Below are 56,806 nucleotides of genomic sequence, written 5' to 3' on the forward strand. Positions count from 1 at the left end.
TGAATCGCCACGGGTTTAACAGACACCTCAGAGTCATTTAAGATGACTTAAAGAGAGGTGCCCATGAGCGGTAAGCGTTATCCTGAAGAGTTTAAAATTGAAGCAGTCAAACAGGTTGTTGATCGTGGTCATTCTGTTTCCAGTGTTGCAACACGTCTCGATATCACCACTCACAGTCTTTACGCCTGGATAAAGAAGTACGGCCCGGATTCTTCCACTCATAATGAACAGTCAGATGCTCAGGCCGAGATCCGCCATCTTCAGAAAGAGTTGAAGCGGGTTACGGACGAACGGGACATATTAAAAAAAGCCGCGGCGTACTTCGCAAAGCTGTCCGACTGAGGTACGCCTTTATCCGCGACAACAGCCGTTGCTGGCCTGTTCGTTTGCTCTGTCGGGTTCTGGATGTCCATCCGGGTGGATTTTATTTCTGGCTTCAGCAGCCGCATTCGCAGCGTCACCAGACAGACCAGATGCTGACCGGGCAGATCAAACAGTTCTGGCTTGAGTCTGGCTGCGTCTATGGTTATCGCAAGATCCATCTCGATCTGCGTGATACCGGGCAGCAGTGCGGAGTGAACCGGGTCTGGCGGCTGATGAAGCGTGCCGGAATAAAAGCTCAGGTTGGGTACCGTAGCCCACGAGCACGTAAAGGCGAAGCCAGCATCGTGACACCCAACAGGCTCCAGCGGCAGTTCAATCCGGACTCACCTGATGAGCGTTGGGTGACGGACATAACCTACATCCGAACCCACGAAGGCTGGCTGTATCTGGCCGTGGTGGTTGACCTGTTCTCCCGAAAAGTTATCGGCTGGTCAATGCAACCCCGCATGACAAAAGAGATTGTCCTGAACGCATTACTTATGGCGGTGTGGAGGCGTAATCCTCAAAAGCAGGTACTGGTTCACTCTGATCAGGGCAGTCAGTACACGAGCCATGAGTGGCAGTCGTTCCTGAGATCACACGGTCTGGAAGGCAGCATGAGTCGTCGCGGTAACTGCCACGACAACGCGGTTGCGGAAAGCTTTTTCCAGCTACTGAAACGCGAACGGATTAAGAAAAGGATCTACGGAACGAGAGACGAAGCCAGAAGCGATATTTTTGATTACATCGAAATGTTTTATAACAGTAAGCGTCGGCATGGTTCGAGCGAGCAGATGCCACCGGCTGAATATGAAAACCTGTATTATCAACGGCTCAGAAGTGTCTAGATTATCCGTGGCGATTCAAGAAGCAGTTCAGGTACACTGTAAGTGTTACAGGGCGTTATCGTTGCAAGCACATATTATTATATTCATGGAGTTGCTAATGCGTACCATTTCATCTGAAGAAATTGAAGGTAAAGCACAGATTATTACGGAGGGTTTTAAGGGAATTTTTACGCCCTATGAGGCTTTTTATATCCACTCCTTACTTTACTGTTCAGGCAGGTGTCTTGAATCATTCAATCGATATGAGGGTTTAAAAAATAAGGAGGTTCTTCCGGAGTACCTTATAAGCATCACCCAGGAAGCGGTGGGCCATGCCGCTGCTTTGTCCCGTTTTTTCTGGCCATCTCCTCAGGGGAAAAAAACTCAGCCTAATGTTCAAAGGTTGAAATTTTCGCGTGGTGAAAGGTTGAGAACTGCTTTTGATTTGGACGAGAACTCAGCTCTGTTCAATCGTGACCTGAGAAACGCTTGGGAACATTTTGATGAGCGTTTAGATTTGTTCCTGCTTGAAAAAGACAGTGGAATTTTTTTTCCGGAATGTAGACTGGGCAGCCATATGGAAGCTGACGAACAAGGTAATCATATTTTTAAACTATTGGATCCAAACAGTGAGTGCCTTGTTCTCATGGGAGCCAAATATTTCTTCACCCCCATCCGTGATGAGGTATCAAGAATTCATAAACTTTGCCTGCAGTTTGATGAGAATGGAGGGGTTTTACGCTAAAAAATCCAGCGAGACTGTAAGCGCATAAAAAAACCCGCCGGTGGCGGGTTGGGAGAGATTAAGTAATACAGCAGTTAACGGCGGCTTTTTTCCTGCTCATCGAAAGCGAGTAGCACACCGAGACAGACGAGAACACCGTAGATAGCCTGGAGCAGGATGGTCGCCCACAGGCTTGCATGATCCATAATAATCAGTGGAATAATGAACAGGACGCTGAGCAGCAGCAGCCCCCGCCCTGCCTTTCGCATCCGGTTGTTCAGCTGCGCCTCCGGAACACCGGAGCGGCGTAACAGGTCGATCACCAGTTTTTCAGTACTCTGTTTAAAACGTCCCATTGGTAGCCATCCGTTTATAGTATTTTTTTCATGTTCCGTCGGAGCACCGACGTGTCCTTTGCCTGCACCGATGACATTTCACTCTTTCCATCTGCGTTAGTACCGGTTCTGTCAGGATGACCGGAAACCGTAACACCGGCTATCTGAGCGGCTAGCTGCCCCAGCGCTTTAATGTCGGTCGGAGGAACCGGCATACTCGCAAGCAGTCGGGGGAGACGCGGATCAAGCGTGTGCAATGCAAATCCGGCGACTATCAGGTTACGTAACAACACGCCGCGCTGGCGGGAGGTGGTGCCCTCAAGAAGCACAGCTACCTGCCGGGACTCCGGATTGTCCGGTAATAACAGCGTGAAGCGTCTGCGAGCCGTATTATCTGACTGACCTGTCTCCCCTTCCGTTACTGTCGGCAGTGTTTCCGCCGGCGGTAGCAGTGCACTGTCATACTGCCCTGTCAGCGCAACAATCAGGCTGACAAGCTGGCCATATCGCAGCTGGCCGTCAAACAACTCCGTCACCAGGCCAGGAAGCCGGTTATCCGCCTGGTAAAGCACACTGCCGGCAATAGCGGCAGTGCGAATGAATTCCCCCCGCAGCGGCTGGGAGACAGTTTCCAGCGTACCGGCAGCCAGCATGTCAGTACGGTCATCAGAGTGAAGATAAAAGGAGTATTTGCCTGCAGGCACGGTCAGCCCTCATGGTGATAACGGGCTATCTCCCTGGCCAGGGCCATCTGCGGATCGCTGATGACCTCAATTCGTTCAGCTGACAGGGGCCAAGCTTTACGAACTGACGGCTCAATCAGTGGAGCTCCGCCACCGACCAGGAAAATCCGGTTCACGTTCCGGTGTCTGGCCAGCTCGCTGACGACCTGAGAACCCAGGGTGTCGATAGCTTCCTCAATTTTGTCAGTAACATAATCAATTCTGTTCCCATCATTAATGATGCGGTTCAGAAATGCACGATCTTTCCGGTTGCGTACAACAGTATCGGCAATCAGCGGGCTGGTTTCACTTTCGGCAGCACGCAGTGCAGCCTGAGCCGCCCGCGTCACCATCGATACTCCGACAGAGGGGTTACCGTGCACTGCGCTGATATCTTCAAATTGACCAACAATCACACCGGCATCAAGCGTGGTACCACCGATATCGATGATGAGGGTGGTTTCCGATGGCGCCGGCTGCAGTTCCGCCAGGCGGGTGAAGGCTGCCGGCAGGGATTCCGGCATAACGGTAACATCGGTTATGACAAAGCGTTCACGCTTGTTTACCACAATATCCCGCAGCAGATTCTCGCGTTTGCGGCGGATGTTCGCTTCATTTTTCTGGCAGTCCTGATCGTAGTATTCGCTCAGGGGCAGCGTTACCGTGAGTGAGACCTCCTGGGGTAGCAGCCCGCTGTTCAGCAGGGCATGATGTACCGCCAGCAGGTTCAGATCGCCGTACTGGTATTCAACATTTGTTGTCGGCACCGCATCCCGGCTGACACTGTCCCAGGTGTATTTCAGGTTACCGATCTGATAATTGAATGCCCCGGTCCCGAAATCCGCAACTTTCCAGCCATGCCGGAAGGAGTTCGCCGAGAGGCGGGTCTCAAGTTCGTCGCCCTCAAACCAGGCCAGCTTGATGTTGGTTGAGCCGTCGTCACAATATATATTTATCATAATGCACCTTTTGATAATCTCAATTTGAGAACATCATAAAGCAACATCTCATAAATGTAAATATAAAATACTCAATATGAGTATTAATAAAAACTCAACCTCTAGACACAACCTGAGTAAGGCACATACAACAGGGCAGTAGTGGGGTCAGCGAACCATTTATCTGCGTTATGCGAAGCCGGTACCGCTTTCCGCCTCCTCGTTCTGGTAAAGTCACCTGTAAAAGTTGTGTTACGGTATATGAAAGGAAGACAGAATATGGATTTGAGAAAAGCAGCGTCAAAGGCCTTTGGAAAAAAGGGAGCGAAACTCAGTACCGGTGAATACAAAGAACTTGCGGATTATATCTCCACCATCCTGGAGCTACACGCCAGCGGGAAAATCATCAAGGAAAGTGCGATATCTGATCTTCTGGATATTGCCACCGCGATTGACGTGGGAGAAACAGCGGTAGTACGCAATACAATCAGAACTCCGGAAGAAATCATACAGCGCTCAGACAACCATCCGGGAAACCGGTCAAGACGCATGGAAAACTGGCCGAGCACAACGGGTAACCCCTCAGGCGGCAAAAGAACCAACGCTCCTGCCCGCTTAAAATAGTCAGTATTCACGGTTCAAATCATTAATAGCATCGGACAACGATCCTCGTCTGCCGGGATCTGTAAAAGTACATATTAAGGAGAATAAAACAATGTATGAAAGCTATACACATCAGGCACTACCGTCTAAACAGTACAGAGAACTGCTTGGCACCGCGCTTTGCGTTTTTAATTCAAATAACAGCTTTGTTATTGAAAATATACTCAATAAAGATACCAAAAGAAAATACAGCTGGTATGAATTGATTGATAAAACATCGGGGCGACTTAAAAAGCCAATAGCAGAGACAATAACTCAGGCATCAGATGAGAAAATAGCTAATAGTTTCAATTAATTAGTGCTAATTCGTAACAGAATAATGCATAGTTATCAGGTTACCGCTGAAATGGATTTACCTGGTGATGATGCCAAACAAATACTTTCAACCAAATATGAAAATGGTTACCAGGAATATATCACTGAAGAATTCCTCATGAATTTTATAAAGAAAAATGATGAGTTTTCCGCAATGCTTGAGGAATTCAGAAGATGCTGACTGTTCTTTATTCCCCCATCACATTTACATCAATTATAGCGAGGATATAATAATAGAGTTTACTGCCGGAAATGTAATTTTCTGTCCCCTTCCGCGCAAATATACCCTTCTTCTGATGTCCGCCCGAAATGCACGCTGTGCCGACCTGTCCTTTTTTAGAAATTTCACTGGTAATGACGCCCGTCCAGGTCGGTTGTCGCTGACAACCGACCTGTATTGATCCTCTCTTTTCCACGTCGGCACATGACTGGTTTGCTACGCCTGTGATGCACAAAACAAGACCAGGAGGGAGCTAAAGAGATAAAAATAATTTCTCTATTTTTCATTTAGTTAATTGATAAAGATTACGTCTCGCTTGAAAGCACAGGTGAAACAAATTAATAATACTGTATATATAAACAGTATAAATACAGATGAGGAATAGCGTTATGAAGCTGGTAATGCTGACCCCTACACAAGCAAACGTGCCTGTAAATCTGCCATTATTTCTGGAGATGGTGCCCTGTGGTTTTCCGTCTCCCGCCCAGGACTATGTGGAGAAAGAGCTTGACCTGAACGAGTACTGCATCCGGCACCGCAGCGCGACTTACTACCTGCGCGCCCACGGAGACAGCATGCAGGACGGATTTCTTTTCAGTGGTGATCTGCTGGTCGTCGATAGTGCCATGAAACCGGTGAACGGCGACATTGTGGTGGCCGGCATGGGCGCGGAATTCACCGTGAAGCGACTGATTACCCGGCCCCGGCTCTGTCTGCAGCCCATGAATCCTGCTTTTCCGCCCATTTATCCGGATCCGGATGAACTGCAGATCTTCGGCGTTGTTACTCACATCATTCACCGGACGCGCGAGGTGATGAAATGTTTGGACTAGCCGACGTTAATTCGTTCTATGCCAGCTGCGAAAAAGTATTTCGCCCCGACTTGCGTGATAAACCTCTGATTGTTCTAAGTAATAATGACGGTTGCTGCATAGCGCGTTCCAAGGAAGCGAAGCGGCTAGGCATCCGAATGGGTGACCCGTGGTTCAAAATTCGCGAGCAGCAGTTTCCAGAGCAACTATTTGTTTTCTCGAGTAATTATGAATTATATGCCAGTCTGAGTAACCGCGTGATGGCCTGTCTGGAAGAGCTGACTCCAGGCGTGGAAGCATACTCAATCGACGAGATGTTCCTGGATCTCCGGGGGCTGGAAACCGCCATCAGTTATGAGGCATTCGGCACGCAGCTGCGCGAACATGTTTATGCCTGTACCCGGCTCACTATCGGCGTCGGAATGGGTCCCACCAAGACACTGGCAAAATCAGCGCAGTGGGCGTCGAAGGAGTGGCCAGCGTTCAGGGGCGTGCTGGCGCTGACGCCAGGAAATCCCGCCCGCACAGCAAAGATGCTTTCACTTCAGCCTGTCCAGGAAATATGGGGGGTGGGCAGCCGTATCGCTCGAAAGCTTAACACAATGGGGATTACCACCGCACTTCAGCTGGCGCAGGCCAACACCGCTTTTATCCGTAAAAATTTTAATGTGGTGCTGGAACGCACCGTCCGGGAACTGAACGGTGAGAGCTGTATTGCGCTCGAGGAAGCTCCGCCACCGAAGCAGCAGATTGTATGTTCCCGGTCGTTTGGCGAGCGTATCACTACGTATGACTCCATACGTCAGGCTGTCTGCCAGTACGCGGAGCGCGCCGCCGAAAAACTGCGGGGAGAACGCCAGTACTGCCGGCACATTTCAGTCTTTATCAAAACCTCCCCCTTCTCTGCCACTGAACCCTACTACGGCAACGTGGCAAGTGAAAAACTGCTTACGGCCACGCAGGACACACGGGACATTATTGCAGCCGCTGTCCGCGCACTGGAGCGTATCTGGCGCGACGATCACCGGTATGCAAAGGCAGGGGTCATGCTTAATGACTTCAGCGGTTCCGGCATTGCCCAACTGAACCTGTTTGATGAGCAGCCTCCCCGCCCGCACAGTCAGGAACTAATGAGTGTTGTTGACGGGATCAATCATTCCGGGCTTGGCCAGGTCTGGTTTGCCGGGCGTGGCATAGCCCCTCAGTGGAAAATGAAACGGGAAATGCTGAGCCCTGCTTACACGACACGCTGGAAAGAACTGCCCCTTGCCCGTATTGGCTGACGAAAGTGATCCATGCACAGAGCATTCACAAGCACGGCAGGACGCCGTGCGATGGCACTGTCTCACCATACGCACAGAACAGAACTGGTAACCCGGTACAGCTGGACAGGATTCATCTGTCCGGGTGTGCCGGGTTGGGCAAGCCCGGAGGAACCGGGCGCGGCAGCCGTCTTTAATTCTGGATATTGCCCCTGTATATCGAAACTATTTATCCACATATCCACTGGCTATTTTTATAAGATCTTTTTATATAGGTTTTTAGATCTATGTTTTTAGACAGCCAGTCAGCCCAGTACAGGAGCGGTCTCCAGGGCAGTGTCTGTGACAAACTGCCCTTAATCTGTGACATTCTGCCCTCACTCGAGGGGGGCAATCGTGACAATACGCCCTCAAACCTGTGACAAATTGCCCTCTGTTAGAGAACATAATCACAGGGTTATTCATGTCGGTTGACTATCTTTGAATAAATGTGACAATCTCCAGACTTGTCACACTTAACATGGAAAGGTCATGACAGAAACAGCCCTGATCAATCAGCCAAAACGCAAGAACAGTCCACGTATTGTTCAGTCGAATGAACTGACGGAAGCCGCATACAGTCTTTCCCGTGATCAGAAACGCATGCTGTATCTATTTGTCGACCAGATCCGAAAAAGTGATGGCACTCTCCAGGAGCATGACGGAATCTGCGAAATCCATGTTGCTCAGTACGCCTCAACGTTCGGCCTCACTTCAGCTGAGGCGAGTAAAGATATTCGCCAGGCCCTCAAAGGGTTTACTGGTAAAGAGGTGGTCTTCTATCGCCCAGAGGAAGACTCCGGGGATGAGAAAGGCTATGAAACTTATCCCTGGTTTATTAAGCGCGCCCATAGCCCCGCCAGAGGGGTATACAGCGTGCATATCAACCCTTACCTCATCCCTTTCTTTATCGGCCTTCAGAACCGTTTTACGCAGTTTCGCCTTAGCGAAACTAAAGAGATAACAAATCCCTATGCGATGCGGTTATATGAGTCGCTTTGTCAGTATCGCAGAGCTGATGGATCCGGAGTGGTTTCACTTCGTGTTGACTGGCTTATGGAGCGTTACCAGCTGCCGCAGAGCTATCAGCGTATGCCAGATTTTCGTCGCCGTTTCCTGCAGGCCTCCGTTGATGAAATCAACAGTCGTACCCCCATGCGCCTTTCGTACATTGAAAAGAAAAAAGGTCGCCAGACCACACATATCATATTTACATTCAAAGACATATCCTCGCTTTCGCCAGCCATAGAATGAGGGCAGATTGTCACATCTGTTCTTTGAAGTTCAGGGCAATTTGTCACACAAGGCTGCTCAGTAGATGGCTCTTCCGTACCCTGAAAAAATACAACTGAGGGCGATTTGTCACACTTCATCTCGCAGCGTCTTCTGTTGAGTGACAAATTGCCCTGAGATCTGGCTCTGCAATGAGTGCAATTTGTCACTGGAAGTGCGTGATGTCCTTACTTTTGCAGTAAGGGTTATTTGTCACAAATCACGGCTGTTATCACTCAAGGCAATTTGTCACAAATGGGTGAACATGCCTGTGAGGGCAATTTGTCACAGATGTCTTTTGGCCACCTTTGTTGGACTAAAATACGCTTCGCGAAAAGTAAGTGTGTGCATGGGCTGACCTCGCTACCACATCACTCCATTCCTATATTGCGCCAATATAAATGGTTCATTCAACCGGACCTTCCAGGTTCAACGGATAATTCTTTCCACTTGACAGGTTCTGTCAATCCACGTGGGCTGAACAATTCGTTACGGGAGGAAATTGAATCTCGTAAGTCATAAATCATAAGTATGAAATCATAAAATAATACTTATGATCTCATACAAATGAAGTCATATGTATGAAATAATACATCATAAATATTCTTTGTTAATTGACATTAGAATATAGTCAATGTAATAAATCATACTTCACAAATCATACTTATGAGGCTTGGAATGATTACAGTCATCGGTGGTAATAAAGGTGGGTCAGGAAAGACAACAACCGCAGTGAATATTGCCGTTGCGCTGGCGCTTAAAGGGCAAGACGTTTGCTTACTGAATGCTGATTTGCAGCGTTCCGCCGCAAAATGGCATGCGGAGCGTGAAGCCGCAAATACAAAACCCACAATCACTTTGATAGAAAAATTCGACAACCTGACATCCACCTTACGTGCCCTCGATGAGAAGTATTCTCATGTCATCGTTGACGTTGCGGGACGTAACTCCCGTGAATTCATAACTAGCGGTGTTGCCGCGCATCAGATAATTGCTCCACTGCAATGCTCGCAACCTGATCTGGACACGCTTGTAGAACTACAACAACAGATTGAAGCAATGCGTGACCTTAATCCTGACCTTAAGGTTTTTTGCCTCCAGAGTATGGGAACTACCAACCCGGTATTACGAGGCAACGAGAGAAAGGAGTTTCTTGAGTATCTGGAAGAGTTTCCAACAATCAAAACAATGGAAACTGTCATTTGCTTCCGTAAGGTGTACAGAGATTGTATGAGTAACGGAACCGGTGTGCTGGAAACTGAAAACAAAGCTGCAATTGAAGAGATTGAGCAACTAGTGTCAGAGGTATTTTGATCATGGTAAAAAAACCCAGCATGCAGGCTTCAGCAACACGGACGAGTGTTACAGACGAAGAGGCAGATGCGCTTGCACGACGTCTGTCAGATAAGCCGTATGGCTCGCCTGAGAAAATTGAAGAAGTTAAGCCAGAACAAGAGAAGCAGTGCCGCACAACGATATCTCTTGGGGAGTCGATGCTGCGGAAAACAGAAGATCTTGCGCTACAAAACAAACGAAGCGGTAAAGACCCCAAAAACGTAAGCGCTATAGTCAGAGAAGCTCTGGAACTATACTTCGAAAAAGTTTCAATAAATATGAACTCATAATTCACACTTCATAAGTATGATTTATTAAGTATTAATAAGCCTTCTTTCGGAGGCTTATTATTTAATCTGGAAGATTCATGAAGATGCCAAAAACATGTCTCGTGAAAGTTTTATCCAGCTCCTGTGGCCAGCGGGGAGGATCAGTCTGAAATAAACCCAATTGACGCATCCCTTTGTGCTGTTCCGCCTTTCGTTCACAGTAATCATCATCGGTATATCCCATTGTTTCAACCACCACAGTATGCTGTTTCCCGCCAGGCTTGGTAGCAGTCACAATGAAATCGGGCAGCACAAACCCTTTTTCTCCGTTCAGAGTAACTTCGATATCAAAAAGCGGTTTTTCGAGACTCAGAGTCGGCGCATCCGGTTTTTTTGCAAGCCAGCCCGCAACTTCAGACAGGCTTTCGAGGGTGGTGCGCTCAAGGCCGCTGTCAACCGGTACCGGGCATCCCCGGCGGAAGAGGGCATGTGCATAGCCTTCGCTACAGATAACCGTGCCGTCCATTCCCCGTCGAAAGGCCAGAATTACCCAGTAAGGTGGGCGTGCACCGTCCTGAGCTTCGCCATTAATACTGACTCCGCGCTCCGGACGAAACTGCCGCTCTCCGTCCGTCCAACGAAACGAGACTTCATCGCGGGTTACATGATCGGACATAAAAATCTGAAAGAACATGCGCGTCCTCCCAGCTGGCCAGTGAGTGTCCGGACGTTCGAGCTCCTGCATCAGTTTCTCCATGCCGTGTACACTCATCGCCGGTGAAAAACGAACAATATCTGAAAGCCTGCGATCACGGATAAACTCGATATTTTCCGTAACAGTCCGAAGTGCATTGACGGATTCGGTCACTCCACGAACCGGAAGGGGATGCAGCGTAGTCATACGGTTAAGTCCCGCGTCCTCTATCAGTGAAAGCAGCAGGCGCGCAATACGCGAACGCCGAGTCCGGCGAGTACGATCATCTGCCGGAGCGACCGGACGCGCCGGAGACTTAATCCGGGTTTCGGAGTCGTCAGGCGGCAGAAAACTCCGGTAACTGATACGCTGGCTGCCAGCTGTTTTGCGGGTTCCGGAGGAGGTAGCACCGGTATCGCCACTGAACGGGCGGTACATCGCGCAGTCTGGCGCATGTTCATGGTTAAACCCGGCCAGAAAAAGTGTGCCAGTATCCTGCATAAGGTTAGCGCTGTTCATCGCCGGCGAATCGCCGGGCACACAGTCACACTGCAGCCAGGCTTCCCTCTGACGCATTTCCAGGAGAACCTTTTCTGCCAGCACGTATTGCTCACGCCCGGCGGAAATCCGCCGCCCGGACACGTTCTTGACGGCCGTTTCTTCGTCGTTGTCCAGCCAGCGAATAAGGCCGCCCCGAGGAGCTTTTTTACGGACAAGTTTCATGGCCATACAGAAGGGGATCCTTTTCTGCGTGAGTAAGTCGTCTACGGAATTGATCTGCTGCAAAGCAGATCACCGAGCAAGTTCATGGCCATTATAATCATCAAGAAAGCTACGAGCGAGAATGCGTATGTGACGCTTATCATGTAATTCCCTCGCCACTTGGGCGCTCCGGTAATTCTGTCCAGATGTAGTAGTGAGTTTCAATTCTGGGCTATCACCACTCTGGTCTTGCCTTTTGAATCGTCCCCCTCCAGATCGGCAATCACACCTTTCGGGTTATTCACCCATCCGTCCGGGTCATAAACAAAACAGATCAGCGTGTCACAGTTCGGATGGGCGCGGTAACGGGCCATATCAATTATCAATTCTTCTCCGATTTGCCTCGCCCCCAAAGACTTACGAGTTTTCTTAACCTCAATAACTATCTTCTCTTTTTTAAGTAAAAAGTCCTGTCTGGAGGAAGAGCCAGCATAACTCGGCGAAGCCTCTTCCGGTCTGACATCATCGAAATGCAGGGTGAGAAGTGCATGAACCAGATCCTGAACGTCATACTCGTCATTAACCTCAATGGTTTCTCTGTCATTATATCGTTTTTTCAGTTGGCGACAGAACGCTGGAAATCTTTCAAGAATGTTAATTAGCAGATCTAAACTATCAGTTTCTTTAAATACTGAACTTGAATTCCGAGTGAGAGCATAATCCACGTCAGCTTTAGCGGCGTCGAAGGTCGGTTTTAATTGCGTGGTGAGAATCTCATAGTTCGAGACATAAAAACGTTTCAGAGCCCTATTAAAGTCATTATAAAAATCTGAATCTTTTCCGTAGCTGTCTTCAAGTAACTTTTTAACGCGGCCAATCCATGTCTTGTACTTTCCTGAATCAACATTCATGCTGTTTGCTTTAAGTAGAGTGTTGTATTGCATATTTTTGGTTGATAAAAGATCTTGATAGTCTGCTTCAAGTGAGTCAAACCGTTCTGCTAATGTTTTCTGCATGATAGTGCTGTCCGTTGTGCTAATTGAGTCATCTCGGAATATACCATGTCACTGCTTATTCACTCATATTAGACTTTCAGGTAATTCTGTTCAGTTCCGCTAGCGGAGACAGAACAGCGCGTATAAAATTAGACCAGACCAGCGTTCTGAGTGGTTATGATGGCTGCGCGGCCAGATCCCAATCTGCTGGCACATCGGCATAGTGTCAACTGCTGCAGCTCGTTTTTCTGCTGGCATTCCCCGCCATCGATATGCGGCAGCGTTCGCAGAACTACCGATAAATCCCGTCAGGTTACGTAATTCCCCGCGCCACCAGGCACAACCGCTACTCGCCTGGTAGAATAATAGAAAATTCCCCGGTCAGGTAAGATAGAGTTATTAACTAGAGGATAAGCTAATGAAAAATGAAAAAATTGTATTTAAAGACTTTACGCAGCAAGAGGTACAAGGCGCTACTATTTATTCGACACGTAATGAAACGACTGAAGAAATATTAGCCCGTATCAATGCATGGCTAGAGCAGCAAAATGGCACTGTAATTAATATGGAGACTTTATACTTCGATAAGAAATTAGTTTTACGGGTATGGATGAGAAGCTAGATAGCACCTGCCATCAGGCCGCTTGAGCGGCCTTTTTTACGCTCCTCGTTTAATTCCCCCTTCCGTTAGACATTCCGGTCATTCTGTCCAGTTCTGCTGGCTGCGTGGCTGAATGCAAAGTTGCAGGCATAACGCGCCATCGATGCGCCGGTGGACTCGCAAAACTGCAAGCATAGAGCCACTTTGCGGAACGCATGCACAAGCTTATCCATCCTGATCAATCATCATTCGTCATATAGACATTGCAGGTTTTTCCTATAGAATAGGGTTCTATTTTTAACTCTAAGGAGTGCATGATGAATAAAGAAAAAGAGCTCATAGAATATCTCGAAGACAGACCATGTGTTTTAACTGGCAAAGATTATAGACAAGTAAAAAAATATTATTTTGCTCTATTAGAATTATTCCTTGAGAAAGGAATAGATATGAAAGAAGATGCAGTTGGAGAATTATTAGAAATACTGTCTGCTACTGATAATGGAGATCGCGCCACCGTATTAAACATCACCCAACATCCAGAAGAAGTAGCAGATCGCTTTAAATGAATAGAATAACTCAGACAGGTCACATAGTTTTAGATTTAGTTGTAGAAATTTAGTTTCGGGCATCAAATAAGCACGAAACTAAATTGCAGATCAATTAAAACGAAAAAAAATACAAGCTCTTAAGAAAATTTAAATTAAATTCCCTACATACAACGCCAATTCATTATGCTGCTTTTCCGTTATTTCATCTCTTAATAAAGAGGCCAAAATAAAGCCAATAGCAATACCTTGATTATACCTATCAGCATTTCTACCAGAAATTATCTCATCAATCGCTTGAGCTAACGCCCAGCAAGCTGGTAATGGCATATGTTGAATGATAAATGAAATATTGGAAGGCAATTTTGATAAAGCTTCAGCAGCTTTTCTTTTTATTTCTTCTTGATTCATGATTTTCCATTGCACCTTATGCTTGTCAGTACATCTAGTGATACATTAATAGGATACTATTTAAATCGCAAGAAACTTAACCTGCGAGATTTTGGTCCGTATGCATTCACGAATGAATTCTACCAATTCTCCGTTAATTCTGGCCAGTCGTTTTCCCGAAAAGTCTAAGAATTCACTTGGCCTACAGCTGTTACTGTTTACCGCGCTCTGGACACCATAGCCTCGCCGTTCACCGTCTAGATCACTCTGGCCTAATGTGTTACCGCCGCCAGCCTGGACGGCGCGGTGATTCTGTCCAGATCTAATCAGGTGATATCCGACCATTTACAAAAAAACAGTCCGACTACATAAAAAACTATCCGTCCTGGACATTCCGACACTATCGGAAAAAATGTCCAGTAAATATTTTTGGCGATCGTATTTATTATTCTTGACCTGCAAAGCAAACCGTGAATTCTGCTCTGAACGGGCGAGGGGCTGGAAATACCCGTCGAGCATGTCAGGCGGTCACATTCGGGTATGCTTAATGTGAGCTGCAGAACTGTTGCAGGGATCAGGGGTACACCCGTCAAATGAACCACTCATCTGTTACCCCTGCAACGGTGACCACTTATAAGTGACCTTTCAGCAGGGCCACGGCCTCCGCGCCGGGCATCTGGAACTGCACCCGGTGCCGCGCCGCGACATCGAGCGCAAACACCTTCGTGTACACTTCCGTCGAGCTGATACTTTTATGCCCCATCAGGCTCTGCAGCACCTTGAGCGGAATACCGGCATACAGCATGTGCATGGCATAGGAGTGGCGGAAGGTGTGCGGCGTCACCGGCACGGAGAACGTCACGCCGTCGGCCGCTGCGGCGTCCACGGCTTCACTGATCCACGTCCGTGCCGTCCGGTCGGTGATCTCCCACAGACGCGCCTTTTCCGTCCTGCCGGTGCGCCTGTTTTTGCGTTCCAGTGGTATTTTCAGGGTGGCCACCATCATCTCCAGCTGGCTGACGTACTGGCTGTCGGACAGCGGAACCAGACGATGCGCCTGACTGCCGGCCGGCGCACGACCGGCCGTTCTGGAGGCTTTTTCCGCGCGCTGTTTCAGCGTGGCCAGCTGCACGAACGGGTACGGCGGCGCCAGCGAAAAATCCCCCCGCGTCAGGGCCAGCGCTTCGTTGATGCGCGCGCCGGTATTCCAGAGTGTCGCCAGCAGCATCCTGCGGTGAAGATCCGGCACGTAGTGGAGCAGGGCGCTCACTTCCGGCGCCAGCAGGTATTTCGGCAGTTCATCGTGTACAAGAGCCATCTGGCGCAGCGCAAGTGCGGCCGGATAGTCGATGGCCACAGGGAGCGACGGTGGCGGATGCAAAGGATGAGAATAGGGAATAACGCCGCTCATAATTCCAGGTTCTCCGGGTAGTTCGGATCAGCAAACATTTTTCTTTCTTCAGCGGCTTGTTTAGCCCTTCGACGACGCTCCTTTCGCCACACATCCCACAGAACAGGCTGAGCAGACAAAGGCGAAACTGCAAGAGGTGTATCGGGAAATCCGGCCATCTTGCGCAGACGTCGGGCCTGAATGATGGCTTTAAGCCCCAGACGGGCATACTGATACCGGCGCTCACGGAAGTATTCTTTACGCTCTCCATCCGGGGCTGCATAGCCAGCGACAGCGATATCTTTATGGGCTTCCTTCTGAAGAACCACGAGTTCCCTGATTCGGTACATCAGACGTACATCGAGAACCTGCCAGTCTCCACTGACGTCTTTGAAACTGAGGTCAGGAAAGTCGACTGTTGGTACGAAGGTGTGTTGAAGAAATTCACCATCTATATCTTTATCTTCATCTTCATCTTCACCCAAGTCCGCAGCAACATCGGAGCAGGATTCGGCGAACTTTTCCAGCAGGAACACCAGTTCAATGGAGATAAATTGCCGTGCCTGTTTTATTTTTTTCTCTGCAGCCTCCCTTTCTCGTTTGCCGGTGAAGTAATGAGTCATTCTCACACCGAAAAGGGCGGCGCCGGCAGATGAAACCGCCGTGATGATCTGTGGCCACAGGCTGGCGCTGTCCTTCACGACCTTCACGCCTTCGGTGGCAATAAACCAGTCAGCCATAGTTGTTCCTTTATAATGAAATCCCGCCATTAATCGCAACGTTTATGGCCCCCTGCGAGCTTTCTTCTTGATGCCTTTAGGCTTAGTCAATTCTGCCAATTGGCCCTCGCACAGCGAAATTCGAATGCATTGTTCCTCTATACGAGCTGATATGTGAGTAATGTTAGTGCTGTTCTGCGTATTTCCTGTGGGACGGGGGCGCGGTAGCAGAGTCCATTCCTGAGCATCCTCATCCCATTCAGCAACTTCCTCACCTTTTGAATTCAGAATCACAAAATAGTCATCGCCATTGCTGTCTTTAGTCTTTCGTAAATACACATCGCCATATTCCATATTGACGATAAAGACGATCTCCCTAATCTGAGATTCACTTCCAGGCACCTCTGTCATTTAGCGTCCTTACGATTAATTTTTTAAATAGTCACTCAGGGTAATTATGACGAGCGGCAGAACTATCTGCGCACAACCCTGCGTCTGTCACTGGGATGATTTTTCCATGCCGTCATCATTTACACGATGATAATAAGCAGCCATATAGCCACGCTGTTAAATTACCGGATGGCCGTTCCGGTCAGATCCGATTTATTGCCTATTCACCATTTTCCGGAAGTGTACCACGGTGAGGAAATAATCATACCGCTGTTTTCTGCTGTTGCGCGCCGGGTCACGCGGCAGGGGAGAGGCACAACATATAGCGTCATGATCAACTGATAACACCGCTACATATTGTATTTCCTGGCCGCTGCGCGCCGGGGTGCGGAAAGAAGATCCGGGACTACCTTTTTTCGGATCTCGTATAGGGAAGAAAACAATTGGTGCTGATAGGGCACTAATTATCTTTGATTATTGCGATGAATGGATTATTGCCTTTCAGGAAGGGAATGTCGCTGATTATTGCCCTGAGTGGATAAATCAGCCTGACAGCGGATCAGCGACAAAGTGACACGTATCATTTTCACCCTGAACGTCCTGCCTGACCTCAGGCATCGTGTCCGGTCAGTAAAGTCCACTATGTGCCAACAGCGGACCTTCAACTCAGTAAACTCGTCAGCTCAGTGCAAGGTACGGATATCACCAGCTCGACCTGCTTCAGGGCTAATACAATGTGCCCTTCGGCGAATTATGACTTTTTCATCGACATCACCTCCGCTTCAGGGGGGCTGTATCATCTTGGAATTTTGTTTCTGAATGGAGCAGGATTTTGGATCAGGGGTAGCTTTCACTGCATTAAAAAAAAATGAAAAAATCCCAATAGTGCATTTGACGTAACTGGTGCATTTAGTGAACTATTGAATCGAAAGTTATCATTCGCGACCTGGAGTTTAAGGATGTGAACTTTAATGAATGGCGGACTGAGCCCAGTAGTCATCACATAGCATGTGTCCGTTAGGCTTCAGGCCGGTAGGAATAGGTGTATGCCGGAACGCCCCCTAATTAACTTTATTTTTTAGATATCAAGACCTGTTAACGGGTGTTATTTCTTCCTTTTATTTGCTGAGGTAAACACAATGAGTATCAATCCTTATGGCACGGATCTGTTCACCGCTTTCTACAATTCAAATGATGCCGAAATTGCTTCACAGCTGGTTGAACAACGGCTTTCCGGTTCATTTAAAGACCATTCACCCGTATTTGGTGCCGAACCCAATAAGGCAGGTTTTAAAGCGAGCGTGCGGTTCATAAACAGTGCTTTTAAGCAGGTCTACTATGTGGATCGGGTGATCGAGCAGGGGGATACCGTCGTCGCCATTTGGCATGCAGCAGTGGAGCATGTCGGACAATTCCTTCATGTGCCGGCGACAGGCAAACATTTTTCCCTGAATGGCATAACAGCCTATTCGCTTTCGGACGGTAAAATAACCGGCCACTGGGAGCAATTCGATCAGCTCGCGATGCTACAGGCTCTCGACATCATTCCGGGTTTTGGAAAATAAGAAGGTGATGTGATTATTGCCCAGGGGAGATTTAGCCCGTCCGGAGCCGGGCAGACTACCTCAGAACAGAACGGCCATGTATTATGTTATGGACAACGTGTGTCGACTTAACCAACTCAACTGGATATATATGGGCGGCTATGACCTGCCATCATGTGGCGTTGCGAGATTTCTTTTATTACTGGACGGCCCTTGGGCAACATTGATTGTGAGGGAACTGCTGCGCGGCCCTCAACGCTTTAGTGAGCTTCGGAAATCGCTCCCTGGCATCAGTGCGCATACACTGACGCATCGGTTACGACGCTTTGAAAAAAGCGGGCTGGTTATGCGTACGGCGTTTGCGGAAACCCCGCCGAGGGTTATTTATGAGCTTACAGCTTTAGGGGAATCTTTAGAACCAATATTACTGACAATGAATACATGGGGGCAAAAGTTACCGGATGAGACTCTTTGGTCAGCACTCACTGATAATAATAAACATGAAGAATAGTTTCGATATTTTTCATAATTATTTAACAATAACCACCATCCTTATTAAAAGGCAAAAAAAACTGTTCGACACGAGTAATTTTAGATTATTGAAACAGACAACTCTTGCATCACATTTATATCAACACAGACTTATATAATCATTAGTTATAGTGTGCTTCATAAGTATATGTGAATCTAGTGCATCCTGCTGTCGTCAGGATGAATGCTGTGTACAACTAAAGTAACTATATTGGTAAGTCACTATGAATCTTATCTGATAGGGTTTGTCATCTGTAAATAATTTACTATTCCACGACCCAGTTAACTATAGAGAGTATAAAATGAAAATTGCCCTAATAGCCCCAACAGGAAAAATTGGATTTGAAATTGCCAGGGAAGCTATCCGCAAAGGTCATACCGTTATCGGAATTGTCAGAACTGAACGTGCTGTCCCAAAAGGGCTGGAAGGAATTCAGCTCAGGGTCATCGATATTTCAGATACCGCTGCGTTTGCAAATGCTATCCGTGGTGTGGACATACTTGCAAGTGCATATGGGGTACATGGAGAACACATTGGAACTTTAGTTGATGCTGCCCAGTCTATAGTCAGTGCTGCCCGCGCTGCAGAAGTTAAACGTGTCATTGTTGTTGGTGGCGCGGCAAGCCTGGAAGTGGCTCCCGGTGAAAAACTGCTAGATGCACCGTACTTTCCTTCCGATTATTATCCTTATGGTTTAGCCCATGATAAAGCATATAAAATTTATCAGGCTTCAACTGATTTAAAATGGACGTTCTTTTCTCCGCCGGCGGAGATTGGCCCCGGAGAAAAAGTCGGTAATTATCAAACTGGAGGAAAGGATGTTTTAAAAGACGCTGATGGGAACAGTCGTATTTCCTATGCTGATTATGCGGAGGCGTTTGTAAATGAGATAGAACAGGGGAATAACATCAACAGTATTACGACTGTTGCTTATAAATAATTATATCCGGGAGCAGAGAGCAAATCATTATCTTCTTATCAATGAAACCATGATGCTTCGCTGCACAAACAGATGTTACTGTGACCAGCTCCCCATTCATTAACACGCATTAACAACTATGGGATAAATTACGAACTTCCGTTGTTCGCCCCACGTGGACCTTCAGCTCAGTTAGCACGTCCGCTTCGTGACGGAAGCGGACATATGTTGTTTATTCTCTCTTACTTCTGCGAACGCTGGAACGGGTGAATGAATCAGGAGCCCGGCAAAATGATTTATTTCATGTTGAGTGCAAAATTCTCACGGGCCCAGGATTTGAAAGTTGCCGGTTGAAATTCTGCAACTCTGTTTGCCAGTGCAATCGCCGTTTCATGCGAACCCGGGCCAAGGTAGGTATATTTTTCATAATACGCCAGCGTATCGCCCAGTGCTTCCGCGCCAGGAAAGAAACCGGCATAGACGTCGCGTGGAACCTGTTTAAAGGTTACCGGGTACCCAAGTTGATTTAGCGTATCAACAATCTCACTGAAGCTGAGGAAATCGCCGACCAGTGGCAGATAGTCGCCTTTTCCTGCGAAATCAGGATTTGCAAACGCACCGGCCACGATTTTTCCCAGCTCGTTTATGTCGCCCATATGAATGCAGCGGACGTCGGGGTTAATTGGCAGAACCCATCCATAACTCCCGTCCTGTTGTTTTTGTGGACCAAAGGGGCCGGAGAAGTTCTGATAATAAGCCGGTGGCACGACAAAGGTGTGATAAGTGAAGCCAGCCGCTTTTACCTGGCTGTCTATTCTGGCTTTATTGGTGAACTGCGGGAGCCTGAATTCACCCTGACTGACCGAATCAACGTCGGGGAGCGTGGACCAGATAAAGTGTTGCACGCCGCTTATTTTTGCGGCTTCGATCGCGGATGTTGCCTGCGCCTTCTCATCTGTGCCCTGGCGCCAGTAATCAGTGACCAGAAACACACCGTGTACACCCTTCAGTGCGTCATTAAGCGATTCAGGCTTTTCAAGATCCGCATACAGGACTTCATCAGCCTCTCCTGTATAGCTCTGAGGGTTGCGGGACAAGGCCCGGACCCTGAACTGACGGGCAGCTTTTAGCGCCTGCACCACGCCTTTTCCCTGGTGGCCGGTTGCACCAAACACGGCAATAATTTTCTTTTCTTCTGGCATTTCACACCTTCTGGATATCGTTCTGGATAAATGGCCAGGCAACCTGTTTTGCCCGGATATCGTCAGGGAAAGCTTGCCGCTGAGCGTAATCCGTGACAATACTCTTTAAACTGTCATCACCTGACCGAAAATGATCCATATGGCGCTTGCTGCAGAGACCTCCGAGCTTATTGCGTTTACGAAAACTGTCGATGCAAAATCACTTTCCCGTGCCGCAGCTGAACTGGGCATTCCCCGCGCAACCGTGAGCCGTCGGATCGCGCAGCTTGAAAAAAAGCTGAACGCCCGTCTTCTCCTGCGCACAACCCGGAGCCTGGTACTGACGGAACCGGGAAGCATCTTTTATAAAGAAGCCATTATCGCACTTGAGGCGATAAGACAGGCTGAACAAAGTGTATCCCGAATCGGAGGCCATTTAAGGGGGGACTTAAGAGTATCGATTCCCCCCGGTATGAAAAAAAGCTTCCGCGCGATGCTGTGTGAATTTACAGCTCAGCATCCTATGCTGCGCGTCCATATTCATACCTCCAGTCATCATGTCGATTTACGAAGCGGGGGATATGACGTTGCACTGAGAGCCAGCACTCACATGCAGCCCGGGTTGATTGCCCGCACGCTTTTTCGTGACCCGGTTATTGCCGTCGCTTCACCGGGCTACCTTTCAGGGATGGGGTTTCCTGTCACCCAGCATGACCTTAAAGAGCATCATTGCCTTGTGGGTTTGTCGCGTGGAGAGTTACCCGATATGTACTGGCCTTTACTTTCCGGAGACCGGGTAAAGGTGGAAGGCACCTTTTTTACTGACGATATTTCGCTGCTTTGTGAGGCCGCCTTAAACAGCCGTGGCATTGCACTATTGCCTGAAGAGTTGATTCGCGGACACCTGCAGCAGGGCGCTCTCCTCCCTGTACTGAAAGATATCATTGGTACTGAAATGCAGATTGCTGTCGTATACCCGGATCGTCACTTTTTATTGCCTCAGGTGCGTGCTTTCATCGATGCAGTCGTTATCTGGGTAGATTCAGAACTCGGGGATCAAAAGAGTCGTAAGCGCTAGTTACATGTGCAGGTTAAACAGTTTCTGCCCTGTGTAAAAGTAGTCCTGAGCCCCGACACCGGACGTCCGCTTCTCGCTCTAAGCGGACCTTGAGTGCGGCCCTCCACTTTGTGCCAGAAACGGACGTTTATGCAGATATTGCCGCTGTAAAAGCAACTAAATCTGCAAAGCAGGATTTGCTTAAAGCAACATAGCCACCAGTACCATGCACAACAGCATCACGTAGATTCGCGCGTGCCAGACATCAGGGACGGCGGGAATCACCCGGCGGCTAAATACTATACCCGCCCAGCCAGCCACCAGGAGCAGGCCCAGAATCTTCAGGCTGATAAAACCCACAAAACCGCCTGCCGAAATTTTGTGCCAACCACTTATCGCATAGGTCACCGCACCGCACAACGCCACCGGCAGGGAAAGCGGATTAGCCGCGCTAATACACTCTCGCATCGTATGACCGTGTCGGCGCAACAACGGCACCGTCATTACGCTGCCACCCACGCCCAGCAATGCGGCAATTGTGCCGATTAGCATACCGCCACCGGTGACCGTCAAAAGTGACAAACGACGCGGCGCATTGCCGCTGAAGAAACCTTTGCGCAACAGACAGTCCCCAATTGTCATCAGCATATAAAAAATAAACAGCTCGCGAATCAACACCTCGCTTAATATTCCCGCCAACCACGAACCGGCCACTGCGCCCACTGCGATAAACCACAACAGCGGGAATAAGATGGGCAAAGAAAGCCTGCCCGCACGCCAGTTTTGAAAGCTGACCCAGCCCGCGTTAAAAATCATCACCGCCGTTGAAGTGGCCACGGCGATATGCATCGCATCACTTGCCAGCGGTGGCTGCCGCACCAGCAGCTGGTAAACAAACGGTACCACTACAAAGCCGCCGCCAAAGCCAAAAAGCACTGTTGTCATGCCGGTAGTAAAACCGGCCAGTGCGATAATCATCAGATCGTTCAAAGAAGTATCTCGTTGTGAAAATGAGCCAGCAGCTTATCGCGCCAGCGCACCGCTTCCCATTTGCATGGCGCTCAATTATCCTTTCAAACCGGTCAGAAGGAGGCGAATGTGCGAAACGGAAAAATTGACGATTTAGATCATCTGAATCGGGAGGTAGTAGCGCTAGGAAACGACTATGCGGAGGGATTTTTCCTGCAACCACACCAGCACCGCCGCGCGCAGCTTCTGTATGGCGCAACAGGACTGATGCACGTTTCAACCTGTGACGGAGAATGGGTGGTTCCCCCACAGCATGCGGTATGGATCCCACCCGACACCATACACGCGGTCCGGTTTGTGGGCGTTACCACCCGTAGCTTATATATTGAACCCACATACACGATGGGGTTTATTAAACACCGTCGCTGTGAAGTGGTAAGCGTATCGCCATTACTACGTCAGTTACTGCTTGAAGCGGTGGATTTGCCGCCGCTATATGAAAGCGCACGCGATTGTGCGCTGGTAAAGTTGCTATTACTGGAACTGGCGGCAATGCCGGTTCGCGAGTTCGACATTCCGCTTCCCCGACATCCGGCTCTGCTGGCGCTTTGTCAGGCGTTTTTAATCGCCCCGTCTGTTCACGATCCTGCTGAGCGCTGGGCCAGGGCGCTGTTTATGAGCGCCAGCACATTTCGCCGCCTTTTTTTACGGGAAATCGGCATGTCATTTTCAGCCTGGCGCCAGCGAGCTTGTGTGGTCCGCGCGCTGGCGTTGTTGATAACAGGCAGGCCGGTGTTTGACGTGGCGCTCTCTCTTGGATACGACAATGCCTCATCGTTCGCGACGATGTTCCGTCGCGTTACGGGGCAGACACCCTCATTTTATCATCCTGTATAATCTCAAAACGACTGCATATTCATAATGTGCACTATTCGCTCAAAGCGAACCTTCTGCCAGTTGTGAAAGATAACCCTTCGCACGAAGGTTCTTACCAGCTACTGTCTCATACATCCCTCCGAACCGGCAGCTAATAAAGATCCGACTTTGCCTTTTTCCGGATCTGCGCGGCGGGAACGCGGTCAGGGATATGAATTAAAAGAAATATGAATAAAACCATATCAGATATGATATCTGTCATTTTTGATAAAAGAATACCTGATATGATTTTTAACAGACTACATATTAATCATTCAGAATATGATTTTAACCCTTACCGCACATAACCAGACGGAGCGTGCAGGATGAAAGACGAAGTGACGTTTTCACTCAGCTATGAGCAGCTTTTGCAGGAAACGGAAGAAGAAATTAAAAGACTGGTGAATGACAACTGGAAGGGCACACGCGGATTTCTTTCCAGGTGGGAGCAGGCCAGTGGTGTGCAGACCTTCTTTACAGTCCTGGCGGCAAAGTGCACTGACGGAACGGATAAAGCACAGCAGTTAAGGGTGAGAGAGGATGAGATCCGCCTGCAGCGCCTGCTTGACTTTCGTCCGCGCGGACAATTATGATCCGCCGGCCGTCACCGCTGCAGCGCAGTATTCTCATCGTGCTGGCCGCCCTCGGTGCCAGACGTCCGGGGCCGGTGGCCACCCGGGATATCGAGCGGCTGCTGGCGCAGGGCGGCGATCGCCCGGTGTACGGGCCGAACCTGCGCGCCTCCTGCCGGCGTATGGAAGACGCGGGCTGGCTGCGCCTGCTGCGCGCGCCGAATCTGCAGCTGGCCGCTGAACTGACGGATGCCGGCCGGGCGCTGGCCACCCCGCTGCTGGCCGCCGAGCAGGAGAAGACACTGGCCCGACAGCGTGCCACCGACGTCCGGGTGCTGCCGCTGGTGCCGGCCATTGCGGAAGGCAGTCCCGGTCCGTCCGGTGACGATGTGCCGGTCTGTCTGGAGGGGGTCACGCACACCGCGTGCCGGGGGGATTTTGTGATACGCCTCGACGGCACCACCTGCCTGCAGCTGTGGAACACCGGCGGCCGGGTAACCCGGATTGCAGGCGACCCCCTGCAGGTGGCCGGCTGGCTGCAGGCCTGCCATGACGCCGGGATGGCGATCGGGGTGCGGGTCAATGAGAGCCCGGAGCCGCACGACGAGTTGCTCCCGGAGACAACGCACAAACCTGCCGGGGAGGTGCGCCCGTGAAATTCAGCCGGACAGAACGGTGGCTGCACGCCTTTTCCGTGGTGGCCTTTACCCTCCTGATCCTGATTATTCTTTTTGGCCAGACAGTGAAAGACAGTGGCCCGGCCGAGTGGCTCTCCGCCCTGCTCAATCTGGTCATGGCCGCAGCCGCCGTCGCAGCCTATCTCACTGCGCGCAGCTGGCTGCCCCAGCTGACCACCCAGGAGGGCTATAAGCTGGCGATTCATCTGGTGAACAACGAACTTATCTGGCTGGATAAACGGAACCGGCTGTTAAGCGATACCGGCTCCGTATTTGAAGTCGCCCGGGAAGCCTTTAAGGGCAGGGAAATCAGTCTGCTTACGAGGAACCGTCTGGTGGATGCCATCGCCAGGCTGGAACAGACCACGAAAGAGAGCCGGCGGCGTAGGGATGAAATCGATAATGCGATATTCCGGATGCAGACCTACGGCCTCCGTGTCGCGAACGACAGGCAGTCACCTATGGCGGATATGCTGGAGAACCACAGGAAAAGCCTCGCTTTTGCAGGAACCCTGCTGGCTATCGTCTCGAAAAATTTCAACAACCGGGGAACATCTTTCAGCCAGGAAGGCCGACTTTTCGACGAGAAGAGACGGGCCAGGCTGGCACAGCTTAACTCTGATGATACCGCCGCGCTGGCCTCCGCATCAGTGGCTTTAGAGGGGCTTACCAAGTGCTGGGCCATGATGGTGCAGGCTCACCGTGAGTTTACCGGCGAAGATCACCGGATTGGTAAGCTTTTTATTGTGAGCAAAGACTGAACTCTGCCATGAACCCCCACGGGAGCTTTTTTGCCGATCAACCGGTCAATGACCACACGCAGTACTTGCCCGGCGTCAGGCGGCGAACAGGCCGCCGAACGTAAAATTATGCGTCCCGGAAATTCCGTCGGTTCCGGCTGAACATCTATGCCAAACGGCTTCAGCCACTCCCCTTAAAAAGCACGGCAGGACGCCGTGCGTTTCCACAATTTAACTACAGGCACAGTACAGAAACGGTAACCCGCCCTGTCCGGACAGGATATATCTGTCCGGACAGGGCGGGTTGGACAAGCCCGGAGGAACCGGGCGCGGCAGCGGCCTTTCAATTGTCGGACGACAGCAAGTTATCGGCTGACATAAGCCAGGATTCACGTCAACGGGCAGGAAATGGCGGAATAGCAAAACCGCCAGGATCGGCAGCGGCATTCCACTGCCACCACCGCCCCGGTCCGTATTCCCTGTCATAGTGAGCCACCTTTTCCTGCTTCCGCCGCAGGTATTCCGGCGTGTTCATGCCAAACACTGGACTGACCCCGCCCCGGTAGACGATCCTGCCCTATAGTTGGACTGACCCCGCCCCGGTAGACGATCCTGCCCTATAGTTTGAGCATAGGAGGAGCGTATGGGCACACCACGATTTACACCTGAATTTAAGGAAGAAGCCGTCCGTCAGATAACGGAACGCGGTTATTCCGTCGCCGAAGTTTCTGACCGGCTGGGCGTTTCAGCACACAGTCTCTATAAGTGGTTACGGGCTATTAAACCCGATAACAGCGAGCAGCATGCCCGTGATTTACTGGAAGCGAAAAGCGAGATCCTGAAGCTCAGGGCCCAACTGAAGCGCACTGAGGAAGAACGGGACATACTGAAAAAGGCCGCGCGGTACTTTGCAAGGGAGCCCGACTGAAGTACCGCTTTATCAATGAGCACCGCACTGTATGGGGTGTCATGACGATGTGTCGGGTGTTGTGCGTTGCCCGGGCCGGGTTTTATGCGTGGCTGCATAACCCGGTCTCCGCGCGGGATAAAGATAACCAGCGTCTGCTGACGCTTATCCGTGACTCCTATTCACTGAGCGGAGGCGTATACGGTTACCGCCGGGTTCATGGCGACCTGAACGAAATCGGGGAAATCTGCGGTAAAAATCGGGTGGGCCGTATTATGCAACTGAACCGGATTAAAGCCGTGCGCGGCTATAAAGCTCCGCGTCGTATCGCCGGCAGACCTTCAGTGGTTGCGCCTAATCGTGTGCAGCGGCAGTTTACCGTTGTCCGGGCCAATCAGGTCTGGGTAACCGACATTACCTATATCCGCACCTGGCAGGGCTGGTTATATCTGGCGGTGGTTATCGATCTCTTCGCCCGTAACGTGGTGGGCTGGTCGATGAAACCCACTCTCTCACGCGAACTGGCGCTGGATGCGCTCATGATGGCCGTGTGGCGACGAAAACCGGACGGCGAGGTTATCGTACATAGCGAGGTCCGCCTGGAAAACGGAAAAAATCCTACGTTAAGCTTTTTTAAGCAGGCATGAAGGGCTGCTTTGAGCGAACAGCGGAAGTAGTCATTTTTGTGGTCTGTGAACTGACCCCACCCCGGTAAAACCGATCCCGGCAAAGGGGGCGGGATCGGTTTTAGTTTTAAAGGTTATGATAAAAATTAATTATGCTATTTAGATCAGTAGACCACTCGGATATCTTTCGTCCATCTTCGTTATGAGTTTCACGTTTTTCGACATAATCATTAATATTCTCTGGATTAAATCCAAGATGTTCATCCAAGAAAATCATTTTATTTTGGATAAGTACATTTTTGCCTTCAAGATACAACACCCAAGTAAATACAAAGTTTGTATGACCGGGCTCATACATAGATACTGCTAATACAGCATGATTTCCGCGCTGCAAACCCTCCTCGATGGAGCGTTTCCAACTATTCCTGTAATCTTTAATATTCCAATAAGCTAATGGAATGTTGAAGTTTTCCTTAAATTCATTAATCACGATCGATGAAGGTAGAACCATTTCATCCCATTCTTCAATCGGAGCATTTTCCGAAAAAATCCCAAACATTATTTGACCTGCTCCCCATAAATTAACATATCTCAATGTTATCAACGTCTGCTTTTGGCACGCAGCGGACATTCCGCCAGTGAACATGGATGAGATCGCATGAGATTGGAATCATTACACTATTGCATATACAGTAACTGCTTTCATCTTCAGGGTATTAACAGTATGGCTTCAGGCTCTCCTGATTTGAGTGACATTAAACACAATGACTGGGTCGACCGTTGGTTCTCACCCATACTGAGGCCGTACCTCAGGCTGGCACGCGTCGATCGCCCTGTAGGTATCTGGCTGGTATTATTCCCTTGTGTGGCAGCACTGTTTCAGGCTTCGAACGGATGGCCTGCACTGAAAGAAACGCTTATTTTTTGCCTGGGTGCTTTTCTGATGAGAAGCGCAGGTTCAACAGTCAATGATATTGCAGATCGTAACTTTGATGCGCATGTGGAAAGAACCCGTTTCCGTCCTTTGGCAAGCGGACAAATTTCAACACGTAAGGCTCTTTTTTTCTTTTTATCGCAATTGTTATGTGCTGCATCGTTGCTTTATTTCCTCGCGCCGTTTACACGTATTTTAGCTTTAGCTGTCGTGCCGCTAGTTATCATTTACCCTTTCTGTAAGCGATTTACCTACTGGCCTCAGGCCGTTCTTGGCGCTGCCTTTAACTGGGGCATGCTGATGGCATGGGCAGAGATTCAGGGAGAAATACCCTTTGGCGCAGTTTTAATTTGGCTTGGCGCGGTGGCATGGCAGATCGGGTATGACACCGTCTATGCCTACGTTGATGCAAAAGATGATGTACGGATAGGCATTCGGTCGACGGCGTTGCTGTTTGGTCCGCACGGAAAGGGCATCATAATGTTTTTCTACGCAGCTACCGTTCTGCTGTGGACATATGGCGGCTGGCTAATGCACATGAAACTGCCTTATGCCATCGTCATGATGCTGATTGCGACGCATCTGTTCTGGCAGACGTGGCGCCTTGATTTAAAGCAGCCCTCCCTCAGCTTCAATCTTTTTCTTCATAACATTCTTACTGGGGTTTTACTCGCGGTTGCTGCAATTGCTGGCACGCTCTGAAAACATAAGTTATCAGGCCAGGCTGAACTCATTTTTAATGTGGAACGTCTATGCCTGTTTCTCATAACAATTATGTCCCTTTCTGACACAAAACTGCCCCAACACAGGGCTTAAAGGGCAGTTCTGAGTGAGGATCATAAGTAGTCAATTTTGTGGTCTGCTCCCACAAAAATGACTACAGAAACAGTTGCAATTCAAAATCACCGCCAAGCGCTATCCCTCCTTTTGCTCTAACAAACGTTTTATTGCCTCCAGCTTTGCTGTCTGACGTCGCATTTCAAGCAGCCTGAGAACGTCGATTACCTGGCTTCCAGTGAATTGAGCATGGCTTAGTGTGTCCATATCCTGGTTCAGTAAATCCAGTTCATCATCAGTAATCGGTGGTCTCATTCTTTACTCCATTCCATGAGCGATTAAAAAATAAGAAGATAATCTCTCTAAAAAAGAAATCATTTTATGCCAAGAAAATCACATCGACGAGTAAGCATGAATGAAATTGTTAGTATTCCGGCAAAATGAACCATTACTTTTAGAGGGTCCCTGGCATCCCAACTTCCGCTTCGGGCACGGAGCGAACTAACTCACTGAGCAAAGGTCCGCTCTGAGCGAGAAGCGGACGTCAAAATCTCGGCGATTCAAGTTGTTTCGGGAAGTTAGCGGTTATGTTTTATCCTGAGCACGAACTTGCGCATGGGCTTCGCAATGACTTTCCGTTTATCTTGATTTGATTTTATAAATCTGAACTTCACTGAGACATTGCATCAAACAGGAATAACTAACTGCGATGTCTACCCCTACCGTTCGTGTAGCACTGTACCCTGTTCAGCCTGATTTCCGACGGAATGTGCCTGCGATACCTTCAGGGTCACGCTTCTTTAAACCCGGGAGTGCGAATTTCTATCCGGTGTTAAGAATTGTCTGTAAATAAGCCGTGACGGTTCAGGAAAACGCAGAAAGCTGTTTTCCAGTCAATTCACAATTGTAAGATAGCCATCTTGCTTTTGCGTTTCACAATATTAGCCAGAACTCGAATACCACGGCGGTGTCTGGTTCGGCATATTGATACTCACTCTGACGATGGACAGTTCAGCCATATGGCAGACGGTAAATCGTTCCACGGAGAAGATAAATGTTTAACCGCATTACGGTAACCCCTCCCGCTGGCGCTGAATCGCTATTGTTCTGGAAACTGAATGGTACGGAAGTGATGTCCCGTTCATTTACACTGAATGTGACCATGCTGAGCCAGGATGACCGTATTGATCGCAAAGCATTACTGGGAAAACCCCTGACTGTCACTGTACCGACACAAAATGTGCAACCGCGTTATTTCAACGGAAAAATAACAGAAGTAAACCTTCAGAATACTGAGCTGAACGGCGTTCGTTACGCGGTCTATCTTCTCAAAATTGAATCCGACTTATGGCCACTGCTGCGCGACCGGAATCAGCGAATTTTTCAGAGCCAGCGTGTACCCGATATTATCAAGACCATTCTGGCTGAATATGGCGTCAGAACGGAAGATAAACTTACCGGTGAATACCGTATCTGGGAATACTGTGTTCAGTATCAGGAAAGCAGCTACAACTTTATTTCCCGCCTGATGGAGCTGGAAGGGATATATTTCTTTTTCCGGCATGAGGCGGACTCTCATACGCTTGTGCTGATGGATTCGGCCGAGAATCATCATCCGGTAAGTGGCTATGAGGTCATCCCATATCACTCCAGCCTTTCGGGAGGAACAACCAGCGAAGAAGGTATAGGGCAGTGGGCTATCAGTGAGCGGGTAACCCCGGGTCTCTACAGTATTGATGACTACGATTTCCGTAAGCCCAATGCCTGGATGTTCCAGGCTCGTCAGAACCCATCGTCCCCATTACCGGGACAGATCGATTATTACGAATGGCCGGGTCGCTTTGTTGATCACCAGCACGGTGAATTTTATGCCCGTATCCGGCAGGAAGAATGGCAGGCTGAGCAGCAACGCATCGATGCCTCCGGCACTGCGCTGGGAATAACACCGGGGTATACATTTACTCTTGAGAACCCGTCAGATACAGACAAAAGCGGTGAGTATCTTGTCGTCAGTGCAGGCTACACCCTTGAAGAGAACAGCTACGCCAGTGGCAGCATGACCGACAGTGTTCATCAAATTAATTGTGCGGTCATTCCAGCAAAGACTACCTTCCGTTCCGCACAACGGACAGAATGGCCACGTACGCACGGGCCGCAAACAGCGCGTGTAGTCGGTCCACAGGGCGAATCTATATGGACTGATCGATATGGCAGGGTAAAAGTAAAATTCCACTGGGACCGACAGGCTAAAGGTGATGACACCAGTTCATGCTGGGTGAGGGTTTCAAGCGCATGGGCTGGCCAGGGTTTTGGTGGCATGCAGATCCCCCGCGTGGGTGACGAAGTGGTTATCGATTTTATCAACGGGGATCCTGACCGACCAATTATTACTGGCCGTGTCTACAATGAAGCGAGTATGCCACCGTGGGAGCTGCCTGCCGCCGCCACGGTGATGGGCTTTATGACCAGGAGTAAAGACGGCCACAAGGATAATGCCAGTTACCTTTTTTTTGAGGACAGTCCCGGACGTGAGCTTATCGATCTGCACTCAGAAAAAGATATGGCTGTATCCGTTGAAAACGATCAGAGCGTCAGTATTGATGGCAATCGCATAACTACCATTAAAAAAGAACAGACTGATGACGTAACCGGTGATGCGAGCTTCCATTACCATCAGAAACGAACAACAAACGTTGATAATGGCGAGCACACCACCATACAGAATGGGCGAAGGTTAAAGATCCTTGATGGCGGGGATTCGGTTGAAGTGACCAGTTATCGCGATACAACGATCAATGGCAGGGAGTCACATCACGTAACCGGGAAACTGACGGAAACCTATGATCAGGGACAGGAAACGACCATCGGTGCTGGTGGCCGAACCGAAACGATACACGACGGGGTGGTGATTAACGTTAACAGCGGCAACTGGACGCATAATGTCAACGACGGCACGATTACGATATTCAGTCCACAGGATATTACTCTGCGCAGCACCACGAAAATCAACCTCGACGCGCCCAACATTAAAAGTAAGGCAAAGGCACATAATGAAAGCTTTACCGGCAACTCTTTCAGCATGACTGGTCTGTCAGAAAGTTTCACCGGTGCTTCTTTTGGCTTTACAACAACAGCCATCAGCACCTCAGTGATGAGTATCTCAGCAGGGGCGTTTTCGATCAAAAACAAACCATTCGAGCTTAAACGTCACGACAATAAAATTCAGTTTGTAAGCGGGGCGGAGACAACTTTATCCGGGCTCCGGACTTTTTTTGGCACGTTAACCACATTTATTTAAGAAGATGAAAATGGCAAATTTCGCGATGTGGGGCCTGATTGTTGCCATCGCTGTAATTACGGTGGTGGTCATTATCGGTATTCGCAATTCCATCGTCTCAGCGCGCATCAACGAGGCAATAAAGAAGGAGGGAACTGAAACCTCCGCACTGATCGTTGACGCGGCTCAGCATCAAAATCAGAACGCCGAAGGCCGGCTATCCCTGAATCTTACAGTCGAATTCACCGCCGGAACGGAAAAGGTTGTGACCAAAAAAGATGTGGTGATCAAAATATTCGATGCCGATGAATTTAAACCCGGGCAGCGAGTAACGATCCGCTATAAAAATGATGCACCGTCACAAATTGTGGTGCTGGGTAATGCTGGTAATTAAGGGGCTGGCCTGGCTGTTCACATCCATCGGTCCCGGACATCTGTGCCGCGCTTTCGGTAGCCTTCGCGAATTTTACTTAACCGAAAGAACAATGCCTGGTCCCCATTAAAGGGGCCGCTTGCAAAATGTCCCTGATACGATGACATGCTTTCCATAAACCAACATAACAGGATGCTGGCAATGGCCGTTCCTGGCACGAAGCTGCCGGAGGTAAATCCAGGGGCAGCTTTGAGCGAGGAACGGGCATTTCTAACAGCATTCAGTGTGAATCAACGGGGAGCAGGTCATCAGTGCACTCGGGATATGCCGGAAGCCGGGCATTAAAGATGCGATGCTGACAATTCGCAAAAATTGTGTCTGTCTTAGCCATCCGTTTAGACCGTTGTAAAACTTTTACGGCATTTTTTGTTACAGTTTTCCCCAGTGACGCTCACAATTTTAAGATTGCATAATAGTAAAAAAATTTGTTGACGCATCAAGGGATAGGGGAGCGTTTATGAGTAGTAGAAAAAGCTACAGACCGCATATTATGCGGATAGATTCCACTCTGGGGGAGTGTGGCAACAACAAGCCAGAAGAAGTTTTGTGGTTTCAGCAAACACTCAGTGAGTCAGGTTATCAAGAACTAACCGGACGAGACGTTAAGATTACAGGCAAGTGTGACAGGGATACAATTGAAGGTATTCGCTGGTTTCAGAATATGCTCTCTATGAAGCCTGCCGGAATGATTCATCCTGGATGATATCTGGCTTCAGGAAGCTATAAATAACGTTGTTTTACAGCCATGGCGTAAGACTGTCGGGGCGGCACAGTTAAAGGTGCCTGAAGGCCAGGTTACCTTTGATGCTGAAGGGAATGATTATATATTCCCGGATTATGCTCCCAAGAGGGCACCCAAAAGACCTGACTATTTCTCCCGAATACTGCACTGGCCTGGCGATGTATCAGGCGTCACACTGGGTCGCGGTTACGACATGAAGATGCGAACTGCTGGAGAGATTTTTTCAACCTTGCGAAGTCTTGGTATAGAAGAATATCGCGCAGTGATTGCATCAAACGCAGCATATCTTAGTGGACGACAGGCAAAGGTTTTTGTCGATACCACATGGCAGCTATTTGGTGAGATAAGCTATGTGCAACAGATTGAATTATTCAAACGTTCTTACTTAGAGAAAAAGAATTACGCCAAACCTTTTTATGAAAAAACAGCAGCAAAAAAAACGAACGCACCCTCATGGGATCAACTCGACCAGAAAATAAAAGATGTCGTTGTCGATATTTTTTACCAGGGCATAAGACATCCAGCAAGTTTAATCGAGGCTGCAATTGCTGGCAGAACAGCGCTTATTAACTTCATCCGGGAAGATTCATCACTTATGCGTTATGAGTCTACAAGACACAGAATCAGGTACTTACAATGAAGAAAATAATGTTAGCGATTATTTTTTTGGCTTTAGCTCCGTCAGCCTTCAGTGCTGAAAAAGCAGATATTATTGCCGGGCCAGAAACTGATACTTGTTGGCGTAATAATGCTGACCGTGGAAAAGCTTCTGAATGCTTACACACTCTTAGTGACAAAAGCAATAAAAGCATGGATGAGCTAATTGCCAAAACAGTCGTGCAAATAAAGGAGAACAATACTGGGCCCGTATATAAAAGTAAGGATCCTCAACTGACCATTGGTGATGTCTTCAGTAAGCTTTTCCTAGAATCGCAAAATTCATGGAAAGAGTATCGCAAGAACTTCTGTTTAGGCGTTGGGTCGCAAATCGGTGAGGACACCTATGATTACTGGCCCTATATTTATCAGTGCCAAATCAATCTTAATAAGCTGCATACTGAAGAGATAAAAATGCTTCATGCCGATCTAGAGTGAGTGAGATTAGTTGCCTGCTGACTGACATTTTGTAGTTCAGCAGGCTTAATTGACCTGCTCCCCATAAATTAACATATCTCAACGTTATCAACGTCTGCGTTTGGCACTGAGCGGACCGGCGCGAAGATCGATGTCCGCTGTGAGCGAACAGCGGAAGTTCTTAATTTATCCCACAGTCGATGACGCATGTTAATAAATGGGGGAGCAGGTCATCTGTGGGAAAGGAATTGCCAGAAACACCGGCTGGGCGATATCTGGCAATTAGACGGATTTATTCACAGGAGGCGTAAAACTCTTCTTTGCTGTTTCCATACCACGCAGAACATTTCTGTGCTGTTGTGGGTACCTTTACAGTGGCAGTTTTAAGTGTTCCCTTATACTGGCAAACAAGAAATACGGACGTGTTATGCTTCTTCGCATAATCCTGAGAATCCTTAAGGGTCCATACCATTTCTTCATCCGTATCCGGTAATAGTGACGCCCTTTCTTCTGGCGGCCCAACGAAGACATCAACTAAATTCATTCGGTGTGTTTTGTTGCCTTCTTTTAAAACAGGCGGGCAGCTTACTTTTTCGGCAAAAACAGAACTGGAAAAAAGCAAGGCCACGCTACCTAAAATTAATGTTTTACTCCACGACATAGTAATTCCCTCCTACGTTTTCGGGGCGTGGTTGCTGAGTGAATCGGATTGTGCGCTGACTGACAGGATGAGGTGTTTTTATTTTTTCGCCTCGTCTATCGGTACTGTGTCCCATCCACTGATCCAGAACCTGAATCCCATTTTCATCCTGTCCAAGATAAATTGCTGCGTGGGATCTGCCATCGGTATGATTTCCGTATCGACCATCGGCATCAAACGTTGCTATTGCTGTGCCCGGGGTAATCGATGTATTTCCTTTAACCAGTGCGCCGCGTCGCCATGCTGCCGTTCGCGGCATATTGGCTGCCTTTTGAGTAAACGCCACACACTGACCACTGCCAACCGATTGCCCGATATAAGCCCGTGGCGTTGCCGCTATGTAAACCATGTCCTTTGTTCCTGTGTGGATTAGTGCGTCCATATTCTTTTACATGCTGGATTACAGGCAAGCAGGTAATGAGTGAGAATGTCTGATTGAGATTATTCCTGGTCGGCGTCGACACTTTGACCTGCTCTCCATAAATTAACATATCTCAACGTTATCAACGTCTGAATCGCCACGGGTTTAACAGACACCTCAGAGTCATTTAAGATGGCTTAAAGAGAGGTGCCCATGAGCGGTAAGCGTTATCCCGAAGAGTTTAAAACTGAAGCAGTCAAACAGGTTGTTGATCGCGGTTATTCTGTTGCCAGCGTTGCAACACGTCTCGATATCACCACCCACAGCCTTTATGCCTGGATAAAGAAGTACGGTCCGGATTCTTCCACTAATAAAGAACAGTCAGATGCTCAGGCCGGGATCCGCCGTCTCCAGAAAGAGCTGAAACGGGTTACCGACGAACGGGACATATTAAAAAAAGCCGCGGCGTACTTCGCAAAGCTGTCCGACTGAGGTACGCCTTTATCCGTGACAACTCCTGTTGCTGGCCTGTTCGCCTGCTCTGTCGGGTGCTGGATGTTCATCCCAGTGGTTTTTACGCCTGGCTTCAGCAGCCGCATTCACAACGCCATCAGGCAGACCTGAGACTGACAGGACAGATTAAACAGTTCTGGCTGGAATCGGGATGCGTCTATGGTTATCGCAAAATCCATCTGGATCTGCGTGACAGCGGGCAACAGTGCGGAGTAAACAGAGTCTGGAGACTGATGAAACGTGTCGGAATAAAGGCTCAGGTCGGATACCGAAGCCCGCGGGCACGTAAAAGCGAGGCCAGTATCGTGTCACCCAACAGGCTCCAGCGACAGTTCAATCCGGATGCTCCTGATGAGCGTTGGGTAACGGACATAACCTACATCAGGACCCACGAAGGCTGGCTGTATCTTGCCGTTGTTGTTGATCTGTTCTCACGCAAAATTATCGGCTGGTCCATGCAATCCCGGATGACAAAGGACATTGTCCTGAACGCACTGCTGATGGCTGTATGGCGGCGTAATCCCGAAAAACAGGTGCTGGTTCATTCGGATCAGGGCAGTCAGTACACAAGCCATGAGTGGCAGTCGTTCCTGAAATCACACGGCCTGGAGGGTAGCATGAGCCGTCGCGGTAACTGCCATGATAATGCGGTTGCAGAAAGTTTTTTCCAGTTGTTGAAACGTGAACGGATAAAGAAAAAGATCTACGGAACGCGGGAAGAAGCCCGCAGTGATATTTTTGATTACATCGAGATGTTTTATAACAGTAAGCGTCGGCATGGTTCTAGCGATCAGATGTCACCGACAGAATATGAAAACCAGTATTATCAACGGCTCGGAAGTGTCTAGATTATCCGTGGCGATTCAGTCAGGCATTCTCGTCCGTTAAATATTTCGTGCTTAAAATGAAACGATAAAGTCAAAAATGGTATAATAAGAGAGCCAGAAATGGATTCTGGTGAATAAATATAAAAGGGACAAAATATGTCAAAAATAGAAAGGATTAAAATCCTTAAAGAAATACAGAGCTTATATAGTAAAGCATTGGCGGAACATGCCACCTTACGTGAACCAACCATATTTCAGCAATTCTTACAGGATCGCTTGTTTGCTGGCTTTGACCGCGTAACGGCAGAACTTGCTGCCTTGCTTTAAAGGTAATCTGTATTGGTAAAAATTTCGGGCTCACGCTCTTGTCAAAGGCCGCTACTGCGGCCTTTTTTTGTGCGTCATTGGAATTTCTGGATATTCTGTCCAGGTGCTACTTCCTGAATCACCACGGATAATTTTGATACTTCTGAACCGTTGATTTGGTGCTTTTTTAATAACATCCATTACCGGCGCAGCTGCGCCGGAATGCTTGCCAAGCTGCTATGTCACTTGGCTAATGGACTAAAACTCTGTCATTCAAATGAGTATTTTTGATTTTTCTAATTCAGTTACGGTTAAGGGAAGCTGTTGCCTGAATAAACAATCCAGATATGCGTCGACGCCCATTGCCGGTCTTGACATGCTAGTCCTGGCCCGGTTAACCGCTTTTAAAACATGTGCAGCATTCAGATCCAGCAAATCCACGATAAAATCGTCTGGATGCATGGCTTCAATGCCATACTGATTCAACTCACTAGGCGGAAAATCTTTGAGATTAGCGGTGACAATTATCTCCGAATGAGATTTTATGGCAGCAGCGAGAACGTGCCTGTCATCAGGGTCAGGTAATGTCAATCCGCCAATAATAGATTGATAATTAGTCACATTTGCATCTGGTAATGCCTTGTTCATCAGTTGCACTGTGCGCTCTAACTTAGCCGCGTCATAACCAGGATTGTTTGCTAATAAGTTACGCGTCCACTCGTTCTGAATATCCGCCGTCCACTTAGGTTGGCATAAATCAGTTAAACCAATATGCATCAACAGGTTGCGTAGTGGCGACGGATACAGGACACATGCGTCAAAAACTACCGGGTAGGGAGTGTGTATCATTTTGTTCCTCAAGCTCCTGGCTGAGGTCGGACAATTCTTTCATTGCTGCGAGACTTTCTTGAAGTCGCTGATCCTTGTATCTGATCACATCAGCAAAGAAGACTCTACGGTGCCGACCGGTTTTATGATAAGGCAGTAATCCATCCTCAAGCAGTTTCACCAGATGAGGACGTGAAACGTTCAGTAAGTTGGCTGCCTCCTGCGTTGTTAATTCAGCTTGCACAGGAACTACCTGTACAGCGTTACCAGATGCGAGTTCTCCAAGAATGCTTAACAGCAGACGAAGTGCCGAAGTGGGTAATTCGATCTGATGGGCTACATCCTGCGCATCCTTAATGGATATTTTCTGTGTCTCAAATTTAGTAACTAAATGTTCTGCAAGTGCTTTCTGGCTACGTATTGCGATATCAATCTCCTGTTTAGCCGGAAGGCTTACTTTATCTAGAGTTGAAATGGTCATGTTCATTATTCCAATTGAGTGTTTCTACGGTTTCTACGGTTTCTACGGTTTCTGTGGTTTCTACGGTTTCTACGGTTTCTACGGTTTCTGCGGTTTCTACGGTTTTTCGGTTTCTAGGTTTTCTACGGTTGTTTAAGTAAACAGTATTTCATCTTGAATAGAGGCTATACGAAACAAACGAAAAACGCAATATTCGAAACGAAATATTCGAAACAACGCTTACTTGTTGAAGGTATTCACTTGCGATAGGTGGTATAAAATGGGTATGCCCAATGGGGCTGCAGGACCGGTGCAGGAATGGAGGGGATATGTGGGTCATATGAACCATTCATCTGTTACTCCTGCAACTGTGACCAGCTATAAGTGGCCTTTCAGCAGGGCCACGGCATCCGCGCCGGGCATCTGGAACTGCACCCGGTGCCGTGCCGCGACATCGAGCGCAAACACTTTCGTGTACACCTCAGTGGAACTGACCGGCACTGTTGCAAATAGTCGGTGGTGATAAACTTATCATCCCCTTTTGCTGATGGAGCTGCACATGAACCCATTCAAAGGCCGGCATTTTCAGCGTGACATCATTCTGTGGGCCGTACGCTGGTACTGCAAATACGGCATCAGTTACCGTGAGCTGCAGGAGATGCTGGCTGAACGCGGAGTGAATGTCGATCACTCCACGATTTACCGCTGGGTTCAGCGTTATGCGCCTGAAATGGAAAAACGGCTGCGCTGGTACTGGCGTAACCCTTCCGATCTTTGCCCGTGGCACATGGATGAAACCTACGTGAAGGTCAATGGCCGCTGGGCGTATCTGTACCGGGCCGTCGACAGCCGGGGCCGCACTGTCGATTTTTATCTCTCCTCCCGTCGTAACAGCAAAGCTGCATACCGGTTTCTGGGTAAAATCCTCAACAACGTGAAGAAGTGGCAGATCCCGCGATTCATCAACACGGATAAAGCGCCCGCCTATGGTCGCGCGCTTGCTCTGCTCAAACGCGAAGGCCGGTGCCCGTCTGACGTTGAACACCGACAGATTAAGTACCGGAACAACGTGATTGAATGCGATCATGGCAAACTGAAACGGATAATCGGCGCCACGCTGGGATTTAAATCCATGAAGACGGCTTACGCCACCATCAAAGGTATTGAGGTGATGCGTGCACTACGCAAAGGCCAGGCCTCAGCATTTTATTATGGTGATCCCCTGGGCGAAATGCGCCTGGTAAGCAGAGTTTTTGAAATGTAAGGCCTTTGAATAAGACAAAAGGCTGCCTCATCGCTAACTTTGCAACAGTGCCGTACCCCAACAGGCTACTGACGAGCGCCATCGCATCGCTGGAGGCCGCACGAATCAGGGAAATTCAAGGCCCAATCATCTAGATGGGGGCGAGAGGAAAAATGCGGCAACTGGCTTCGATTCGGTTCATCGCAGATGGGACCACCTACGACCACCACGGACTCAATTGCTGGCGTGTCAGCAAAGGGTTGGCTGTTGAGCATCTGCTTCCCTACGGCTACGAGGCTTATAATTTCGCGCTGGCAACGATCGATCATTACATTACAGGGAGCCCTTCTTCGCGCTCGGTCGAATCGATGTTCTTTGGTGCGGGAGAAACGCAATGCATTGCCGAAGCACTCGGCATCTCCTTGGAAGTAGCGGCCGTCCCTGCGGCACTGGGTGCCACGCTCAAGTCCCTGCTCGAGGCGGGGCAGCCCGTGTTAGTGCCATGCGTCAAAGGCCCGGAACTGAAATTCGCCGCGAACACGGCTGGAACTCATTTGATATTGGTCCGCGCTCTCGACGAGGAGACGGGCGTCATTGGAACCGTTGACAACTCACAGCTCATCGGCCTCATAAAAGCTGCGCACGCACAGCGTCTCTTTGATTTGCTAGGCGCGGAGTTCGACTCCGGCAAGAGGACTCTGTACGACGTCCTTGGTGACGTCTATGCCGAGCACTTCGACACCCTCGGGCGCCTATCTCTGTTCCATGAGCAATTGTTTAGCGAAGCGACGCACGGGGCGCCCTATGTTCTCACCGCCAGAGTTCGACGCGACTTCCGAGCCCTGCCATCGGTTGAAACGGTCGTGGCAAACGCCATTGGGCGAATCGAATCGGTTAGTACTGCGGTCGAACGTAAGGCCGTTCTCGTCGGCGAGGCTTTTCGTGCCGCCCAAGGCAACGAAGATCGCCTGACCAAAACGCTGCGCTTCCTCGCCAACCAGCGGAGCTGGGCAAGATGGTTGGGGACCATTCTCATGCGAAGTGGATTTTGCCAGCCCGCCGATGTAAACTCGCTGCATCACCTCGCTGACCAGGCGGCACAAGGTTGGCGTGACTATTTCCTGCGGGCGGCCATCGGTCGCCGAGCCGCGGAGTCGGTAAGGGTCGTGGAAGAAAGCGAACAGAGGCTGATCGAATTCATCCGGGGCCGCTGCGCTCCAATGTTGTCAATAAACAATCCCGATAGCGAGAAATTCGCAGTCTAATTCTAGCGAGGCACAAATGAAGGTTACGTTTTCCGGCCGTCTGACCCAAAACCCGACAGTGATTGAGGTTCCTGGCGACAAGTCCATCTCTCACCGCGCGGTGATGCTCGGCTCTCTGGCTAAAGGGGTTACCACGGTTCGGAAGTGCTTGCTGGCAGCAGACGTGGTCAGCACCATCGGAATGATGCGAGCCATGGGAGTAAGCATTGAGATTGCGAACGGGCAGGTAACCATCACTGGGGCCGGCGAGAGTGGGCTCACGCGGCCAAATGCGGAACTGGACGCGGGCAACGCGGGTACTGCGATGAGGCTTATGGCCGGAATCTTGGCCGGGCAGCCCTTCGAAAGCGTGCTGGTTGGAGACCATTCTTTGTCGAAACGGCCGATGGGGCGTGTGGCGACCCCCCTTGGCCAAATGGGGGCGCAAATTCAGCTGTCAGCTTCCGGGACCGCTCCGATGAGGATCACCGGCACGCCAAAGCTTCGGGGCATCACTTACGATTTGCCCGTGGCCAGCGCCCAGGTGAAGTCGGCGGTACTGTTGGCCGGCCTCTATGCGGATGGAGCCACCACCGTGATAGAAAGGAAACCCACCCGCAACTACACGGAAACCATGGTGGCCGCCTTCGGAGGCAACGTCTCCGTCAACGGGCAAGAAATCCAAGTGGAGCGAAGCAGCCTGAAGGGCCGGGACGTTGTTGTTCCCGGCGACATATCGTCCGCAGCCTTTTTTATGGTGGCGGCTGCTATCAATCCTGGCGCCTCAATTACCATCAGGAACGTGGGAATAAATCCGACACGCACCGGCATTGTGGACGCACTGCGGCTCATGGGCGCGCGGGTAGAGCTTTCGGACCGCCGCAGCTCTGGTGGAGAGGAAGTCGCTGATATAACGGTCACCGGTGCCGAGCTGTCCGGAATCGAGCTCGACGCGGACATCGCGCCCCGGATGATCGACGAGTTCCCCGTGTTCTTTATTGCCGCGGCGTTTGCCAACGGGACCACTGTAGTGCGCGGAGCGGAGGAGCTCAGAGTTAAGGAAAGTGACCGTATTGAGACCATGCTCGTCGGGTTGCGCCAGCTTGGCGTAGTCGTCGAATCCAAGCCCGACGGCGCCGTGATATCGGGCGTGGGCAGTCGAATGCTCAAGGGCGGTGTCTCAATTGAGACGGCGTACGACCACCGAATCGGGATGGCTTTCGCCATCGCCAGCTCCCGCTGCGAAGACGGGATAACAGTCGTGGATGCGGAGGCGATCGGGACGTCGTTTCCGGGCTTTGGAGATCTGTGCGCCGGCTGCGGTCTGGCGAGCTCGCAATAAGCAATCTCATCACGAGGGGCGTTATGCGCACAGTTTGGATCACGGGCCTGAGCGGAGCGGGCAAGACAACGCTGTCGGCAGCTATTGCTCGCCAGCTTCGAGTGCGCGGTTGTCCAGTATGCCTCTTGGACGGTGACGTTGTACGGCAGGGCCTGAGTCGAGACTTGGGCTTTGCGCCTGCTGACCGAACTGAGAATGTGCGCCGGGTCGCGGAGGTTGCAAGGCTGGCCAACAACTGTGACATATTCGCAGCCGTCGCGCTCGTTTCCCCCTTTGAGGAGGACCGTAGAGCCGCACGGGACATCATCGGGCCCGACCGATACGTCGAGGTATTCCTTGATGTCCCCCTGTCAGTTTGTGAGGCTCGGGATGTCAAGGGGCACTACCGAAGAGCACGCGCTGGGACTCTACGCGCCTTTACCGGCGTGTCTCAGATTTACGAGGCCCCGAAAGCCCCGCAGATTTGTATCAGCGACCCCGGGTTCGATATTGAGGCCACAGCAGCCGACATCATACGACGCGTCACGGGCACGTGACGTCGCAGAAGACGACCGCCTGGAGGACTAGGGTCATTGTCTGCCGGCGGCGCGCAGGCACCTCTTTTAGATTCCTATCTCTGAGGGTCCAAAGCGCCCCTCACACTGCTTCCGTGCGGAAAGAGGGCCGCGTCCTGAGAGATCTCCGCACGACCGACACGGTCTCGCAGCACCTCTCGAGCTTGTGCGCGTGATCGGACAAAGAACGAATTGCGGTGCAGTCTGCCTGGATGCGAACGCGCCGATCGGCTCTCCAGATCACACAAACCTCAGGCGGTAACCGCCGACACTTGATTCTATTGTCGATGCGCCGCGCAAGCGGGCGAAGCTACTCGCGTGTGCGCAACCGGACTGCGTGCCACTCTGCACAAAATAACATTCTGGCGCTTCGTGTGTTGAATCACGAGCAAAACTGAGCCAGGCGTCACGTCCAAAACTGAGCCACTAAGTTGACGAAGAAATGGACTGTTCGGATGTGGATAAGTCTACTGCGTGATCTGTCTGGGGTGCTCCTTTGGCCGTTTTGGTTCGTGTGGCTCTGATGATCGAAGACGGTTGTGCAGTCGAGTGCCTGAAGCGCCAGCTCTGGTTGCCGGTTTCGACGATGTGGCAGTGATGGGTGAGTCGGTCGAGTAGCGCGGTGGTCATCTTGGCGTCGCCGAACACGCTGGCCCACTCCGAGAACGACAGGTTGGTGGTGACGACCACGCTGGTGCGCTCGTACAGCTTGGACAGCAGGTGGAACAGCAAGGCCCCACCGGCTTGACTGAAGGGCAAATAGCCCATCTCGTCGAGGATGACGAGATCCACGTACATGAGCCGATGTGCCAGTTGCCCGGCCTTACCTTGAGCTTTCTCGGCCTCCAGCAGATTGACCAGCTCGACGGTCGAGAAGAAGCGCACCCGCTTACCATGTGCACGGATGGCATGAACACCCAGGCTTGTGGCAAGGTGTGTTTTGCCCGTGCCAGGGCCGCCCACGAAGACCACGTTGTGGGCTGAGTCGATGAACTTGAACTCGTGCAGCTGACGCACCAGCGCCTCGTCCACCTGCGCCTGATCAAAGGCAAAGCCAGCCAGGTCGCGGTGGTGCGGGAATCGGGCCGCCCGCATCTGGTAGGCCATGGAGCGCACTTCCCGATGTGCACCCTCGGCCTTGATGAGCTGATGCAGCAGGGCTTCGTGGTCGAGCGATTTGAGCCGGGCGATGCCCAGCAGTTCCGGCCAGGCACTGGCCATGCCGTGCAGGCTCAAGCCCTTGAGGCTTGCTGCGATGTCATTGGACATGGTCATCCTCCTGGGACTGGCGCAGGCTGTCGTAGCGCGACACGTCGGCCTGAGGCGGCTCGTGCAGCGTCAGTGAAGGCAAGGCTGCTTCAGGCAGGCTTTGCACGGCTTGGGGCTCCTTGAGCCTGGCCAGCACGTTGAGCACATGGTCTGCGCTCACGCGGCCCGATTGCAGCGCCAACTCCACGGCCACCAGCACGTCATCGAGCCCGTGCAGGGTGATGGCCATGAGCACCTGGGCCATCACCCGGTCGCCGCCAGGGTGGCGAAGCAGGTGCGCTTGCAGATGCTGCAAGGGCTCGGGCATGGTCTTGAAGGGGGCGCCGTTGCGCAAAGCGCCGGGCTTGCGTTCGAGCAAGCTGACGTAGTGCCGCCAGTCGTACAAGGTCTGGCCACGCTCGAAGCTGCGCGGCAGGCTCACCGGCTGTTCTGGCGATTCCGAGTTGGCACCGACCACCACCAGGCGATCGGGATAAGCCCGCACGCTGACACTGGTGTGGGCCCACTCGCATGGCACGCTGTAGCGATTGCGCTGGTAGTGGATCAGCGAGGTGGCTGTGACCCTGGCCATCTGCTCGACATAGCCATCAAATGGCGCAGGGTTGGGCATCAGGTGCGTCTGCTCTTGCTGCCAGACGTCGGCGATCGTCAGCTCTGGCCACTCGGGGTGAGGCAGCTCATGCCAGGCGTCCAGGCAAGCCTGGTGCAGCCACGCATTGAGGCTCTCCAGGTCGGGCCAGCGGCGTTCCGCTGCCTCCATCCAGATGCCACGACGGCGATCCTGCACGTTCTTCTCGACGATACCCTTCTCCCAGCCAGCGGCGCGGTTGCAGAACTCTGGCTCGAACAGGTAGTGACCCGTCATGGCCTCGAAGCGCGCATTGACGGTGCGGCTCTTGCCCTGACCAACCTTGTCGACGGCGGTCTTCATGTTGTCGTAGATGCCCCGGCGCGGCACGCCACCAAAAGCCGCAAAGGCTCGGGCATGGGCGTCGAACAACATCTCGTGGGCCTGGCTGAAATAGGCGGTGAGCATGAAGGCCCGACTGGCCGCCAGCTTGGTGTGCGAAGCCTCCAGGCGTTTGCGCAGGCCGCCCACGAACAGGTACTCGCAGCTCCAGTCGAACTGGAAGGCCTCGCCCATCTCGAAACTCATGGGTACGAAGGCCATTCGGGTTGGCGCGTCGGACTGTGCCTGCTGCCAGCGCTTGGCGAACTCATAGACCGGGCCTCGGCTGCCAGGGTAGCCCACGGCCTGCAGTGCCCGGAACATGGCCTTGATGCCACGGCGCTCGCGCTTGTTGCGGTGGCTGTCGGCCTTTAGCCAGGTGGCCAGCTGTTCCTTGTAGGGATCGAGAACGCTGGGAAGAGAGGCCCGCTTGGGGTAGCGGGGCTCGACCATCTCGTCGGCCTCGAGCCACTTGGCGGCTGTATTGCGGGAGATGCCCAGCCTTCGGCTGGCTTCGCGCACGCTCAGGTGGTCACGGTGGACCATGCGGCGCAATTTGCTCAATGTGCTCACGTTGATCACTCCTGCACCCCACTGCTGCAAAAAACAGCAGGGTAGGTGGATAACGTGGCTCAAAATTGGGCGTGACGGATGCCCTTTAGTGGCTCAGTTTTGCTCGTGATTCAACAGACTGGGTTTCCATTCAGTCGGAGGGCGCTCCTCGCGTTTGTTGGGGTCGGAACGGCCGTCGTTGTCCCGATCCCATTTCAGTTCGGTGAAGGGCGGCTTCCAGTCGCAGCTCAATAGCCGCGTGACGAAGATCCTTGGGCGCTCTTCACTGCCAAGTGGTATCCCAAGAAACGTGACTTCTTCAGTGCCTTGGAACGGCGGTAGCGCCCTTATGCGTCGCTCATGCGAAGGCTCGTTGGCAGCGGCGGTACTCAGGAATATCGCCTGGGCTTGGCCGAGGGCGTACTCGTCGAAGGCGAACCTCGCCAGGAACCGGGCATCCGCATCCAGCATCCATTTCCGCAGCCACAGGACCGCTTTCCCGTCAGTCCTCGAGATAGCCGTCTTGCTGGGATTCCAAAGGTAGGCGCCGGGATCAAGAAAACGGTCCTTCAAGAAGTACTTTGCCAGTACATCTGACGTGGCGTAGAAAAAGCGGAACACCTCGACGCAGGGGATGACTAGCGCATAGGGGTCTTCGCCAGATCCGAATGCGACAAACAGTCCATGACGATCATGGTCGCTGAGCTGGCTTGCCCACTTGGCGCGAACGGGAACCACATAGTTGCCTTGGTCGTCCTTGTGGTCGCGAGTGATTACTGTGATGTTCGACCTATCGCAGTTGATCTCCCGGCGCATCCAGCGCTCGAATTCGAGCCGGTCCACGAGGTCGTTCGCGAGGCGTCCGTCATGCAGGACAGCGTTGAGATGAAGGCGCGGAAGCTCGCCAACGGGCACGAGCATCCGCCGCTGACGTCCCGTGACCCTGCCCCAATCCACAGGGGAGTCTTCCCAGTTGGCCAATTCCGCCAGGTCCGCACGGATAAGGAGGTCGCCGGCAGCTGCGGCTGGATTTTCGGTCAGTGCGCCGAAGCTGGTTATTCGCCAATAGCCTGGCAGGAGCAGGCTTTCGTGCTGGACCGGTTCTTTAGCCATGGCTCACGCATTCGCAACAAGCGTTGGCTATTTACACGGATCGCGGCACATTCGCAAATAGCGAAGTCTTTCAGACCGGCTTCCCTTGACAGCATCGCCATTTCTGACGATGCTGGCCAAGTCCCGATTTACTCCAGGAAGAAGGCCATGAGATACCCCGGCGGCAAGGGCGGTGCCGGCGTCTACCAGACGATCATCAACAACATCCCGCCTCACGACACGTACATCGAAACGCACCTGGGCGGCGGCAACATCCTGGAGCGCAAGCGGCCCGCTGCCCGCAGCGTCGGCATCGACGTTGATCCCGAGGTGATCGAGGTCTGGCAGCAGCTCGACGTGCCCGGCCTGGAGCTGCACCACGGCGACGCCGTGGCTTGGCTGGAGTCCCACCCGTTCACCGGCTCCGAGTTCGTCTACGTCGATCCGCCCTACGTGATGGACAGCCGGCGCGGCGGCAAGCTCTACCGCCACGAATACGACGACGCCGACCACCTGCGGCTGCTCGACGTGCTGGCCGGCCTGCCGTGCGCGGTGATGGTGTCGGGCTACAGCTCAACGATCTATGACAGCTCTCCCTTGGCGTCATGGAGAACCATCGAGTTCAACGCGATGACGCGCGGCGGCATCGCCATTGAAAGGCTCTGGATGAACTACCCCGAGCCGGCCGAGCTGCACGATCTGCGCTACCTCGGCAGCAACTTCCGCGAGCGCGAGCGCATCAAGCGGAAGAAAGCCCGCTGGCAAGCGAAGCTCGCCAAGCTCGATCCGCTGGAGCGGGCGGCGATCATGGAATGCCTGCGCGAGCTGGAGGCGGCCGAGTAGGTCACGCCTGCGCCTGGTTGTGCAGCGCCCATACGCGCTTGACCTGGCTTTCACTGCACCCGGCCAGCCTGGCCGTCTCTGGAATGCTGTGGCCTGCGGTGCGCAGCGCCACGATGCGTTCATGCACCTTCGTGTTGGCCTTGCGGCCGGTGTAGCGGCCGGCGTCCTTCGCCAGCTCGACGCCCTGCCGCTGCCGCTCGCGGCGATCCTCGTAGTCGTCGCGGGCCATCTGCAACGCCAGCTTCAAAAGCATGTCCTGGATCGACTCCAGCACCACCTTTGCCACGCCCTTCGCCTCGGCGGCCAGGTCGGACAGATCGACCACGCCAGGGACAGCCAGGCGCGCGCCCTGGGCGCGGATCGAGGCCACGAGGCGTTCGGCCTCGGGCAGCGGCAGGCGGCTGATGCGGTCGATCTTCTCCGCAACGACGACTTCACCGGGTTGCAGGTCGCCGATCATGCGCAGCAGCTCGGCGCGATCGGCGCGAGCGCCCGAAGCCTTCTCGCGGTAGATGCCGGCGACGTAGAAGCCGGCGGCCCTGGTGCTCTCAACGATGGCGGCCTGCCTGGTCAAGTCCTGCTCGTCGGTGCTGACGCGCAAGTAGATGCGCGCGACCTTGAAGGCGACGCCGGCGGCCTGGTGCTCGGTCGGTTCAGATCAGCAATGCACCATCACCGTGAAAGCGCCGGCAGCACCGGCGCAGTAGGGTTGTGGGGGGACACCAGTTATTTCGGGAGGTTTTCTTCCGCCTCAACAGGTCCGGCGGCCATCGCGACGAGGCGCGCCGCGATACGCTTGCGCAGTTGCTCGGGGAGCGGGCGCGACGACAGCGCCTCGTGAATCCACAGCCCATCGGCGGCAAGGCGCGAAATGAACCTGTCCAACTCGGCAGCGTCGTTTCCAATCGGCGCAGGAGGTGCCCAGCGGTCGATGACCTGTTGCCACAGATCGCCAAGCTGCCGATTGTCGGAGCTTTCCAGTATGAGCAGCAGTTCGACCCGCCGGGCAGCTCTTGCGCAGGTGTTGATGTAGGCGGCGTGTCGTTCGGCGTCTGTCGCCCTGTCCGAGGTGTTGCCGGCGCTCGCTTCCAGCTCCTGTTCCCATGAGCGAGTCAGATGCTCATGGGTGGCGAGGATCAGGGCTTCGCGCGACGGGAAATGATACAGAAGGCCGGCGCGTGTCATGCCGGTTTCGAGCGCTACGGCGTCGAGGGTGACGGCGGTGAGGCCGTCACGCTCGATGATGCTCACAATGGCTTCAAGCACTTCGAGGCGCTTGCTGGCTCTCGCCATGTCGGCTTCCTTAGTGTTGTGTGGGATAGGCTGACGATTGCGAGCCGGGACCGTAGCGCCGCAACAGGATGCCGGTGATCAGGGCACCCACGGCCAGAACACCCGCCGCCACGTACATGACGACCGTATAGGCGTGGTCGAATGCGATTCCTGCCGCTTGACGCACGACAACACCATCGGCCCCCGCCTCGTTGGCAAAGACCAGCGCCGACGCCATGCTGTCGCGGGCCGCTTCCGAGGTTCCGGCGGGGAACACGACGTTGACCGTATAGAGGTAGGCCAAAAGACTTCCGAGAATTGTGACAGCGAACAGACTGCCAAACTCGTAGGACACTTCCTCGACCGACGACGCCATGCCGGCGCGATGCACAGGCACATTGCCCACAATAGCCGTTGATGCCACCGACATTGTTGCACCTACGCCGGCACCGGTCAGCGCCAGACCGGCGATCAGCCAGCCAAGGCCATGAGTGATGCCCCATGTCGCAAGCAGGACCGCCAGCGATCCCGCCGCAAGCCCGCCAGCTATAAGGATACGTAGGCCAATACGATGCAGGAATGCACCACCGAGCAGCGCAGTCGGCAATGATCCGAGCGCCGCCGCCGAAACCAGCATCCCGGCTTCCAGCGGCGTGAAGCCCGCAACGAGCTGGAAGCGTTGCGTCGTAGCAAGCTCAACACCGCCGATGGCGAACAGGGAGAACGCGGCCGCTAGAACGCCCGATGTGAACGCGGCATTGCGGAAGATCGAGAAGTCGAGCAGCGGGAACGGCAGGCGCAGTTGCCGGCGGACGAACAGCGCTCCGGCGAGGATGGCAACCAGCAGCGAAATAGCGGGGACGGCCCACGACTGCCCGGCATGGGCAGATTCCTTGATCGCGATCACAAAAGCCGACAGCGCCACCAATGCCTGAAACGACGACACCACGTCCCAAGGCTTGGTCGCATCGCCGGCCACCTTCGGCGCAACGATCAGCGCCGAAATGAAGGCAGCGACCACTACCGGCACATTGATGAGGAACACCGACCCCCACCAGAAATGGCCGAGCAGAAAACCGCCGATGATCGGTCCGAGCGCAGCGCCGACGACCGACAACGACCCCCAGATCGCAATGGCGATGTTGCGTTCCCGGTCATCCTCGAAGGTGACGCGGATGAGGGCGAGTGTCGCGGGCATCATCGCCGCCGCGCCGACCGCCAGAAAGGCCCGCGCCCCGATCAGGATTTCCGCTGTAGGCGAATAGGCCGCCACAATCGACGCGACACCGAACAGCACGAGGCCGATGAGGAACATGCGCCGGTGACCGATCCTGTCACCCAGCGTCCCGGTGCCGAGCAGCAGGCCGGCCATGACGAGGGGGTATGCGTTGATGATCCACAACCCTTGCGTTGCCGTCGCGCCAAGCTCGCGCGTCAGGGTAGGCAGGGCCGTGTAGAGGACCGAATTGTCCAGAACGATAAGCAGGAGACCGGCGGCGACGGTCACCAGAAGAACCCAGCGGTTCGAGTGGGCGGCAGGCATGATAGCACCATTCAGTGAGAGTAGCCAAACTTTACAGACAAGTTAGTAAAGTATCAAGCGCCTGCCCGTGAGGAACTTCAGACAATGGCCGACAGCGGGGCTTCGCATTCCGGGGCGCGATCAATTTGTCGCGAAATTCCTAAGTTTTGCGACAGCCCCACCCCGCTCCGTTTTCCCTGGCGACGAGACGTTGCAAAAGTCAGTCGCAAATGTTCTACAATGTGCGACGATATTTGCAACATGATGGGGACGCCATGAGAGACAAACACGACCCCGGCACGCTCGACCTGGAAAGCGGGCGGCTGCTGATCGGCTACGCCAGGGTATCGACCGATGACCAGGACTTGAGGAGGCACTGTTGCAAATAGTCGGTGGTGATAAACTTATCATCCCCTTTTGCTGATGGAGCTGCACATGAACCCATTCAAAGGCCGGCATTTTCAGCGTGACATCATTCTGTGGGCCGTACGCTGGTACTGCAAATACGGCATCAGTTACCGTGAGCTGCAGGAGATGCTGGCTGAACGCGGAGTGAATGTCGATCACTCCACGATTTACCGCTGGGTTCAGCGTTATGCGCCTGAAATGGAAAAACGGCTGCGCTGGTACTGGCGTAACCCTTCCGATCTTTGCCCGTGGCACATGGATGAAACCTACGTGAAGGTCAATGGCCGCTGGGCGTATCTGTACCGGGCCGTCGACAGCCGGGGCCGCACTGTCGATTTTTATCTCTCCTCCCGTCGTAACAGCAAAGCTGCATACCGGTTTCTGGGTAAAATCCTCAACAACGTGAAGAAGTGGCAGATCCCGCGATTCATCAACACGGATAAAGCGCCCGCCTATGGTCGCGCGCTTGCTCTGCTCAAACGCGAAGGCCGGTGCCCGTCTGACGTTGAACACCGACAGATTAAGTACCGGAACAACGTGATTGAATGCGATCATGGCAAACTGAAACGGATAATCGACGCCACGCTGGGATTTAAATCCATGAAGACGGCTTACGCCACCATCAAAGGTATTGAGGTGATGCGTGCACTACGCAAAGGCCAGGCCTCAGCATTTTATTATGGTGATCCCCTGGGCGAAATGCGCCTGGTAAGCAGAGTTTTTGAAATGTAAGGCCTTTGAATAAGACAAAAGGCTGCCTCATCGCTAACTTTGCAACAGTGCCAATCCACGCCTCCAAGCGCCAGACAATGGACTCGGATATCGGAAGTTGCCAGCTGCTCTACTGTTTTTCGGATATCCATCGCATTACGACCAAGGCGATCAAGTTTGGTGACGATCAATACATCACCATTTTCCATGCGGTCAAGCAGGCGGAGAAACCCTGGTCGCTCACATCCAGCAACCGAACCACTTATATGTTCTTCTACGAATCGCTGGGGTCTGACATCAAAACCCGCAGCCTGAATTTCCCGTCGCTGATTCTCAGTGGTCTGTTCCAGAGTGGATACCCGGCAATAAGCAAAAACACGTGACATAGGAAACTTTCCGTACGAAATGGATGTCCGAATTATATAGCCTGTACGAAATATATTTCACTTACTTTCGGACATATTTACATAATGGTGTCCGAAACCGACCGGTTTCGGTCATAGCGAACAAATAACAGATGAAAACTATACGCGAGGGAAGCATTTATGCCACGGCGACAGATACTGAGCAGTGAAGAGCAGGAACGCTTACTGGTTATACCAGATGATGAAATTATTCTGACCCGAATGTGTTTTCTGAACGAACCGGATATTGCGCTCATTAATAAGCACCGACGGCCAGCGAATCGCCTGGGCTTTGCTGTATTACTCTGTTATCTGCGTGGACCCGGATTTATTCCGGACAAAAGCAGTGCTCCTCACAATGGCGTTGTAACCAGGGTTGCTTCCCGACTGAAACTTCAGCCTGATTTATGGCCGGAATATGCATCCAGAGAGCAAACCCGCTGGGAACATCTGACCGAACTTTATCGCTACCTGGAAATATCCCCGTTCAGCCGGTCAATGCAAAAAGACTGTATCCGTCATCTGCACCCCGATGCCATGCGAACTGACAAAGGATTTATGCTGGCGGAAGAAATGCTCAGCTGGCTACATAACAATAATGTTATTTTCCCTTCTGTTGAAGTGATCGAACGGACGCTTGCCGAAGTCGTCACGCTCGCTAACAGATCGGTATTTTCGACACTTACCGCGCAACTGGAAAAGCAGCATAAATCAGCACTCGACAGCCTGCTCATATCAGAGGGTGAACAACCTTCCCGTCTGGCATGGCTGCTACAGCCTCCGGGTAAAATAAACGGTAAAAATGTGCTGCAACATATCGACCGGCTTAATTCCATCGCTGCGCTGGGGTTGCCTGATGGTATTGCGCTTTCCGTTCACCAGAACAGGTTGCTTAAACTGGCGCGTGAGGGCCGGAAAATGAGCAGCAGGGACCTGGCAAAATTCACCGATGTCAGACGTTACGCTACGCTGGTTTGTATAATAATAGAGGCCAGGGCCACTCTGACTGACGAAGTGATTGATCTGCACGAGCGTATCTTGGGTAGTCTGTTCAGCAGGGCAAAACGCACGCAGGCCGAACGGCTCCAGCAAACGGGAAAGCTTATTCAGAGCAAGCTGAAGCAGTACGTTACCGTCGGGCAGGCGTTACTTAACGCCAGAGAATCCGGGGAAGATCCCTGGACTGCAATAGAAGATGTCCTTCCCTGGCAGGAATTCATCAACAGCGTGGAAGAAACGCGGTTTCTGTCCCGTAAGGGCAATTTCGACCCGCTTCACCTGATCACCGAAAAATACAGTACGCTGCGTAAATACGCCCCGCGTATGCTGTCAGCATTGCAGTTCATGGCGACACCTGCGGCGCAGACGCTCAGCGATGCGCTGGACACCATCAGGGAAATGTACCGTAAACAACTTCGTAAAGTGCCGCTATCGGCGCCAACAGGATTTATCCCTGAAAGCTGGCGAAAACTGGTACTCACGCCTTCAGGAATCGACCGCAAGTACTACGAGTTTTGCGTAATGAATGAACTCAAGGGGGCGCTACGTTCCGGTGATATCTGGGTAAAAGGATCGCGCCGCTACAGAAATTTTGATGATTATCTCATCCCGACTGCTGAGTTTGAGAAATCCCGCCACAATGACCAGTTACAGTTGGCCGTTCAGACCGATTGCCAGGCATATCTTCAGGCCCGTATGACGCTTCTTGCATCGCGTCTGGAAGAAGTTAACGCGATGGCGCTTGCCGGTGATTTGCCCGATGTTGATATTTCAGATAAAGGAGTAAAAATCACTCCGCTGGAGAACAGCGTCCCTTCGGGTGTTTCGCCCTTTGCCGATTTGGTTTATGGCATGCTTCCTCATCCGAAAATTACAGAGATACTGGAAGAAGTGGACAGCTGGACGGGGTTTACGCGTCACTTCGCGCACCTCAAAAATAATAACGTCAGACCAAAAGACGGAAGACTGTTGCTGACCACCATTCTGGCCGACGGCATCAATCTGGGGCTGACAAAAATGGCGGAGTCCTGCCCGGGGGCAACAAAATCGTCACTCGAAGGTATTCAGGCATGGTACATCAGAGATGAAACTTATTCAGCGGCACTGGCCGAGCTGGTCAACGCTCAGAAAGCGCGGCCTCTGGCCGCATTCTGGGGCGACGGGACAACATCATCGTCAGACGGGCAGAACTTTCGGGTAGGCAGTCACGGACGTTATGCCGGTCAGGTCAATCTTAAATATGGTCAGGAGCCGGGCGTGCAGATTTATACGCATATCTCAGACCAATACAGCCCGTTCTATGCCAAAGTGATCAGCCGGGTGCGCGACTCAACCCACGTGCTTGATGGCCTGCTGTACCATGAAAGCGATCTGGAAATTACCGAGCATTACACCGATACCGCAGGCTTCACTGAACATGTTTTCGCCCTGATGCACCTGCTGGGATTCGCTTTTGCGCCGAGGATCCGGGATCTTCATGACAAGCGGCTGTTTATTCATGGAAAGGCCGAACGCTATCCGGGGCTTCAGTCCGTCATATCAACAACCAGCCTGAATATCAAAGACATTGAGGCACACTGGGATGAGGTATTGCGCCTGGCAACCTCGATTAAGCAGGGGACAGTCACCGCATCGCTGATGATGAAAAAGTTAGCCAGTTACCCAAAACAGAATGGACTTGCCAAAGCGCTGAGAGAGATTGGCCGCATTGAGCGGACACTATTTATGCTGGACTGGTTCCGTGATCCCGGTCTGCGCCGACGCGTACAGGCGGGGCTGAATAAGGGTGAGGCCCGTAATGCCCTTGCGCGAGCGGTCTTTATGCACCGTCTGGGTGAAATAAGGGATCGTGGGCTGGAGAATCAGAGTTACCGCGCCAGCGGGCTGACGTTACTGACAGCGGCGATCACGTTGTGGAACACGGTATATATAGAAAGAGCTATTGAGTCACTAAAACGAAAAGGTATCCCGATAAATGAGCAACTGGTATCTCATCTTTCTCCCCTGGGCTGGGAACATATCAATCTGAGTGGAGATTACGTCTGGCGTAATAATTTTAAGCTGGGATCCGGAAAATACCGCTCATTACGCACAGTCGACACCACATTGTACAAAAAACAGTCTTAGCGTGGGATAATTTCCGTTTTCCAAGCGGACCCCATAGCGATCAGGGCAGCCAGTACGGCAGCGACGACTGGCAGCGCTTCTGCCGGGCCAATAACCTGGCCCCGAGCATGAGCCGGCGTGGCAACTGCTGGGATAATGCGGTAGCGGAGTCGTTCTTCAGTTCGCTGAAAAAAGAACGGATCAGAAAGCGCATCTATAAAACCCGGGATCTGGCCCGGGCCGATATCTTCGATTACATTGAAGTGTTCTACAACCGGGCCCGGCGCCACAGCCATCTCGGCGGCGTCAGTCCGGAGGACTTTGAACAGGCCTCGTCGTGAGGACAGAACTTGTCTACTGTCGTGGGGTCAGTCCAGAGAAAAGTAAGGGGGGCCGCGCTACGAGCAACTGGTTGACGTATTCTAGGCCCGCTTTAAATACCATTTAATTTTTTACAGATTGATTGCAATAGGGATGTGTCAGCATACAATTTTGGGAGGATCCTTTACCTCCATCACGAACCCTTTTAATATGATCATATGACAATGACTTTGCACTATCAATATACCCTCCGCAGATATTACATTTAACGCCAGCCTTTAGCGCACTGGAAATAAAAACCTGACTTTTAACATCATCATTAAAATCTATACTACCAGTAGCTCTCTCTCCTTTGAATATCCCGCCAGTCAATCCACCGTAGGTTATGATATCCGATTCAGAAACATTTTTCTTACCAGAAAGTAAATCAGCGATTATTTTTTCAAGAATATCCATGTAGGCATATGCTCTTTTTTTGCTCATATGTTTCTGGATAATTAGTGCTATAATTTCTTTTCTTTTTATCAAAATGGATTCTAAAGCGCCTCTTATTGACGTGAAATTTTTAAAAAACGTTTTATTGTTATTTTGTATATTTTTTGATATTAAAAATGCCGTGCCTAAAAACATAGGACTGGAATGCCTTCCACTTGGTCCGTAAAAATAAACAGCAGGATGTAAACCCAAACTACCTTTGTCATTACCTGTGATTCTGTTCGCTAAGTTAATGGCTTTCTTTAGGCATTTAAGCGTTTCTTTACCATCGTTATCATCGTGGATGGCTAACTTACTATCAAACCCATAAGTTGCTGCGGTAATAAAATCGATAAGTAACTGTATTGCGACACGTACACCTCGGGAACCACCTAAGGGAAGTTCAAGCGTCTTTATTGGCGCTTTTACATCCGGGTCGAAAATAATTGAGTTTAATCTTTGTGCCTCTTCCTCAATGGCTTTCGCTACAAGCGGCTCAAATTTAGACCAATACTTATGCCCGTGACCGGCACGGATAACTGCCCGGGCGGCTATGGCTGTCGGCTTATGTCTATTTTTTAACAGGAACTCCTCAACTTCGTCTAAAGGTGTGCCTTTCATGTTTATATTAAAAAAAGATCCTTCTGCTTTATCAGCATCACCATTTACCCACTGAATAGTTAGCGCTTGCGTCAGGATTTTTGAAAGCCTTCTATTTTCTTCAGCACTTATTTTGCCTTGTAATCCTGATATTTTTTCTCTGATATCACGCCATGAACCAACTTTGGCATTAACTAAATCTCTGGTTTTAGTTGCCGCAGCCATCTGTTCTTTCGAGATTTTATAATTAAAGAACTTCTGAGATATATCACCGTCACCATAATCATCTAATACCCATGCCCTCAATGCACTCAATCGATGACCACCATCAATTACAAAAATGAAAGAACCTTTCCATAAAATAACTGAAGGAATCAAATCTCCTGTTGTATAACTTTCCAGAAGGGAAGCTACCTGCTGAGGAGACCAGTGATTGGTTTCTCGTTGAAAATCTGGTTTTTTAATAATATTCGCATAAAGGTCAAAATCTTTTACAGAAAAGCTTCTA

At 51.2% G+C, this 56,806-nt stretch carries 58 protein-coding genes and 4 pseudogenes (1 of these 62 cut by a window edge); 37 read left to right on the forward strand and 25 right to left on the reverse strand.

The features are described 5' to 3' along the window. The first annotated feature begins 63 nt into the window (after positions 1–63). Positions 64–1,211 (forward strand): IS3 family transposase gene (locus H650_RS23540; RefSeq protein ID WP_110093664.1). Its coding sequence is split into 2 segments (ribosomal slippage): positions 64–301 and positions 301–1,211, totalling 1,149 coding nucleotides; the frame shifts between segments, so codons are not numbered across the junction. Positions 1,212–1,308: 97 nt separating this feature from the next. Then, positions 1,309–1,935, forward strand: coding sequence for a hypothetical protein (locus H650_RS23545; RefSeq protein ID WP_016495505.1), 627 nt, complete (start codon positions 1,309–1,311; stop codon positions 1,933–1,935). Between the two features lie 74 nt (positions 1,936–2,009). Here H650_RS23545 and H650_RS23550 read toward each other — a convergent pair whose 3' ends face one another. The 3 genes from H650_RS23550 to parM are packed head-to-tail and all read right to left on the reverse strand — an operon-like array spanning position 2,010 to position 3,927. Further along, positions 2,010–2,270 (reverse strand): hypothetical protein, encoded by a 261-nt coding sequence (locus H650_RS23550; RefSeq protein ID WP_016495506.1) that lies wholly within the window; start codon positions 2,268–2,270, stop codon positions 2,010–2,012. A 14-nt stretch (positions 2,271–2,284) separates the two neighbouring features. Beyond that, entirely contained in the window at positions 2,285–2,953 is a 669-nt protein-coding gene (locus tag H650_RS23555; RefSeq protein ID WP_016495507.1) for a plasmid partitioning/stability family protein, read from the reverse strand. 2 nt (positions 2,954–2,955) lie between these two features. Further along, a complete protein-coding gene (gene parM / locus H650_RS23560; protein WP_189660128.1) occupies positions 2,956–3,927 on the reverse strand; it encodes a plasmid segregation protein ParM domain-containing protein in 972 nt (323 codons plus the stop codon). Between the two features lie 261 nt (positions 3,928–4,188). On the opposite strand from parM, the gene H650_RS23565 reads away from it, so the two are divergent. From H650_RS23565 to H650_RS23595, 8 genes are all read left to right on the forward strand, one after another. Further along, positions 4,189–4,533 carry a hypothetical protein gene (locus H650_RS23565; protein WP_016495509.1) on the forward strand — a complete coding sequence of 115 codons (345 nt, stop codon included), beginning with the start codon at positions 4,189–4,191 and terminating at the stop codon, positions 4,531–4,533. Between the two features lie 91 nt (positions 4,534–4,624). After that, the gene (locus tag H650_RS26165; protein ID WP_016495510.1) at positions 4,625–4,867 is read left to right on the forward strand and encodes a hypothetical protein; all 243 of its coding nucleotides are present in this window, start codon (positions 4,625–4,627) and stop codon (positions 4,865–4,867) included. A 51-nt stretch (positions 4,868–4,918) separates the two neighbouring features. Then, positions 4,919–5,068: a hypothetical protein gene (locus H650_RS26170; RefSeq protein WP_016495511.1), complete on the forward strand. Its 150-nt coding sequence runs from the start codon at positions 4,919–4,921 to the stop codon at positions 5,066–5,068. Between the two features lie 428 nt (positions 5,069–5,496). Next, positions 5,497–5,940, forward strand: a complete 444-nt coding sequence (gene umuD, locus H650_RS23575; RefSeq protein ID WP_016495512.1) for a translesion error-prone DNA polymerase V autoproteolytic subunit — start codon at positions 5,497–5,499, stop codon at positions 5,938–5,940. Beyond that, on the forward strand, positions 5,928–7,202 hold the full coding sequence (locus H650_RS23580) for a Y-family DNA polymerase (RefSeq protein WP_044489848.1): 1,275 nt from the start codon (positions 5,928–5,930) through the stop codon (positions 7,200–7,202). The genes umuD and H650_RS23580 overlap by 13 nt, the downstream gene beginning before the upstream one ends. A 510-nt stretch (positions 7,203–7,712) precedes the next feature. Beyond that, complete coding sequence (gene repE, locus H650_RS23585) at positions 7,713–8,474, forward strand: replication initiation protein RepE (protein WP_016495514.1); 762 nt, start codon at positions 7,713–7,715, stop codon at positions 8,472–8,474. 696 nt (positions 8,475–9,170) lie between these two features. Beyond that, positions 9,171–9,806 (forward strand): division plane positioning ATPase MipZ, encoded by a 636-nt coding sequence (locus H650_RS23590; RefSeq protein WP_016495515.1) that lies wholly within the window; start codon positions 9,171–9,173, stop codon positions 9,804–9,806. A gap of 2 nt (positions 9,807–9,808) precedes the next feature. Then, positions 9,809–10,117, forward strand: coding sequence for a ribbon-helix-helix domain-containing protein (locus H650_RS23595; RefSeq protein WP_016495516.1), 309 nt, complete (start codon positions 9,809–9,811; stop codon positions 10,115–10,117). A 61-nt stretch (positions 10,118–10,178) separates the two neighbouring features. Here H650_RS23595 and H650_RS23600 read toward each other — a convergent pair whose 3' ends face one another. Then, positions 10,179–11,519: a DUF8534 domain-containing protein gene (locus H650_RS23600; protein ID WP_016495517.1), complete on the reverse strand. Its 1,341-nt coding sequence runs from the start codon at positions 11,517–11,519 to the stop codon at positions 10,179–10,181. Positions 11,520–11,713: 194 nt separating this feature from the next. Further along, a complete protein-coding gene (locus tag H650_RS23605; RefSeq protein WP_016495518.1) occupies positions 11,714–12,508 on the reverse strand; it encodes a PD-(D/E)XK nuclease domain-containing protein in 795 nt (264 codons plus the stop codon). A gap of 397 nt (positions 12,509–12,905) precedes the next feature. Between H650_RS23605 and H650_RS23610 the strand changes: the two genes are divergently transcribed. Then, positions 12,906–13,109, forward strand: coding sequence for a hypothetical protein (locus H650_RS23610; protein WP_016495519.1), 204 nt, complete (start codon positions 12,906–12,908; stop codon positions 13,107–13,109). A 293-nt stretch (positions 13,110–13,402) separates the two neighbouring features. Further along, positions 13,403–13,654 (forward strand): hypothetical protein, encoded by a 252-nt coding sequence (locus tag H650_RS23615; protein ID WP_189660126.1) that lies wholly within the window; start codon positions 13,403–13,405, stop codon positions 13,652–13,654. A 129-nt stretch (positions 13,655–13,783) separates the two neighbouring features. Here H650_RS23615 and H650_RS23620 read toward each other — a convergent pair whose 3' ends face one another. The 4 genes from H650_RS23620 to H650_RS23635 all read right to left on the reverse strand — a co-directional run bounded on the left by H650_RS23620 (position 13,784) and on the right by H650_RS23635 (position 16,543). Continuing rightward, entirely contained in the window at positions 13,784–14,044 is a 261-nt protein-coding gene (locus H650_RS23620; RefSeq protein ID WP_016495521.1) for a hypothetical protein, read from the reverse strand. A gap of 610 nt (positions 14,045–14,654) precedes the next feature. Next, complete coding sequence (locus tag H650_RS23625; RefSeq protein ID WP_016495522.1) at positions 14,655–15,434, reverse strand: site-specific integrase; 780 nt, start codon at positions 15,432–15,434, stop codon at positions 14,655–14,657. Further along, on the reverse strand, positions 15,431–16,153 hold the full coding sequence (locus H650_RS23630; protein ID WP_016495523.1) for a hypothetical protein: 723 nt from the start codon (positions 16,151–16,153) through the stop codon (positions 15,431–15,433). Before H650_RS23630 ends, H650_RS23625 begins: the two co-directional genes overlap by 4 nt. Before the next feature lie 42 nt (positions 16,154–16,195). Beyond that, positions 16,196–16,543, reverse strand: a complete 348-nt coding sequence (locus H650_RS23635; RefSeq protein ID WP_016495524.1) for a hypothetical protein — start codon at positions 16,541–16,543, stop codon at positions 16,196–16,198. A 1,118-nt stretch (positions 16,544–17,661) separates the two neighbouring features. On the opposite strand from H650_RS23635, the gene H650_RS23640 reads away from it, so the two are divergent. The 3 genes from H650_RS23640 to H650_RS23650 all read left to right on the forward strand — a co-directional run bounded on the left by H650_RS23640 (position 17,662) and on the right by H650_RS23650 (position 19,538). After that, on the forward strand, positions 17,662–18,087 hold the full coding sequence (locus H650_RS23640) for an ester cyclase (protein ID WP_016495525.1): 426 nt from the start codon (positions 17,662–17,664) through the stop codon (positions 18,085–18,087). Between the two features lie 130 nt (positions 18,088–18,217). Beyond that, on the forward strand, positions 18,218–18,577 hold the full coding sequence (locus H650_RS23645) for a winged helix-turn-helix transcriptional regulator (protein WP_044489865.1): 360 nt from the start codon (positions 18,218–18,220) through the stop codon (positions 18,575–18,577). Between the two features lie 322 nt (positions 18,578–18,899). After that, a complete protein-coding gene (locus tag H650_RS23650) occupies positions 18,900–19,538 on the forward strand; it encodes an NAD(P)-dependent oxidoreductase (RefSeq protein WP_016495527.1) in 639 nt (212 codons plus the stop codon). A gap of 275 nt (positions 19,539–19,813) precedes the next feature. Here the strand turns inward: H650_RS23650 and H650_RS23655 are convergent, their stop codons facing one another. After that, the gene (locus H650_RS23655) at positions 19,814–20,719 is read right to left on the reverse strand and encodes an NmrA/HSCARG family protein (protein ID WP_016495528.1); all 906 of its coding nucleotides are present in this window, start codon (positions 20,717–20,719) and stop codon (positions 19,814–19,816) included. 139 nt (positions 20,720–20,858) lie between these two features. On the opposite strand from H650_RS23655, the gene H650_RS23660 reads away from it, so the two are divergent. Beyond that, on the forward strand, positions 20,859–21,776 hold the full coding sequence (locus H650_RS23660) for a LysR family transcriptional regulator (protein WP_016495530.1): 918 nt from the start codon (positions 20,859–20,861) through the stop codon (positions 21,774–21,776). 180 nt (positions 21,777–21,956) lie between these two features. Here H650_RS23660 and H650_RS23665 read toward each other — a convergent pair whose 3' ends face one another. Beyond that, complete coding sequence (locus H650_RS23665) at positions 21,957–22,745, reverse strand: sulfite exporter TauE/SafE family protein (RefSeq protein WP_016495531.1); 789 nt, start codon at positions 22,743–22,745, stop codon at positions 21,957–21,959. A gap of 108 nt (positions 22,746–22,853) precedes the next feature. Here H650_RS23665 and H650_RS23670 point away from each other — a divergent pair, with 108 nt between their 5' ends. The 5 genes and pseudogenes from H650_RS23670 to H650_RS25535 form a co-directional block, all read left to right on the forward strand. Continuing rightward, positions 22,854–23,621, forward strand: a complete 768-nt coding sequence (locus H650_RS23670; protein ID WP_016495532.1) for an AraC family transcriptional regulator — start codon at positions 22,854–22,856, stop codon at positions 23,619–23,621. A gap of 344 nt (positions 23,622–23,965) precedes the next feature. Next, on the forward strand, positions 23,966–24,232 hold the full coding sequence (locus H650_RS23675) for a hypothetical protein (RefSeq protein WP_016495533.1): 267 nt from the start codon (positions 23,966–23,968) through the stop codon (positions 24,230–24,232). After that, complete coding sequence (locus H650_RS23680; protein WP_016495534.1) at positions 24,229–24,867, forward strand: hypothetical protein; 639 nt, start codon at positions 24,229–24,231, stop codon at positions 24,865–24,867. The genes H650_RS23675 and H650_RS23680 overlap by 4 nt, the downstream gene beginning before the upstream one ends. Then, on the forward strand, positions 24,864–25,649 hold the full coding sequence (locus H650_RS23685; protein ID WP_016495535.1) for a hypothetical protein: 786 nt from the start codon (positions 24,864–24,866) through the stop codon (positions 25,647–25,649). The genes H650_RS23680 and H650_RS23685 overlap by 4 nt, the downstream gene beginning before the upstream one ends. Before the next feature lie 622 nt (positions 25,650–26,271). Continuing rightward, positions 26,272–27,152, forward strand: a pseudogene (locus H650_RS25535) (IS3 family transposase); the annotation flags it as partial. A gap of 136 nt (positions 27,153–27,288) precedes the next feature. Here H650_RS25535 and H650_RS23700 read toward each other — a convergent pair. Next, the gene (locus tag H650_RS23700) at positions 27,289–27,720 is read right to left on the reverse strand and encodes a hypothetical protein (RefSeq protein ID WP_044489868.1); all 432 of its coding nucleotides are present in this window, start codon (positions 27,718–27,720) and stop codon (positions 27,289–27,291) included. Between the two features lie 165 nt (positions 27,721–27,885). On the opposite strand from H650_RS23700, the gene ubiA reads away from it, so the two are divergent. From ubiA to H650_RS25550, 6 genes are all read left to right on the forward strand, one after another. Beyond that, a complete protein-coding gene (ubiA, locus tag H650_RS23705) occupies positions 27,886–28,797 on the forward strand; it encodes a 4-hydroxybenzoate octaprenyltransferase (protein ID WP_016495538.1) in 912 nt (303 codons plus the stop codon). 1,129 nt (positions 28,798–29,926) lie between these two features. Next, on the forward strand, positions 29,927–32,170 hold the full coding sequence (locus H650_RS23710; protein ID WP_016495540.1) for a type VI secretion system Vgr family protein: 2,244 nt from the start codon (positions 29,927–29,929) through the stop codon (positions 32,168–32,170). 10 nt (positions 32,171–32,180) lie between these two features. Beyond that, the gene (locus H650_RS23715; RefSeq protein WP_016495541.1) at positions 32,181–32,543 is read left to right on the forward strand and encodes a DUF3592 domain-containing protein; all 363 of its coding nucleotides are present in this window, start codon (positions 32,181–32,183) and stop codon (positions 32,541–32,543) included. 496 nt (positions 32,544–33,039) lie between these two features. Beyond that, positions 33,040–33,285 carry a hypothetical protein gene (locus H650_RS25540; RefSeq protein WP_016495542.1) on the forward strand — a complete coding sequence of 82 codons (246 nt, stop codon included), beginning with the start codon at positions 33,040–33,042 and terminating at the stop codon, positions 33,283–33,285. A gap of 76 nt (positions 33,286–33,361) precedes the next feature. Then, positions 33,362–33,964, forward strand: coding sequence for a DUF8812 domain-containing protein (locus H650_RS25545; protein WP_189660127.1), 603 nt, complete (start codon positions 33,362–33,364; stop codon positions 33,962–33,964). After that, positions 33,961–34,419, forward strand: coding sequence for a DUF1311 domain-containing protein (locus H650_RS25550; RefSeq protein ID WP_016495544.1), 459 nt, complete (start codon positions 33,961–33,963; stop codon positions 34,417–34,419). Before H650_RS25545 ends, H650_RS25550 begins: the two co-directional genes overlap by 4 nt. Before the next feature lie 271 nt (positions 34,420–34,690). Here H650_RS25550 and H650_RS23730 read toward each other — a convergent pair whose 3' ends face one another. Next, positions 34,691–35,059 (reverse strand): STY0301 family protein, encoded by a 369-nt coding sequence (locus H650_RS23730; RefSeq protein WP_016495545.1) that lies wholly within the window; start codon positions 35,057–35,059, stop codon positions 34,691–34,693. Next, the gene (locus tag H650_RS25050) at positions 35,046–35,447 is read right to left on the reverse strand and encodes a BPSL0067 family protein (protein WP_071925300.1); all 402 of its coding nucleotides are present in this window, start codon (positions 35,445–35,447) and stop codon (positions 35,046–35,048) included. The genes H650_RS23730 and H650_RS25050 overlap by 14 nt, the downstream gene beginning before the upstream one ends. A 225-nt stretch (positions 35,448–35,672) precedes the next feature. Between H650_RS25050 and H650_RS23740 the strand changes: the two genes are divergently transcribed. Both H650_RS23740 and H650_RS25815 read left to right on the forward strand, forming a co-directional pair. Further along, positions 35,673–36,820 (forward strand): IS3 family transposase gene (locus H650_RS23740; RefSeq protein ID WP_110093710.1). Its coding sequence is split into 2 segments (ribosomal slippage): positions 35,673–35,910 and positions 35,910–36,820, totalling 1,149 coding nucleotides; the frame shifts between segments, so codons are not numbered across the junction. Between the two features lie 135 nt (positions 36,821–36,955). Further along, positions 36,956–37,126, forward strand: coding sequence for a hypothetical protein (locus H650_RS25815; protein ID WP_016495549.1), 171 nt, complete (start codon positions 36,956–36,958; stop codon positions 37,124–37,126). Between the two features lie 252 nt (positions 37,127–37,378). On the opposite strand, the gene H650_RS23745 is transcribed toward H650_RS25815, so the two are convergent. From H650_RS23745 to H650_RS25555, 3 genes and pseudogenes are all read right to left on the reverse strand, one after another. Continuing rightward, positions 37,379–37,954 (reverse strand): PIN domain-containing protein, encoded by a 576-nt coding sequence (locus H650_RS23745; RefSeq protein WP_044489850.1) that lies wholly within the window; start codon positions 37,952–37,954, stop codon positions 37,379–37,381. Continuing rightward, entirely contained in the window at positions 37,923–38,414 is a 492-nt protein-coding gene (locus tag H650_RS23750; RefSeq protein WP_016495551.1) for a helix-turn-helix domain-containing protein, read from the reverse strand. The genes H650_RS23745 and H650_RS23750 overlap by 32 nt, the downstream gene beginning before the upstream one ends. A 357-nt stretch (positions 38,415–38,771) precedes the next feature. Then, a pseudogene (locus H650_RS25555) lies at positions 38,772–38,912 on the reverse strand (phage integrase family protein); the annotation flags it as partial. A 40-nt stretch (positions 38,913–38,952) separates the two neighbouring features. On the opposite strand from H650_RS25555, the gene H650_RS23755 reads away from it, so the two are divergent. The 4 genes from H650_RS23755 (at position 38,953) to cysC (ending at position 42,758) form a co-directional block, all read left to right on the forward strand. Continuing rightward, positions 38,953–39,657, forward strand: a complete 705-nt coding sequence (locus tag H650_RS23755) for an IS6-like element IS26 family transposase (protein WP_001067855.1) — start codon at positions 38,953–38,955, stop codon at positions 39,655–39,657. 152 nt (positions 39,658–39,809) lie between these two features. Beyond that, positions 39,810–40,901, forward strand: a complete 1,092-nt coding sequence (locus H650_RS23760; RefSeq protein ID WP_016495554.1) for a hypothetical protein — start codon at positions 39,810–39,812, stop codon at positions 40,899–40,901. 16 nt (positions 40,902–40,917) lie between these two features. Further along, positions 40,918–42,222, forward strand: coding sequence for a 3-phosphoshikimate 1-carboxyvinyltransferase (aroA, locus tag H650_RS23765; RefSeq protein ID WP_016495555.1), 1,305 nt, complete (start codon positions 40,918–40,920; stop codon positions 42,220–42,222). A 23-nt stretch (positions 42,223–42,245) separates the two neighbouring features. Then, positions 42,246–42,758 (forward strand): adenylyl-sulfate kinase, encoded by a 513-nt coding sequence (cysC, locus tag H650_RS23770; protein WP_016495556.1) that lies wholly within the window; start codon positions 42,246–42,248, stop codon positions 42,756–42,758. 444 nt (positions 42,759–43,202) lie between these two features. Here cysC and istB read toward each other — a convergent pair whose 3' ends face one another. The 3 genes from istB to H650_RS23785 all read right to left on the reverse strand — a co-directional run bounded on the left by istB (position 43,203) and on the right by H650_RS23785 (position 46,659). Then, positions 43,203–44,045 (reverse strand): IS21-like element ISAav1 family helper ATPase IstB, encoded by an 843-nt coding sequence (istB, locus tag H650_RS23775; protein ID WP_016495557.1) that lies wholly within the window; start codon positions 44,043–44,045, stop codon positions 43,203–43,205. Further along, positions 44,035–45,567: an IS21-like element ISAav1 family transposase gene (gene istA, locus H650_RS23780; RefSeq protein WP_016495558.1), complete on the reverse strand. Its 1,533-nt coding sequence runs from the start codon at positions 45,565–45,567 to the stop codon at positions 44,035–44,037. Before istA ends, istB begins: the two co-directional genes overlap by 11 nt. 93 nt (positions 45,568–45,660) lie before the next feature. Then, positions 45,661–46,659, reverse strand: coding sequence for a hypothetical protein (locus H650_RS23785; protein ID WP_016495559.1), 999 nt, complete (start codon positions 46,657–46,659; stop codon positions 45,661–45,663). 147 nt (positions 46,660–46,806) lie between these two features. On the opposite strand from H650_RS23785, the gene H650_RS23790 reads away from it, so the two are divergent. Further along, complete coding sequence (locus tag H650_RS23790; protein WP_016495560.1) at positions 46,807–47,481, forward strand: DNA adenine methylase; 675 nt, start codon at positions 46,807–46,809, stop codon at positions 47,479–47,481. Between the two features lies 1 nt (position 47,482). Here the strand turns inward: H650_RS23790 and H650_RS23795 are convergent, their stop codons facing one another. The 3 genes from H650_RS23795 to H650_RS23805 all read right to left on the reverse strand — a co-directional run bounded on the left by H650_RS23795 (position 47,483) and on the right by H650_RS23805 (position 50,296). Further along, positions 47,483–48,082 carry a recombinase family protein gene (locus H650_RS23795; protein WP_016495561.1) on the reverse strand — a complete coding sequence of 200 codons (600 nt, stop codon included), beginning with the start codon at positions 48,080–48,082 and terminating at the stop codon, positions 47,483–47,485. Between the two features lie 125 nt (positions 48,083–48,207). Continuing rightward, on the reverse strand, positions 48,208–48,774 hold the full coding sequence (locus H650_RS23800) for a TetR/AcrR family transcriptional regulator (protein WP_003830785.1): 567 nt from the start codon (positions 48,772–48,774) through the stop codon (positions 48,208–48,210). 10 nt (positions 48,775–48,784) lie between these two features. After that, the gene (locus H650_RS23805) at positions 48,785–50,296 is read right to left on the reverse strand and encodes an MFS transporter (protein WP_003830786.1); all 1,512 of its coding nucleotides are present in this window, start codon (positions 50,294–50,296) and stop codon (positions 48,785–48,787) included. 414 nt (positions 50,297–50,710) lie between these two features. Between H650_RS23805 and H650_RS23810 the strand changes: the two genes are divergently transcribed. After that, positions 50,711–51,415, forward strand: a complete 705-nt coding sequence (locus H650_RS23810; RefSeq protein ID WP_001067848.1) for an IS6-like element IS26 family transposase — start codon at positions 50,711–50,713, stop codon at positions 51,413–51,415. A gap of 53 nt (positions 51,416–51,468) precedes the next feature. Here H650_RS23810 and H650_RS25065 read toward each other — a convergent pair. Next, positions 51,469–51,780, reverse strand: a pseudogene (locus H650_RS25065) (recombinase family protein); the annotation flags it as partial. 159 nt (positions 51,781–51,939) lie between these two features. Between H650_RS25065 and H650_RS23820 the strand changes: the two are divergent. Both H650_RS23820 and H650_RS25070 read left to right on the forward strand, forming a co-directional pair. Then, positions 51,940–54,924 carry a Tn3 family transposase gene (locus H650_RS23820; RefSeq protein WP_016495564.1) on the forward strand — a complete coding sequence of 995 codons (2,985 nt, stop codon included), beginning with the start codon at positions 51,940–51,942 and terminating at the stop codon, positions 54,922–54,924. A gap of 14 nt (positions 54,925–54,938) precedes the next feature. Next, positions 54,939–55,244 (forward strand): annotated as a pseudogene (locus H650_RS25070) (IS3 family transposase); the annotation flags it as partial. A 103-nt stretch (positions 55,245–55,347) separates the two neighbouring features. On the opposite strand, the gene H650_RS23830 reads toward H650_RS25070, so the two are convergent. Further along, positions 55,348–56,806, reverse strand: partial view of a GmrSD restriction endonuclease domain-containing protein gene (locus H650_RS23830; RefSeq protein WP_016495566.1) — the 3' portion only. Its footprint extends 95 nt past the window's final position; 1,459 of the gene's 1,554 nt are visible here — the last part of the coding sequence; its start codon lies beyond the right edge, outside the window; the stop codon is at positions 55,348–55,350.

This window comes from Enterobacter sp. R4-368, assembly GCF_000410515.1.
In the GTDB taxonomy this organism is placed as follows: Bacteria; Pseudomonadota; Gammaproteobacteria; order Enterobacterales; family Enterobacteriaceae; genus Kosakonia.

Coding starts and splice junctions, on each gene's coding strand:
- H650_RS23640 (WP_016495525.1), top strand. CDS start 17,662: ATGAGTATCAATCCTTATGGCACGGATCTGTTCACCGCTTTCTACAAT.
- H650_RS23785 (WP_016495559.1), bottom strand. CDS start 46,659: ATGGCTAAAGAACCGGTCCAGCACGAAAGCCTGCTCCTGCCAGGCTAT.
- H650_RS23645 (WP_044489865.1), top strand. CDS start 18,218: ATGGGCGGCTATGACCTGCCATCATGTGGCGTTGCGAGATTTCTTTTA.
- H650_RS23745 (WP_044489850.1), bottom strand. CDS start 37,954: ATGATACACACTCCCTACCCGGTAGTTTTTGACGCATGTGTCCTGTAT.
- H650_RS26170 (WP_016495511.1), top strand. CDS start 4,919: ATGGATTTACCTGGTGATGATGCCAAACAAATACTTTCAACCAAATAT.
- cysC (WP_016495556.1), top strand. CDS start 42,246: ATGCGCACAGTTTGGATCACGGGCCTGAGCGGAGCGGGCAAGACAACG.
- istB (WP_016495557.1), bottom strand. CDS start 44,045: ATGTCCAATGACATCGCAGCAAGCCTCAAGGGCTTGAGCCTGCACGGC.
- H650_RS23650 (WP_016495527.1), top strand. CDS start 18,900: ATGAAAATTGCCCTAATAGCCCCAACAGGAAAAATTGGATTTGAAATT.
- H650_RS23605 (WP_016495518.1), bottom strand. CDS start 12,508: ATGCAGAAAACATTAGCAGAACGGTTTGACTCACTTGAAGCAGACTAT.
- H650_RS23715 (WP_016495541.1), top strand. CDS start 32,181: ATGGCAAATTTCGCGATGTGGGGCCTGATTGTTGCCATCGCTGTAATT.
- H650_RS25050 (WP_071925300.1), bottom strand. CDS start 35,447: ATGGTTTACATAGCGGCAACGCCACGGGCTTATATCGGGCAATCGGTT.
- H650_RS23655 (WP_016495528.1), bottom strand. CDS start 20,719: ATGCCAGAAGAAAAGAAAATTATTGCCGTGTTTGGTGCAACCGGCCAC.
- H650_RS23625 (WP_016495522.1), bottom strand. CDS start 15,434: ATGAGCGGCGTTATTCCCTATTCTCATCCTTTGCATCCGCCACCGTCG.
- H650_RS23760 (WP_016495554.1), top strand. CDS start 39,810: ATGCGGCAACTGGCTTCGATTCGGTTCATCGCAGATGGGACCACCTAC.
- H650_RS25540 (WP_016495542.1), top strand. CDS start 33,040: ATGAGTAGTAGAAAAAGCTACAGACCGCATATTATGCGGATAGATTCC.
- H650_RS23620 (WP_016495521.1), bottom strand. CDS start 14,044: ATGAATCAAGAAGAAATAAAAAGAAAAGCTGCTGAAGCTTTATCAAAA.
- H650_RS23545 (WP_016495505.1), top strand. CDS start 1,309: ATGCGTACCATTTCATCTGAAGAAATTGAAGGTAAAGCACAGATTATT.
- H650_RS23755 (WP_001067855.1), top strand. CDS start 38,953: ATGAACCCATTCAAAGGCCGGCATTTTCAGCGTGACATCATTCTGTGG.
- aroA (WP_016495555.1), top strand. CDS start 40,918: ATGAAGGTTACGTTTTCCGGCCGTCTGACCCAAAACCCGACAGTGATT.
- H650_RS23680 (WP_016495534.1), top strand. CDS start 24,229: ATGATCCGCCGGCCGTCACCGCTGCAGCGCAGTATTCTCATCGTGCTG.
- H650_RS23630 (WP_016495523.1), bottom strand. CDS start 16,153: ATGGCTGACTGGTTTATTGCCACCGAAGGCGTGAAGGTCGTGAAGGAC.
- H650_RS23790 (WP_016495560.1), top strand. CDS start 46,807: ATGAGATACCCCGGCGGCAAGGGCGGTGCCGGCGTCTACCAGACGATC.
- H650_RS23610 (WP_016495519.1), top strand. CDS start 12,906: ATGAAAAATGAAAAAATTGTATTTAAAGACTTTACGCAGCAAGAGGTA.
- H650_RS23600 (WP_016495517.1), bottom strand. CDS start 11,519: ATGGCCATGAAACTTGTCCGTAAAAAAGCTCCTCGGGGCGGCCTTATT.
- H650_RS23805 (WP_003830786.1), bottom strand. CDS start 50,296: ATGCCTGCCGCCCACTCGAACCGCTGGGTTCTTCTGGTGACCGTCGCC.
- H650_RS23660 (WP_016495530.1), top strand. CDS start 20,859: ATGGCGCTTGCTGCAGAGACCTCCGAGCTTATTGCGTTTACGAAAACT.
- H650_RS25815 (WP_016495549.1), top strand. CDS start 36,956: ATGTCAAAAATAGAAAGGATTAAAATCCTTAAAGAAATACAGAGCTTA.
- H650_RS23730 (WP_016495545.1), bottom strand. CDS start 35,059: ATGTCGTGGAGTAAAACATTAATTTTAGGTAGCGTGGCCTTGCTTTTT.
- H650_RS23820 (WP_016495564.1), top strand. CDS start 51,940: ATGCCACGGCGACAGATACTGAGCAGTGAAGAGCAGGAACGCTTACTG.
- H650_RS23565 (WP_016495509.1), top strand. CDS start 4,189: ATGGATTTGAGAAAAGCAGCGTCAAAGGCCTTTGGAAAAAAGGGAGCG.
- H650_RS23615 (WP_189660126.1), top strand. CDS start 13,403: ATGATGAATAAAGAAAAAGAGCTCATAGAATATCTCGAAGACAGACCA.
- ubiA (WP_016495538.1), top strand. CDS start 27,886: ATGGCTTCAGGCTCTCCTGATTTGAGTGACATTAAACACAATGACTGG.
- H650_RS23810 (WP_001067848.1), top strand. CDS start 50,711: ATGAACCCATTCAAAGGCCGGCATTTTCAGCGTGACATCATTCTGTGG.
- H650_RS23675 (WP_016495533.1), top strand. CDS start 23,966: ATGAAAGACGAAGTGACGTTTTCACTCAGCTATGAGCAGCTTTTGCAG.
- H650_RS23800 (WP_003830785.1), bottom strand. CDS start 48,774: ATGGCGAGAGCCAGCAAGCGCCTCGAAGTGCTTGAAGCCATTGTGAGC.
- H650_RS23700 (WP_044489868.1), bottom strand. CDS start 27,720: ATGTTTGGGATTTTTTCGGAAAATGCTCCGATTGAAGAATGGGATGAA.
- H650_RS23590 (WP_016495515.1), top strand. CDS start 9,171: ATGATTACAGTCATCGGTGGTAATAAAGGTGGGTCAGGAAAGACAACA.
- H650_RS23580 (WP_044489848.1), top strand. CDS start 5,928: ATGTTTGGACTAGCCGACGTTAATTCGTTCTATGCCAGCTGCGAAAAA.
- H650_RS23710 (WP_016495540.1), top strand. CDS start 29,927: ATGTTTAACCGCATTACGGTAACCCCTCCCGCTGGCGCTGAATCGCTA.
- H650_RS23595 (WP_016495516.1), top strand. CDS start 9,809: ATGGTAAAAAAACCCAGCATGCAGGCTTCAGCAACACGGACGAGTGTT.
- H650_RS23550 (WP_016495506.1), bottom strand. CDS start 2,270: ATGGGACGTTTTAAACAGAGTACTGAAAAACTGGTGATCGACCTGTTA.
- umuD (WP_016495512.1), top strand. CDS start 5,497: ATGAAGCTGGTAATGCTGACCCCTACACAAGCAAACGTGCCTGTAAAT.
- repE (WP_016495514.1), top strand. CDS start 7,713: ATGACAGAAACAGCCCTGATCAATCAGCCAAAACGCAAGAACAGTCCA.
- H650_RS23635 (WP_016495524.1), bottom strand. CDS start 16,543: ATGACAGAGGTGCCTGGAAGTGAATCTCAGATTAGGGAGATCGTCTTT.
- H650_RS26165 (WP_016495510.1), top strand. CDS start 4,625: ATGTATGAAAGCTATACACATCAGGCACTACCGTCTAAACAGTACAGA.
- H650_RS23750 (WP_016495551.1), bottom strand. CDS start 38,414: ATGACCATTTCAACTCTAGATAAAGTAAGCCTTCCGGCTAAACAGGAG.
- H650_RS25550 (WP_016495544.1), top strand. CDS start 33,961: ATGAAGAAAATAATGTTAGCGATTATTTTTTTGGCTTTAGCTCCGTCA.